Below are 56206 nucleotides of genomic sequence, written 5' to 3' on the forward strand. Positions count from 1 at the left end.
GCTCGGTTATCTCGTCATATGGGCAGGCTTCAGCATCGCCGCCGTCCTGCTTCAATACGGCTTCGACAGGATCTCCCTGCTGTCGCCGATGATGCAAACGACGAGCACGGCGCTTGCCGGGATCATCCTGATCGGCGCCGGCCTCTACCAGTGGACGCCGCTCAAGCAGGCTTGCCTGCGCCAGTGCCGCTCGCCACTCGATTTCGTAATGACCAACTGGCGGAGCGGCAAGAACGGCGCCTTCGCCATGGGGCTGCGCCACGGCCTCTACTGCCTCGGCTGCTGCTGGCTCCTGATGCTGCTGCTGTTCGTCGGCGGCGTCATGAATGTCGCCTGGATCGCCGGCATCGCGCTGTTCGTATTGGTCGAGAAACTCACCCCCGCCGGCCACTGGATCGGCAAGGCCGCAGGCGCGGCGCTGATCCTGTGGGGCGGGGTTGTGCTGGCCGGTCTCGTTCCAGTGAGCTAGCGGGCGTCGCGCTTTGCCTGCGCAACCGCTGCGGCCTTGCGCTGTCGTCCGCGTTCCATCGGCCGGACCAGGTCCTTCCGCTTCCGGCTCTCTACCGCGCGCATTCCCTGGTGCGCGTGGCGGGCATTGAAATCCGCGCCGTTGCCGGCCTTCTTTTGTTTCAGGGCCAGCGCATTGCGCGACTTTTCGACCAGTTCGAGCCTTGCGGCGAGGCGTCGCCTGCGTTCATGCTCGCCGTTCAGCCGGCGCATGCTCATCGAGAGCACTTCGAGCTTGGCTTGCGTGCCTCGGTCCTTGGCGGCCGCTTCAGCACCCTTCGGGGCCGCCTTGCCGCGCATCTCGCGACGTTTCCTGTGCGCCTCCGCCTGCGCCCGGTCGCGCCGTTCGCGCACCGACTTGATCAGGCCGAGCAGTTCGGCGTCCGGCAGGTCCTGCACCGCCGGATGGTGCGACTTCTGCACCAGCTGCCATTCGTCTTTGTTCAGCGCCCGTTCTTCCTGCTTGCGCGACACCGCCATCTGTCTGTCCTCGCCTTAAATCGCCCACCGCATCGAAAGCTTCGGCTCAAGCCGCAGTCAGGTCAAGCGTGGCTACCCCAACGACGCCGGCAAGATCTTCCCCGGGTTGAGGATGTTCTGCGGGTCGAGCGCGGCCTTGATGGTGCGCATGATATCGACGCCGTGGCCGAGTTCGTGCTCGGAGAAAGCCCATCTTGCCCTGGCCGATCCCATGCTCGCCGGTGCAGGTGCCCTCCATCGCGATCGCCCGCATGTTCAGCCGCGACACGAATTTTTCGGCGAGCGCGATCTCCTTGGGGTCGTCCACGTCCATCAGCACCAGCGTATGGAAATTGCCGTCGCCGACATGGCCGACGATCGGCGCGATCAGGCCCATCTCGGCGATGTCCGCCTCCGTCTCGGCGATGCATTCGGCCAGCCGCGAGATCGGCACGCAGACATCCGTCGACAGGCCTTTCGCCCCGGGCCGCAGCGTCAGCGACGCCCAGTAGGCATCATGCCTGGCCTTCCAAAGCTTCGTCCGCTCCTCCGCCACGCTGGTCCACAGGAACGGCCCGCCGCCATATTCCGCGGCGATCTCCCCGAAAGTCTCGGCCTGCTCCGCCACCCCCGCATCGCTGCCGTGGAATTCCACGAACAGGCACGGGCTCTCAGGATAATCGAGCTTCGAATAGTTTTTCAGCGCCCGCATCTGCAGCGCATTGACCAGTTCTATCCGCGCCACTGGAATGCCCATCTGGATCGTAGCGATGACCGCCTGGCAGGCCGTCTCCACGCTCGGAAACGGGCAGACGCCGCCCGAAATCGCCTGCGGAATGCCGTAGAGCTTCAGCGTCAGCGACGTGATGATGCCGAGCGTGCCTTCCGAGCCGACCAGAAGCCGCGTCAGGTCGTAGCCGGCCGAACTCTTCTTCGCCCGCCTCGCCGTGGTCACCATGCTCCCGTCGGCCATCACCGCCTGCAGCGCCAGCACGTTTTCGCGCATCGTGCCGTAGCGCACCGCGTTGGTGCCAGATGCGCGCGTCGCCGCCATGCCGCCCAGGCTGGCGTTTGCACCCGGATCGATCGGGAAGAACAATCCGGTCTCGCGCAGATATGTGTTGAGATCCTCGCGCGTCACGCCGGGTTCCACCGTGCAGTCTAGATCCTCGGCGTTGACGGCAAGCACCCGGTTCATCCGTGACGTATCGAGCGAGATGCCGCCGCCCGGCGCATTGACTTGGCCCTCCAGCGAAGAACCCACCCCGAACGCGATCACCGGCACGCGGTGCTCGGCGCACACCTTTACGATCTCCTGCACCTCCTCGGCCGATTCGGGAAACGCCACGCCGTCCGGCGCCTGCGTCGGGATGTAGGTCGTGGTATGCGCGTGCTGCCCGCGGATCGCAGCGCCGGTCTGGAACCGCTCGCCGAAGCGCTGCTTCAAAATGCCAAGCGCGGCTTCAATGCCGGCTTCGTTGCGTTCAACACTCCGCAGGTCGCTCAGCGCCATCAATTCCTCCGCGAATGGACCAGTCCGGGTCCTTGTCTCATGTCTATGGTCCCGTAATCTGCCGGCCAGCTTCACTTGTCCAGTGCGCCAACGAGGAATGTCACATGACCCTGCCCGCCCCCTTCGTCTCCCGCATCATGGAGTTGGAAAAGGACTGGATCGACTATAACGGCCATCTCAACATGGCCTATTACAACGTACTCTTCGACCGCTGTTCCGACGATGCCTTCGAACTGATGGGCCTCGGGCCCAACTACGCCAAGGAGCGCCGGCTGACCATCTACACGGCCGAGGTCCACATCTGCTACGTCCAGGAACTGCATCTCGGCCACAATGTGACGGTCAGCTTCCAGCTGCTCGACCATGACGAGAAGCGGCTGCGCGCCTATCAGGAGATCCGCCACGTCGACGGCTGGCTGGCCGCCACCTCGGAGCAGCTCTCGCTGCATGTCGACATGGCCGGGCCGAAGGTCGCCGCCTTCCCGGCCGACATCATGGCGAAGGTCGAGGAAATGCGCGCCACGCACGCCTCCCTGCCCATGCCCGAGCGCGCCGGCCGCTCGATCGGCATCCGGCGCAAGACCGCCTGAGCCGACCCGCGCCCGTCGCCGTTAACCCTAACCGATTTTCACTGTGAACAATAAACCTGTTCGATTGTTTGGTAGTCGCGACTCATGAACAAAGGAGCCGAAGCGGAATGCAAGCGGGCGGCTGGGGCAAGAGTCGGCTTGAGGACGGACTATGAGAATCGATATCGAAAAGGCATCGGACAAGCTCGCCGACGATCCCCGCCTGACCGACTACGATTTCTGGCGGACGTTGAAGAACCTGAACAACGAGATCTTCCACATCGCCAACAACAACGACCCGATCCCGCTCGATATGATCCGCTGGCGCGTCATCATCAAGCAGGCGCGTATGAAGCGGGGCTACGGGTGAAGCCGCTACCGGTCAATCTGTTGGCTGCCGCCAGATCTCGACCACCCCGTCGGCGCGGCCGGTGATCGGGTCGGCTCCCGGCAAAGCAAGACCCGCGACCGCCAGCGCCGCAGGCTCTATCTCGATGTCGCCCGGTTTAACGATCTTCCCCTGCTGGCCCGGCGGATAGCCGCCAGCCATCTGGAAATCGGCGGAACTGTCGAGCCGCTTGTGGCCCACGCCGGCGGGCACGATGCAGACATCGCCGACGGAAACGTCCGCCGCGATGCCGGCATCTCCGCCGAAGCCGATGCGTGCGTTTCCCGATACGCAGGCAAGCACTTCGTGGCCGAGCGTGTGGAAGTGCCAGAACGGGTACACCGTATAGACCCAAGTGCCGCTCCAGCCGTTCTTCTCGTAAAGCGCGCAGACACTCCGGCCGTCACGCGCTTCACGAGGGGTGCGGTCCCGCCAGATCAGCAGCGGCAGCGGATTGTTGGGAATGCCGTCCGCCGGCTCGAAAACATGCCTTACTGGAGCATCGGTATTGATCATTGCGTAGCGAGCTTCTCCTTGAAGAACGCCACCGTCCGCCCCCAGGCGAGATCGGCCGCCTCCTTGTTGTAGCGCGCCTCCGACGTGTCGTTGTTGAAGGCGTGCTGCGCGCCTTCGTACATATGGATCGTGTATTCCTTGCCGGCCGCGTCCAGCGCGGCCTTGTAGGCCTCTATTCCGGCATTGATGCGCGCGTCCTCGCCGGCATAGTGCAGGAGCAGTGGCCCCTGGATCTGGGGCACGACGTCCGGGTTGGGCTGCGCTCCATAATAGGCGACGCCGGCAGCAAGGTCAGGCGCGTTGACGGCGAGCGTGTTCACCGTTCCGCCGCCCCAGCAGAAGCCGACCGCGCCGACCTTGCCGTTGCCGGATTCATGCCCTTTCAGGAACGCGACGGTGGCGACGCCGTTGGCGACCGTTTTGGCCGGGTCGAGTTGCGAGAACATTCCGCGCGCCTGTTCCTCGTCGGCGGGCGTCCCGCCGAGCGGCGAAAGAAAATCCGGCGCCAGCGCGACAAAACCTTCCAGCGCCATGCGCCGCGCCACATCGCGAATGTGGGGGTTGAGGCCGCGGTTCTCGTGGATGACGATCACGGTGCCGAGCTTCCCGCCCGCATCCGCCGGCTGGACAAGATATCCTTTCATGTCGCCGCCGTCGCCCGGCCAGGTGATGTCCTCGGCCTTGAGCCGCGCATCGTCTTCGGCCACCATCGCCGCGTGGGCCGAATTCGCGGCCAGCATCGGCGCGATCACGGCTGCCGCCGCGCCCGAACCGGCGAGTTTCGTCAGCTTCTCCATGAAGCCGCGGCGGTCCAGCGTCAGATGGGTGTATTCGTCATAGGCGTCGATCATCGCCTGCGTAATGGCCGGTGTGGTCATGGTCTTCTCCAGGTGCTGGCAACCCGCCTGGCGGAAACATAGCTTCCGCCCGGTTCCGGTCCAGTAACGCATCGGTGAGATCGGCCGGAACCGGCAGATTGAAGCAACGCAGCATTTTCCACTTTGAGGCGAAGTAATTCTCAACTATGGTCCGCGAGGCTTTTGGCATGGGGGGAATATTGCCGATGGTTTTGTCACGCAGGGATGTCGTGCTCGGCGGCCTGGCGCTGGTCGCCGCGAGTGCGACGAGCAATATTGCGCAAGCCGCAGCTGCAAAATCCTTTTTCGCCGGCACCGCCAGCGACAACAATTTTGTCTATCGCAAGACCAACTTCGCCAAGATCGACAAGCGTTGGCATCGCCAGATCGTCAAATATTTCAGCAGCGAGCCGGTCGGCACGGTCGTGGTCGATACCCGCCACCACTTCCTCTACGTCATCATGGAAAACAAGACCGCCATCCGCTACGGCGTCGGCGTCGGCAAGGAAGGCTTCAAATGGTACGGCCGCGCGACGATCGACCGCCGCGCCCTGTGGCCGCAATGGGTTCCGCCTCCCGAAATGCTGAAGCGCAGGCCGGAGCTGCCGCGCCTCGTCGCCGGCGGCGCGCCCAACAATCCACTTGGGCCGCGCGCGCTCTATCTGCACCGCAACGGCGCCGACACCGGCTACCGCCTGCATGGCACGCTGGAGCCGTGGAGCATCGGCACGGACGCCTCCAGCGGCTGCATCCGCATGTTCCCGGAAGACATCATCGACCTCTACCAGCGCTGCCCGATCGGCACCGCGGTGCAGGTCCTGCCGCACATCGCCGACCAGGCGCCCGCTTCCACCACCGTCGAATGATTGGCGCCTCATGAACCGCATGATTGAAAACACGCGCCGGCTGCTCGCCGCCGGCATGCTGGTGCTGGCCGCATCCTGCTCGACCAGCAACACGCTGGCGCCTTCCACGCCGGACGTCACAAACACCGAGGTCGCCGGCTTCCAGAATGTGCAGCCGGGCAGCGAGGAGGATTTTATCCTCAATGTCGGCCGCCGCACCTATTTCACGCAAGGCTCCGCGGCCTTGGATTCCGTCGCCAGGGCCACCCTCGACACCCAGATCGCCTGGCTGACAAAGCATCCGCGCTGGCTGCTCAAGCTGCAGGGTTTCGCCGACGATCCGGGCGCGAGCGAAACGGCGCTGTCGCAGCAACGCGCCGAAGCAGTTATGGCCTACCTCGCCGCCGGCGGCATCGACCGCAACCGCATGTGGGCCAAGGGCTACGGCAAGGACCGCCTCGTCCGCGACTGCCCCGACACCGCCTGCCGCTCGCAGAACCGCCGCGTGGTGTCGAATTTGCGGGATGAGAGGGACGAGCCGTAGGGGGATTTGCAGTTCTGCTTGCAACCCAGAAGCAGAGTCTCGCACGCGACGGCGAAAGTTGCTATTATTGGGTCCGAATGGATCGCTCCAGGACGGCCGCTGGCTCTTCAATACATAACTGTGTTGAGTGTGACATGGATGGGCGAGCCCGCCTCGAACTGTGCGCTGCCGCGCGCGACCAGCCAGCCATCCGCACGCTCCAGGCGCGCAACGATCCGCAGCGTCGGCGAAGCAGTCGCACTTGCGGGCGGTGACAAGGAAAAGGCTATCGCCTTTGACTTGCCGTCGCTTTCGATGCTCGTTTTCGCGGCGCGACGTCGCGTATTATCCTGAATCGCAGGGTCCTCGAGATAAATCTCGAGATGACCTTCCGGGATAACCGCGCCGCCCTCGAACGTGACTTCGCCGCGAATATCCGTCGATTGCGCGGCGACTGTCCCGGCGGCCGCGGCGACAGCCGCAGCCCCGGCGGCCATTAATACTGTGCGGCGGTCGGTCGGGCGCTTCATCACACTCTCCATGATCGGCCTCAGGACCCGTGCGGTGACGGCATTGCCGCTCAGCTTGTGGTTCGAAAAGAGAGGTGGGGCGCCTGAGGGCGCCCCACCTGCGGTCCATTTTTAGATGATAATGAAGTCGGACGCCGAAAGATTCAGATTTGTGCTCAGCCGCGCAAACTGAATGGCTGCGTCTTCTCCGGCGCCATCGGCGTCATAGGACAAGGCCCCGCTATCAGTATCATAGACTATGCGGTCGTCGGAATCATGAGCGACGCCCGACGCACTCCCGTAAAACGCGCCCAACGCGAGAGCGCCGTCGTTGCCCACGCTCTCAAAGATGAGGTTGTCCAGCAGGATCGTGTCGTTCGCGACGTTGAAGTCGGTGATCCGGTCGATATTGCCGGCCCCAAGCTCGGTCGAGAAGCGGAAAGAATCCTCGCCCGCGCCGCCGGTCAGTGTGTCGGTCGCCAGCCCGCCATCCAGCAGATCGCTGCCGCCGCCGCCGTTTAAAGTATCTGCGCCGGCGACGCCCGGCTGAGCCGGCGCGGGCGGGAACTCGACCGACACGTTCAACTCATATGTCGAGCCCGCCGGCACGGCTTCCTCCCAGCCATCGCCCGGCACCGTCGGAGACCATCTGCCTTCCAGAATATGGTAGGTTCCGGTTTCCTGGACGACGAAGACCGTGCTCGAATCCCGGGTGCTGTTGGAGCCGGGGTCGCCGCCGCCATCGTCGTTCTCAGCGAGGATATTGCCATCGCCGTCCAGCAGCCTGACCCAGCTGTCATGGATGTTCGGATCGGCAATGTGATCGATGTCGATGGTGATGATCGTGCCGGCCGCCAGGTTGATGCTGTAATATCCGCCCTTGCCGTTTCCGGTGGCGTTGACGGTCGTGTGAAGGACGGTCGTAGAATCGAAGATGTCCGGGTCGGCGGCCAGCGAGAAGTTGTTCGAGATGTCGAAGGCGGTTGCAATCGAATTGTTCGTCGCATCCGACCCGAGCGTGGCGTAGCCGGTGCCCATACCCGGGCGTGGCGGAGCATCGCCCTGATAGGCGAAATCGCCGAGCAGGGTGTCGTCGCCGCGGCCACCGTCGATCGTGTCGTTCCCGCCCTGGCCGGTCAGCACATTGGCCGCTGCGTTGCCGGTCAGTCGGTCGTTGAGCCCAGAACCGGCGAGATTTTCGATCGAGACATATCGATCTCCGCCGGATCCGAGTCCGGCGAGGCTGAGCCTGACGCCGCTCGTTGAGTCGGCGTAATCCGCCGTGTCGCTGCCGGCGCCGCCGTTCAATCTGTCGGCGCCGCCGCCGCCCGTCAGCGTGTCGTCGCCCGAGCCGCCGGAGAGTTCGTTGGCCTGGGCATCGCCGATGAGATGGTCATCAAATGATGAACCGACGGCGTTTTCGAAGCCTGCGAGGATGTCGTGCCGGATAATGGTGCCGCGCCCGACAATCTGCACCGGGCCATCGGCGTCGCCGCCGCTGGCCGTGCCGTTGGCGAGATCGATCGTTACGCCGACCGGGCTGTCTTGGTAGACGACCGTGTCGATGCCGGTGCCGCCATCCAGATAGTCCTGCTCGCTGCCTCCGATGATCGTGTCATTGCCGCCTTCGCCGTAAATGATGTCGCCGTCGCGGCCGCCATCGAGGATGTCATTGCCATCGCCGCCATTGAAGTAGTCGCCGCCGCCCTGGCCCCAGAAATGGTTGGCGGCGGCCGTGCCGATGAAGCGGTCGATGCGGTCATCGGAGCCGATGAGATTCTCGATGCTGTAGAACGTATCGCCCGACGCCGTGCCGCCGCTCGCGACATTCGTGGCGAGGTTGACGAGCAATTGGAAGGGGCTCTCCCTGCTAAAGTCGACCGTATCGACGCCGGCGCCACCTCTGAAGATGTCGATGCCGTCCTGGCCGCTCAGCGTATCGTCGCCGTCCCCGCCGTCGAGGATATCGTTTCCCTGGCCGCCGAGAATGGTGTCGTTGCCGCGGCCGCCATAGAGCGTGTCGTTGCCGTCATCGCTCTCGGTCTGGTCTTCGAGATCCGCGACATCGATCGTGTTGTTGATGTCGCGGCTGGCGAGCGAGTCGCGGCCGCCGATGATGAGGTCGTCGCCGCCCTGACCGAAGATGGTGTCGTCACCGGCGCCGCCATCGAGCGTGTCGTGTCCACTGGTGCCGAAGATGATGCTGGTCAATGTGTTGTCGCCGACGATCGGCGGGGTGCCGGTGTCGCCGCCTCCAGGCTGAAGCGTCGATTCATCGGCATAGATAATCTGCTCGACATTCGCGATCCGCCGGATTCTTAGGTCCCTGGAAAGCAGAATGACGGTGTCATTGCCGCCATTCGCTTCCTCGCGAACGATGTCGTCCAACGAATCGACGAAGTACGTATCGTCGCCGCCATTGCCGGCCATGCGGTCGCCGCCGCCGCGTCCATCCAGCGTGTTGGCGCCGTCATTGCCGATCAGGATGTCGTCATACCAGCTGCCGATGCCGTTCTCGATGTAATAGTCGGTCCCATCCGCGTTGTGTCCGGCAAAGATCGACACATTGTTGGTATGTCCGTTGACGCTGGAGAACTGTCCGGCGCGCAAGTCGAGGATCGTACCCGCCGTCGAGCCGGAGAAGTCGACCGTGTCGGTCCCGCCGGTGTCATGGATCACAAAGCCGATATCGTGCTGCATGCCCGAGGAGGTCAGCTGGTAGCCATACTGCGTGCTGCCGAAGCCGTAGACATTGTCGCCCGTGTTCAGGTCGATGTGCTGATAGGTGCGCACCCCGTCCTCGTCGACGGTCGAAAAAAAGCGGCGGATGACGGCTTCAATGTCGGCCATAAGCGGCGTCGACGCCGACCAGCGCGTGGTTTCGCCGACATCGATCCCATCGAAATAGGACATGACGCTGTATTGCTGGCGATCAAACGTCCAGGTCGCATTGTTCAGATAGTTGATCTGCACGCCGCCGGGGCCGCTGTAATTGTAGAGGCCGGGATGGTTCAGGCCGAATTCATGGCCGAATTCATGGATGAAGGAATCGAACACATAACCGCCGATATCCGTCTTGTTGGGTTCCGTGTCGTGGAAACGCTGACCGATGCTGACATAACGATTGGCTGAATAGGCGCTGCCATCGTCCTCCTCGCCCAGCTCGGGGCTGACGACCTCCATCCAGTCCGTTGCGGGATTGTATGCGGCGTCGTCGACGATTTCGAACTCCAGAGGCGTGACAGACGCCCACATCTGTAGCGCGCCGATCGCGGCAGCCTTGTACTCGGGGTGGTTGTTGAGCTCGGAAACGTTGATCCTCAGCGTTCCCTGAGCTCTCTCCGGCGTCAGGCTGCGGGGCAATGCCCCGAGATAATCGAGAAAGGATTCATAATCCTCGCTTTTGCCGTAAGGGTTGTCCGGCGTCTGGTCGTTGACCCACCATTGGTCGCTCGTCTGGCTTGGATTCGGCATCGCAGGGTTCCTCCTCGAACACTGTGCGCAACTCACGCCTTATGCCGTAGTGCAGCTGCCGCATTGCACAGTGTGTGGCTCTATCAGCCCCGTCACCCTGCCCGAATAATGTTCTTGGAATCTTCGGCTTGTCCACCCCATACAGACGTGGGGTTGTGTTACGTAAGGTCAACAATGGACGCCCGGCGACCGTCCTGGAGCAGGCAACGCGCTGCGAACCGTAGCTGTGCCAAGAAGTAGTGACCAGTCAGCACGTCAACGCAGCTCGTTTGGCCCAGCGTGTGCTGGTGGCCGATAAAGGCACGAAAAATCAAGGGGTTAGTCAGATCGGGACAAAGCCTGGGCCAGGTTGAATGTCCGCTATAACTTTTCGTGCGCCAAGAAGCCGTCAGTCTGCAAACGACCCCAATCGAGACGTGCTAAGCGTCGCCCCCTAGCGCATGGGAGATAGGCCCAGCCCCCAACTCAATACGGTCCCTACTTCTCGCACAACCGCCTTTGCCCGCTATAAGGCTGGAACGTGCAATCCTCGGCCCGGAACGAGCGATAGGCGCGCGAGCAGGCGCGCACATTGCACGACACCGGCGTCTCTTCCCGCGCCTCCGCCGACGCGGTCATCGCCTCCGCCCCCGGCTTGCCCTTCGTCGCCTCGGCGAGCGCGGCCGACATGAAATTCTTCCAGATCGCCGCCGGCAGTTTTCCGCCGGTGACCTCGTTCATCGGGCTGTCGTCGTCGTTGCCGACCCAGACGCCCGCCACCAACGGCTCGTTGAAACCAATGAACCAGGCATCGCGAAAATTCTGGCTGGTGCCGGTCTTGCCTGCGGCGAAACCGTCCAGGCCCGCAGCCTTGCCTGTGCCGCGCTGGACGACGAGATGCAGCAGCCCGACCAGATCCCGCTGCACGCCGCGCAGGTCGATCTCCGGCGGCTTCGGCGGCCCGACGCGGAACGCCTGCGGCTGGCCATCGCTGTGGAACGAAACGATACCCCACGGCTCGATCGGGGCGAGCCCCGCCCGCACCGAGGCGTAGGCGCCCGTCAGGTCGAGCAGGCTGACTTCCGACGCGCCCAGCGCCAGCGCCGGCGTCTCGTTGAGCGGCGCGTCGATGCCGAGTTCGCGCGCCGCCGCCACGACGTTCTTCAGGCCCACTTCCTGCGCCAGGTTGACCATCGCGGCGTTGAGCGAGCGCGCAAAGGCCTCGGCGAGGGAAACGCGGCCATTATACTCGCCGCCGAAATTTTCCGGCGTCCAGCCGTTGATCTCGATCGGCTCGTCCCTGACCCTGTCGCGCGGCGAATAGCCGGCCTTCAGCGCCGCATAGAGCACGAACAGCTTGAAGGCCGAGCCCGGCTGCCGCATGGCGGTCGCCGCACGGTTGAACTCGCTGCCGGCATAGTCGCGCCCGCCGACCATCGCCACCACCGCGCCGTCCGGCGTCATGGCGACCAGCGCTGCCTGCCCCACGCCGGCCGCCGCTTCCGAGGCGAGTCCTTCGGCGACCGCCCGCTCGGCCAGCGCCTGCAGCTTCGGCACGATGGTCGTGCGCACCTTGATCGTGCCCCTGTACGGGCCGGCGATCTCGCGTGCATCCTCCAGCACCCAGTCGGAGAACCAGCTTCCGGCGCGCTGCGCCGGGCGCGTCGGCTTGAGCGTGGCGGTTTCCGCCCTGGCGGCCCGCGCCTCGGCCTCGTCGAGAACGTCGCTCGCCACCATCACGTCGAGCGCAACCGCAGTCCGCTCCGCCGCGCCTTGAGGGTTGGTGAGCGGGCTCAGCTGCGACGGCGCGCGGATGATGCCGGCCAGCATCGCCGATTCGCGCAGGTCGAGCTGGTTCACCGCCTTGTCGAAATAGACCCGCGCCGCCGCCGGAACGCCCGTCGCGCCCGAGCCGAGATAGATGTTGTTCAGGTAGCGCGTCAGGATCTCGTCCTTGCCGAGCCGTGCTTCCAGCCAGAAGGCGATGACCAGTTCCTGGATCTTGCGCTTGAAGGTGCGGTCGCTCTCCAGATAAAGGATTTTGATCAGTTGCTGGGTGATGGTGCTGCCGCCCTCGACCACCTCGCCGGCCAAAAGATTGCGCCAGACAGCCCGCCCTACGCCGCGGAAATCGATGCCGTAATGCTCGTAGAAGCGGCGGTCCTCGACTGCCAGCACCGCGTCGACCAGATGCGGCGGAAACTCCTCGCGCTTGGCATATGCGCCCTGATACGGCCCCTGCTGCACGATCGCCGCGCCGTCGGCGCTCTCCAGCACCACCACCGGCTTCAGCGAGCCTTCGGCGATCTCCTGCCAGGGCACGTCGCGCAGCGCCCACCACAGCAGGCCGACCGCGACAGCCAGCACAGCCACCACGGAAAAGGCGGCCGCCCGCAGCCACGTAAATCGCCTGCGGCGTGCCACGATTGGCGGAGCATCGCCGTTTTCGCGGACAGCGGGAAGCCCGCGCAACCGCTCCGCTCGCGCCCCGAACAGCCCCGGCAGCCCGCGGACCGACCCGGCCAGCGCGCCGAGCCGCGCCTCCATCCGCGAGTAATCCGCCTCTCGCGCCCTGGTCCCGAGCCGCCTTGCACCCGCCGAAAACATCCTCCCCGCGCGCCGCGCCGCGGCGCCGAGATCGTGGCGCAGCGCGCTGGCGAGTTCCGCAGCCGCCTTGCCGGTGCGGCTGAAGGCAGGCCGTGCGTCCTCGCCCTCACGCGGTTCGGGCGCGGCGGGCGGCAAGGGCCTATCGCTGTCGGCGGCGCTCATTCGAGCCGTTTCCTGCCTGCCATCAATTGTCAGTCGTTCGCGCATCCCTGCATTTTCGAAGTAGCGCGCGTGGCGGTCGCGGAAAGCCCGCTCCCAAGCATTTGACCGCATGCGTTGCCCCGCCGCCACGATGCCGGCCCGCATCGGGCCAAACGCCGCGCCTGCCGGCACAAAACGGAAACGCTTCTGGTCTTTCCGCCCCGAATCACTACATTCGGTGTCAATGCCAGGTTTCCCGGACGACATGCCTTTTTTCGACGAGCCGAGCGCGCCGCCCGCCCGCCCGGCGGGCGCTCACGCGCCTTCGGGCATCGCCGCGCGCGCCATGGCCGCACGCCAGGCTTCCGCCCCGGATTATCTTCAGGGCCTGAATCCGGAGCAGCGCCTTGCTGTCGAGACCACGGAAGGCCCGGTGCTGGTGCTGGCCGGCGCGGGCACAGGCAAGACCCGTGTGCTCACCACCCGCATCGCCCACATCCTCGCCACCCGCCGCGCCTTTCCCTCGCAGATCCTCGCCGTCACCTTCACCAACAAGGCCGCGCGCGAGATGAAGCAGCGCGTCGGGATGCTGGTCGGCGAGGCGGTCGAGGGCATGCCGTGGCTCGGCACCTTCCATTCCATCGGCGTCAAGATGCTGCGCCGCCACGCCGAACTTGCCGGCCTCAAATCCGGCTTCACCATCCTCGACACCGACGATGTCGTGCGCCTGATCAAGCAGCTCATCCAGGCCGAGGGGTTGGACGACAAGCGCTGGCCGGCGCGCCAGTTCGCCATGATGGTCGACGGCTGGAAGAACAAGGGCCTCGGCCCGTCCGAAATCCCGGAGGGCGACGCCCGCTCCTTCGCCAACGGCAAGGGCCGCCAGCTTTACCAGGCCTACCAGGATCGCCTGAAGACGCTCAACGCCTGCGATTTCGGCGACCTCCTGTGCCACCCCATCCGCATCTTCCGCGCCTATCCCGATGTGCTGAAGGAATACCACCGCCGCTTCAAATACATTCTCGTCGACGAGTACCAGGACACGAATACGGCGCAGTACATGTGGTTGCGCCTGCTCGCGCAAAGGCCGGAGCCAAGGGTAGGCGGTATCCCTCCTGAAGCCCGCACTCCGATGCAGGTTCGTGATCCCGCCTCGGGCGAAATCACTTCGCATCCGGCCGAAGGCCGCAAGCCCGACCGGGCGTCGGCCGGCCAGGCCGCCCCCGCGGAGGCCAGCGCGCGAAGCGCGCGCTCGGCCGTGAGCGAAAACAGAGTCAACATCTGCTGCGTCGGCGACGACGACCAGTCGATCTATGGCTGGCGCGGGGCGGAGGTCGACAACATCCTGCGCTTCGACAAGGATTTTCCGGGCGCCACCATCATCCGGCTGGAGCGCAACTACCGCTCCACCGCCCATATCCTCGGCGCCGCCTCCCACCTCATCGCCCACAATGAAGGGCGGCTCGGGAAAACGCTGTTCACCGAAAAGATCGAGGCCGACGACGCAAAAGTCCACGTCCATGCCGCCTGGGATTCGGAGGAGGAAGCACGCGCCGTCGGCGAGACCATCGAGCAGGCGCAGCGCGACAACCATAATCTGAACGACATGGCGATCCTCGTCCGCGCCTCCTTCCAGATGCGCGAGTTCGAGGACCGCTTTGTCACCCTCGGCCTGAATTACCGCGTCATCGGCGGCCCGCGTTTTTACGAGCGCCAGGAGATCCGCGACGCGCTGGCCTATTTCCGCGTCGTCGCGCAGGGCGCCGACGACCTCGCCTTCGAGCGCATCGTCAACGTGCCCAAGCGCGGCCTGGGTGAAGCCGCCATCCGCCAGGTCCACGACACGTCTCGCGCGCTTCGCATCCCGATGCTCGAAGCGGCGGAAAAACTCGCCGAAAGCGACGAGCTGAAGCCGAAGCCGCGCGCCGCACTGCGCGAAGTCGCCGCCAATTTCGCGCGCTGGCAGGCAGCACTCGACCACACGCCGCACACCGAGCTTGCCGAGACCATTCTGGAAGAGTCCGGCTACACCGACATGTGGAAGAACGACCGCTCGGCCGAAGCGCCGGGCCGGCTCGAGAACCTGAAGGAACTCATCCGTTCCATGGAGGAATACGAGTCGCTGCGCTCCTTCCTCGAGCATGTCGCGCTGGTCATGGACGCCGAGCAGCAGGAGAACCTCGACGCCGTCAACATCATGACGCTGCACTCGGCCAAGGGCCTCGAATTCGAGACCGTCTTTCTCCCCGGCTGGGAGGAAGGCCTGTTCCCGCACCAGCGCTCGCTCGACGAGGGCGGCCGCTCCGGCCTGGAGGAGGAGCGCCGCCTCGCTTATGTCGGCCTGACGCGCGCGAAGAAGAATTTGCACATCTGGTTCGTCTCCAACCGCCGCATCCACGGCCTCTGGCAATCGACCATCCCGTCGCGCTTCCTCGACGAACTGCCCGAAGCCCATGTCGAAGTCGACGAGGGCTCATCCTCCTATGGCGGTTACGGCTCGGCCTATGGCGGCGGCTCCTTCGCTTCCGGCCGCGGCGCCAAGGGGGCAGGACGCCAAAATCCCTATGGCGCGTCGCGCTTCGACAATCTGGGCGCGGGCGGTTCCGGCTCAGGTGCCGGCGGCAACACCGGCGCGGGCGGCGGCTCGTTCTCCAACACCTACGCCACGCCCGGCTGGCAGCGCGCGCAGCAGAACCGCACCGAAGCGACCGACCGCAACTGGGGCACGCGCTCGGGCCACGCCGTCGAGCGCATTGGCTATGGCGAGACCGACAGCGGCTACGGCGCCGGCCGCGGCTCGATCAAGGGCCGCACCATCGACGGCGAACTCGTCGCCAAGAGCGTCTCCGACACCCCCTCCCCCTTCACCGTCGGCGACCGCGTCTTCCACCAGAAATTCGGCAACGGCAACGTGGTGGCGATCGACGGCAACAAGCTGACGATCGATTTTGATAAGGCGGGGCAGAAGAGGGTGCTGGATGGGTTTGTGCAGGGGGTGTGAGAGGCCGACGGGGTTAAGTCTTAGCCAGCAATTTGCTTACCGAGTAAAATGGCTCGGCCTCCAAATTCAAAGCAGTGAGCTTCTCCTTCAACAGCTTTTTGAGATCGACCTGCTCAGACAAAACAGATCGCAAATCAAACCCATCCATTAGAAATAAATTCTTACTCGGGTTCTGCTTTAGGAGCGGAACGACGTTCTCGGACCATCCATTGACAGAGAAGAACACACCCATCGTCTGTTTTCCAGAGCGTCCGATTTGCCCGAATAGGCCATCTAGTTGCCTGATATCAGCCAACCTCTCTCTCCATCGACACTCCACAATGTAGTGCCAACCCTCCATCTCAAAAGCACCGTCGATCTGCTCACCACCGCCGTTACGGCGAAACGCTTTGACTACAGCGAATCCAAAAACCCCAAATACCCGGTTGAATAGATCCTCCAGTAAATATCCGCGCTCATGCGGTTCTGCGTACGCAGCGACGTGGTCGAACTGCGCTAGAAGCAAGCTGCATTGTCGCGATATTTCCTCCCGCTTTTGGCGTTTCGCCTTTTCCTCATCCGCTTTTGCAGCAGCAGCGGCAACTTTAGTTATCTGACGTTCGCGCTCATCATACTCCTCGAGCGCCCCTACCAATCTCTGCGCCTTTTGAACCACAGCGCGAGCTTCAAACTCGTTCTGAGCGAGATGGAATGCGTTCCAGCCGGCGATAATCTGCACCAGGTTTTTTAGAACTGCGGTCTCTAGCCCTCTGATTCTGAGATTATCCAACATAGCGACGGCGGCCTCTCGCTTAGAGCGCCTATCGCCCGTGGTAGCATCGCGTTCGGTGAGGTAGCGCCGAATTGCGTCAAGCGGCACACCTGCTGGAGTCAAAAGTTCGGATGCAGACGTCTTTTTAATATGCACCAGCTTTGAAATCGCCTCGATAACGACGCGACGAACTTCAACTTCAATGCCCGAAAAGTCGATGTCTTCCAAGCGAACCTCACCAGCAATTGAAACGATTATCTGCAGCTTTGGTGATGCTAGTATCAAATAACATTAATTCTTCCATCGTGCCGGCTCATTCAGCAGAGTCCAGTGGCCGCTTCCACCACCACTTGATAAATCGCGCAAAGCCGATGACGCCGCCTATTATGGCGATGACGCTAGCGGCGGAAGTGAGTATCTGACCAAGGTCGATAGTTAATGTCATGGGAGGGCTCCTTTAGACGCAATTCGCCATTAGCAAGAATCGTCTTAAGGAGCTTTTTGGAGAGTAGCCCTCTGCCAAGAGGGGCGCAAGCGCGACAAGCCATATTGGATCACTTGGTAGGCCACATCAGGGGATAACTTGCAAATTTTAAATGAACAAAGCAAGAACATAGCTTTTGTTGACACGGTTGATTCGTTGTGCCTTGGCCAAATACCTAAAGGTGTATGAGGGGATATGGCTGCCTGGCGCGCTGCTCAAGAGCCTTTCGGCTTCTCCAACCCGACTTTGAATTCCAGCACCACCCGCCTTAGTTCCGCGAGATCGCCATTGGCATACAGATTCCTATCTCAGCGTCCACACGGTTGTAGGCATGGCGCAAGTGATTGCCGATATCGCCGATCCGTCGCCAAGGCGTCTCCGGCGCCTTCGCCTTCAATTCTGCAGGCAGGTGCCGCGACGCCTCGCTCAGTATTTCAAGAAAGCGCTCGAATGCCGCCCGCAGAATACGGTCTTTCTGCACGTCCGCAAATGTCTTGCCTTCAAGCAGGAGATAAATTTGATCGATGGCGTCGATGATGTCGCGCAGCCGGTAGACTGCGCGGTCCTCCATCAGAAAACCTCGATGAGGTCATGCTTTATGGAATCGCGAAAGCCGTCGTCGAGGCTGCGGCTCATGAATGCATTCGCCCGGATCCCGGTGGCCTTCTCGACGATACGCTCGACTCCGACCAAATTGAGTATCGAGAAACGGCTCGCTGGATCGACATCGAGCAGCAGATCGAGATCGCTTCGTTCGCTATGGTCGCCCCGCGCCCGCGAACCGAACAGCGCCACATGCGTGACGCCCTCCGCCGTAAGATCAGGGCGGATGGTCATGAGCCTTTCGACAAGAGCATCTTGCTGCATCGCTTGAATCTAATGGATTTCGCTGCCTTTTCCAATCTGGCCTCCGCTTCGCTCTCGGCTAGTGTTAGAAATAGCAAAGAGGGGCAGTGCGTTGCGATGCGATGCGCGCATTGCAACATCCCCGCCATCTTCGTGCATCAATCCCCGTTCGGCGGAACAACACGGCTGGTCTCGTGTTGAGATGACAGCCTCGAACTCAATCACGGAGAAGCGACATGCCGAACCCGGATCGGAACAAGAAAGGGAAAAAGGGCGGCGGCCCGCCTGAACAATCCGCCAAGGACATGAACGACCTGCGTCGGCAGGAGCAGGCGGAACGCGGCGGCACAGGCGGCCAGGACACGTTTGGCCAGGCCGGCGGCGAGAAGCTGCGCGACAAGCAGCAGCGCGGCGGCCAAGCCGACAACACGCGCCAGTAGCCAGGCAGCGCCCAGCAACCGCGCCGACGCGACGACCGCAATTGGGCCACGCTCTCCGAAATGCCGGATCGCTGGCTTTTTTGTCTTCGACCGAAAGGTGATCACCCCTCCACATACTTGTGCAGGATCGAATTAATCAGCGTCTGATAGGGCATCCCTTCCTCAGCCGCGCGCGCCTTCAACCGCGCGAGGTCGCGCTCGGGAACAGAGATCGAAATCCGCTGCCGCTTGCCATCCAGCGCACCCTTGGCCGCCTCGCGCCAAAACGCCCTGCGGGCCTCGACGTCGCCAACCGAAACCCACTCGCCGCGCTCGGTGCTCTCGATCAGGTCACGTTCTTCCGCCGCTGTCATCTTTCCTGCATCAGCCATGTCAGCCTCCTAGGTATTCTTTAGTTGCCTTGCGGCTTGGAAACATAGTTTTGAGGAAAACCGTTTCGCCGTCACTCACGAAGGGCACCACCCAGGCATAACCCTCGATTTCGACGACGAGTTGCCGCTGATGACGGTATCGGTTCGTATTCGGATGCACGCGCTCGTCCAGAAGCGCGCCTTCCGAAAGCGCAACGAGAATGCGTTCGAATCCAAAACCGTGTCGCGCCTTCAATTCGGCGTTCTTCTCTATGTTCCAGTCGATCGCCGGCTCCATAGCTCAATATATATTTAATACATATCAAAACGCAAATGCTTGCTGGCGCCTACCCCTCCAGCATCTCCCGGATCACCACCGCCTGGTTGTGCGACTCGTCCCTTGCCGAATAGACCAGCGTCAGCCGGCCGTTCGCCGCATGGGTGCGCAGTTCGTCGAGCAACTCGCGTTTTGCCGCGAGTTCATCGCGGTAGCGCTTACGGAACTCGTCCCACCGCGCGGGATCGTGGCCGAACCATTTGCGCAGGTCCGTCGAAGGCCCGATCTCCTTCATCCACAGATCAACCGCAGCCTTCTCCTTGCTTACTCCGCGCGGCCAGACCCGGTCGACCAGCACGCGAAACCCGGCGGATTTCGCCGGAGCGTCATAGACGCGCTTGATCGCAATCCCCATACTCATGCCAGTCTGCCTCCCTTCCCCGACCGCAAATGTGGATAGAATCCCTGTCCCTTCCGGCCCGATCGAAGAAATACGCCTTTTAGATCAGGAGGATAGAAGATTTTTGAAGAAATCTGGAGCGGCGTTTTGTTCACACATCCTGCCCCACCCGCATAATCCGTGGCATCGCCCTTGCGGGAACCGGTTCCGGACCGGGGATCGGTAGGGCGGCGGTGACCTCTCCCCGTGGATTCGGTTCCCACGGGCCTGAGGGCGTCCGACGGGCCGGCATTCCGAGCGAAGCGTCAACGCTTCGTGAACGGAAGGCGGATCATCCGCGCGTCATTGTCCATGGAAAGAACATGGAGCGGGGCGCGTGACCGGTCGACCGGGGCGACAGACACCGGCGGGGCGCGGAAGCTGCGCCACGTATTCAGTTTCGGTAGGCAAGGCCATGCGCCCCGCTTCCCGACCCCGAGCCTGTCGAAGGGCTCCCTCAATGGCCAGACGCGAGAGCGGGCGTGGCGACGGAGAGGTGCGCCTCTCCCTTCTCCCCTTGTGGGAGAAGGTGCCTGACCGAAGTGAAGGCGGATGAGGGGTGTTGGAAGAAATGAGACGGAGAACCAGGTTCTTACAAATGTCGAAGCGTGGACAATCCTCGACGTGGCGCTCCGTCCAGCAGCCCTCATCCGACCTCGCTCCGCTCGGCCACCTTCTCCCACAAGGGGAGAAGGGAGAAACGTCGGGGGCCGGTTCGTTCGTCCCGCCGGGCCCGCCCCTACTGCACGTACACCGTCACCGCGCCGTCGGCCTCGATCTTGGCCGCGACCACGCTCGACGTCTGGACCTGCTGCTTGTCGAGCTCGGTCTTCAGCGCCGGATTGGCCTCGATGGCGCTGCGCAGCTTCGTCACGTCCGCCTGCTTCTCATTGACCGTCGTCTGCAACTGGGTCGCGCTGCCGCCCAGTTCGCTGATCTTCACCACCTTCACCTCGCCCACGGCGGTGATGGTGCCGATCTGCATCGCGCTATCGGCGCTGTCGGCGATGGCGGCGGTCACGTCGGCGATGGTGGGCTTGGCCTCGATGACCTCCGCCGTGCCGGTATCCGGCGAAATGCCGCCCGTCGCGGCGTCGCTTTCGTCGGCCGGCGGCGGCTTCGTCGTGTCCTGGGCGAACGACGGAGCGGCGAAGCTCGCGGCGGCGATCAGGGACACGACGGCAAGGCTGATGATGCGCTTCATGGCGATTTCCTTCGCTTGGTCTATCCCTTACCCTCGGAAAAACCGGCGCACGCCCGGATGGTTCCGGATCGAAAGCGGGATGTGGCTCCGGAAGCGCAAAACCGAGATTGTCTTTTGAAGAAAGGGCGGCGCTCGGCTAGTGTGCCCGCTGGTCGCATTCCCGGAGCCTGTCCATGAACGCCGAAAAGAGCCTTTCCGCCATCGCGTCCGGCCGCGTCGCCGTCATCACCGGATCGGCAAGCGGCATCGGGCTCGCCACAGCCAGGCGGCTGGCGGCCCTGGGCATGAAAGTGGTGCTGGCCGACCGCGAAGGTGCGGCCCTCAACCATGCCGCCGACGCCGTCGGTGCAGTCGCACCCGGCGGCGAGGACGACGTGGCGGCGTTCGCCTGCGATGTCGCCGACCCCGACGACCTCGCCAACCTCGCCGATGGCGCTTTCGACAAGTTCGGCGAGGTTTCGCTGCTGATGAACAATGCCGGCGTCGGCGACAATCCCGGCAAGCCGTGGGAGAACCGCGACGGCTGGAAGCGGCTGGTCGAGATCAATTTTTGGGGCGCGGTGCACGGCGTCGAGGCCTTCGCGCCGCGCATGCTGGCCGCCGGCAAGCCCGGCCTCATCGTCAACACGGGCTCCAAGCAGGGCATCACCACGCCGCCCGGCAATCTCGCCTACAACGTCTCCAAGGCCGCGCTGAAAGCCTATACCGAGGGGCTGGCGCACGAACTTCGCAACACGCCCGGATCGCAGGTCACGGCGCACCTGCTCATTCCAGGCTTCACCTATACCGGCCTCACCGCGGGAGCTGCCGAGAAACCCGCCGGCGCCTGGACCGGCGACCAGGTCGCGGCCTTCATGCTCGACAGCCTCGCGCGCGGCGATTTCTACATACTGTGCCCCGACAACGAGACGCCGCGCGAGACCGACCAGCGCCGCATGGCCTGGGCGATCGGCGACATCATCGAGAACCGCCCGGCCCTGTCGCGCTGGCATCCGGACTACAAGGAGGCCTTCGAGGCTTTCCTGAAGCGCTGACGCGCCGGTGGGATCGATTTTCGGGATTATCCCGAGGGAATCGTCGCCCTGCCTTTCCTGCGGCTGCGCGCCGGATAGCGAAACACGCTCAGCCTGCCGTTCGGCTCGAAGAAGGCGCGCTCGACCTCGCCGATATTGCGCACACCGTTGAGGCGGAGCAGCGCCATAAGCTCGCGCTCGGTCAGCGTGCCGGAGCCGAGCGCCTCCTCACGGATCCTGCCCTCGCTCACCACCAGCAGCGGATCGCCCTCGACGGTCAGTTCCAGGCTCTTGTGGCGCTGGAACAGGTAGCCGGTGGCGCGGTGCAGCACGATCACCACGGTGATGACCAGCAGCCCCTGCAAAAGCCCGACATCGGGATAGAACATCGGGTCGCCCGCCGCCGACCCGACGGCGATGACCAGCACGAATTCGAACGGTCCGATCTGGCCGATGCCGCCCTGCCCGACCATGCGCGCGAGAAAGATCGTGTAGAGATACATCACGATCGTTCGCAGGATCACTTCGAGGTAGAAGACGGGATGCGCGGTCTCGATCGAACCAAGGAGAATCCGCGTCAGATCAAAACTGTATTCCATGGCGTTCCCTCGACGCGGAATATGCGAGGAATGAACGCCGCGCGGCATTGAGCGGTTCCGAGCCCGTCCGGCTTAGCGCGGCTCCCAGCGCTCCAGAAATGCCTCGATGGACAGCACCTGCATGTCGGGAACCGCATCGGCGAGTTTTGCGACCGGCCAGTCCCACCATGCCAGACGCTCGATGCGCGCCGAAATTTCGGCCGGAAAACGCAGTCTCAGCGTCCGCGCCGGAACCCCGGCGACGATCTCGTAGGCGCCGATGTCGCGCGTCACCACCGCATTCGCGCCGACCACGGCGCCATTGCCGATCGCCACGCCCGGCATGACGACCGCGCCGTGCCCGATCCAGACATCATGGCCGATTGTCACCGCCTTCGCCTGCCGCCGCTCCCTGAACGTCGCGTCGACGCCGAGATAGCGGAAATACTCGTTCGGACGGTAGCTCACCTTGTGCGTGGTCAGCCGCTCCAGCGGATGTTCGAGCACGTTGATCCGGGAATTGGCCGCGATCGAGCAGAACTTGCCGATGGTGGTGTAGATCGCCTCGGCGTGGCGTTCGAAATAGGAGAAGTCGCCGAGCGTCACCTCGCGCAGGATCACCCGCTCGCCGACGATCGAATAACGACCGAGCCGGCAGGATTTCAGCTCCGCCGTCGGGTGGATGCGCGGCTCCGGCGATTTGAAGCGGATGTCTTCCGGCTCGTCCATGACCGCGGCTTTACGCCGCCGTCGCCCGCCCGGCAAGCAGCGCTATTTTGGCTTGCCGTTGGTCCACACCACTTCCTGGCCATAAAGCGGCACTGTGGTCAGCGACATTTTCGCCGAGCCATCCTGCACCTGACGCGAATGCGAAAGATAGACCAGCGTGTCGTTGGCCTTGTCGTAGATACGGTTCACCACTTGCTGCTTCCAGATCAGGCTGATGCCCTGATTGAAGATCTCCTCGCCGTCGTCGCCCATCGAGATGTCGCCGATGGTGATCGGTCCGGTCTGCCGGCATGAAATCGACGAATCCGACGGGTCCTCGAACCAGTTGCCCTTCTGCAACCGGTCGACCATGCCGCGCTCGAAATAGGAGACATGGCAGGTAACGCCCTGCACCTTCGGGTCCGGCACCGCCTCGATGATGATGTCGTTGCCGAGCCAGTCGACGCCGACTTCGCCGACCTGCTGGGCAGAGGCGGGCAAGGCCGCGCAGACTGCAATGGCGGCCAGGAACGCAGAAACGCGAAATTGCATTGAAATCTCTTTCCAGTTGAGAACCGCCGTTCAGTTGGGATCGCGCACCGTGCCTTGCAAGAAAAAATTGGCCGACGGATCCGCATGCGCCAACAGGCAGCGGCATCATGGCCCCTTTCTGCCGGGCCTGGGCCGTACTATGTTTATGGCATGAAACAACCCGTTTCCATGCCGGTCGCCACGACCGCGAAGATCCTGGCTGGCGCCGCCGTCTTGGCAGCCGCCACCGGCTTGGCCTTCGCGTCCTGGATCGACCATGGCGCCGCCATCTTCATGACGATGGTCGAAGCGGGCATCTCCTGGTGCTTCTGATCCCGACCGCGCCGGCGCGCAACAAATCCGATTGGCGAAACCACCCATGATGCGATCCATTCTCGTCGGCATTCTCGTCCTGATGGCCGCCGGCATAGGCTGGCTTACCTTCGACTGGTACCGTTCGCAAAACGCCGGCGAGCCCTATGGCGGCCCTTTCACGCTCGTCGACCAGAAAGGCGCCGAGATCACCGAAGCTGCGTTTCGCGGGCATCCCTCGGCGGTGTTCTTCGGCTTCACCCACTGCCCCGAAGTCTGCCCGACGACGCTTTTCGAACTGGATGGCTGGCTGAAGAAGCTCGGCGACGAGGGCAAGGACATCCGCGCCTATTTCGTCTCCATCGACCCGGAGCGCGACCGGCCCGAGATCATGGATGCCTATGTCGGGAACGTGTCCGACCGCATCACCGGCATCACCGGCGATCCGGAAAAGGTAGCCGCCATGGCCAAATCCTTCGGCATTTACGCGCGCAAGGTCGATCTCGAGGGCGGCGACTACACGATGGACCACACCGCCTCGATCCTGCTGCTCGACGGCAGCGGCGATTTCGCGGGCACGATAGCCTATGGCGAGAGCGCCGACGCGGCGATCGCCAAGCTTAAGCGGCTGGCCGACGAAGGCTGACGCCTCGCGTTCTCTACTTCCCTCATTGCGAAAAAACCCATGACGCAGACCCGCCTTCACCTGACGACCGGGCGTATCGACGCCGCCCGCATCTTCGCTGCCTTCGAGACGGCGTTCGAGGAGGACGGGTTTCCACTCGCCTTGCTGGAGGTCGATGAGGCGCTCGATATTCAGGAAATCTCGCTCTATGCCGATGGCGACGTGGACGAGGCCGAGCGGCGCATGCATGCGGTTCTGGACGAGCTTTCGCTGCCCCTGACGATCAGGCGCGAGGCCGTGCCGGACGTGGACTGGGTCGCGCTGTCGCTGGAAGGGCTGAAGCCGGTGCGGGCCGGCCGCTTCTTCGTCCACGGCGCGCATGACCGGCAAAAGCGCCGCAGCGGCGATCTCGCCATCGAGATCGAAGCGGGCCTGGCCTTCGGAACCGGCCATCACGGCACCACGGCAGGCTGCCTGGAAGTGCTGGAAGAGGTGGCGCGGCGCGAACGGCCAAAAAACGCGCTCGACCTCGGCACCGGAAGCGCGGTGCTCGCCATCGCGCTGGCGAAATTCTCGCACATCCCGGTTCTGGCGACCGATATCGACCCGGTCGCGACCAGGGTGGCCGCCGACAATGTCAGGCTGAACGGTGTCTCGGCGCTGGTGAAAACGGCAACCGCACCGGGCTTTCATCACCCGGTCTTTTCGCAGCGTGGGCCGTTCGACCTGATCGTCGCCAACATACTGGCGAAGCCGCTGATGCGACTAGCACCGCAAATGGCTCGGCATCTGACGCCTGGCGGCTCCATCGTGCTTTCAGGCATTCTGGAACGTCAGCGCAATGCGGTGCTCGCCGCCTATGCCGGCCAGAAATTCCGACACGTCCGCACCCTTGCGCGTGAAGGCTGGGTGACGCTGCACCTGAAGCGGTAGTCGATACGAAAAGGCGGCCCGGAGGCCGCCTCGAAACCGTTCAGATGTAATACGCTGTGTTGCGCTTCGACAGCTCTTCGCGGGTGTAGCCGCTGGCCTTGAGGGACTTGTCGTCGAGCCCCAGCAACGCGCCGGCCACATAACGGTCAGCCTGGCGCTGGCGCGATGCGACGAAGGCGTTGAACGCGGATTTGAAGAAGCCGGATTTCGTACGGGTGGTCATGGACGCTCTCCTTTCAGAGATCGAATTGTCCTCTTGCCTGAAAGATAGGCTTTCACCACCTGCGCCGGAATAGACCGGAACGCATGGCTCTCCTTCGTTTTTTGCATATGCGAAGACCCGCCGTGCAGCGCGAGATCCCATTGGCTGGCCCAAGACCGCCGCGTTGCAACCGACTTGGCCCGCAGTTAGGGTCGCCCATTCCAAATCCGCGGTTCGAGGAAGATCAATGTTCCAGACCTTCGATGATGAAAACAACGTGACGCTGGGCGCGGCGCGTGTCTCGGGGTTGCGCGAATGGCTCGCCGCCAACGGCCTCGACGGCTTCATCGTACCGCGCTCCGACGAGCACCAGGGCGAATACGTCGCCCCGGGCTCGGAGCGGCTGCGATGGCTGACCGGCTTCAGCGGCTCGGCCGGCGTCGCCATCGTGCTCGCCGGCAAGGCCTACATCTTCGTTGACGGGCGCTATACGCTTCAGGTGCGCGATCAGGTCGATCTCGGGGTGTTCACGATCGAGAGCCTGATCGACAACCCGCCGCCTTCCTGGATCGAGAACAATCTCGGCAAGGGCGCACGCATCGGCTTCGACCCGTGGCTGCACACGACCGGCGACGTGAAGGCGCTCAAGGCGGCGGCTGATAAGACCGGCGCGGCGCTCGTAGCGGTGGAGCGCAATCCGATCGACCAGCTTTGGCAGGACCGACCCAAGCCGCCGCTCGCTGCGGTCGAAATCCATCCGATCGCCTTCGCCGGCGAACTGGCCAAGGAAAAGCTGGCGCGGCTCGCCTCCGCGATAGGGAAGCAGAAAGCGACCCACGCAGTGCTCACCGACCCGTCGTCGATAGCCTGGACCTTCAACATACGCGGCGGCGACGTGCCGCACACGCCGCTGGCGCTCGGCTTCGCCGTTCTGGCCGCCGACGGCGCGCACCAGCTCTTCATGGACAAGCGCAAGCTTCCCATGGAAACCGAAGCCTATCTGACCCAACTGGCCGACCTGCGCGCGCCCGGCGGACTGGAATCCGCGATCATCGATCTCGCCCGGTCCGGTGCCGCCATCTCGCTCGATCCGGTGCTTGCCGCCGACCGCCTGCGGGCGCTGGTGGAGGACAATGGCGGAACTGTCATCTCCGCGCCCGACCCCGCCCGCATCCCGCGCGCCACAAAAAACAAGGCCGAAATTCAGGGCGCGCGAGCAGCGCATCGCCGCGACGGCGCGGCGATCGCGAAGATGCTGTGCTGGCTGGATGCGCAAGCGCCCGGAACCACCGACGAGATCGCGACGGTCACGAAGCTGGAGGAAATCCGCCGCGCCGTCGGCGAGGAAACCCAGATGCCGCTGCGCGAAGTGTCGTTTTCCACCATTTCCGGCTCCGGGCCGAACGGCGCGATCATGCACTACCGCGTGTCGCGCGCGACAAACCGCAGGCTGGGCGACGGCGAACTGTTCCTGCTCGATTCTGGCGCGCAGTATCAGGACGGCACCACCGACATCACCCGCACAATCCCCGTCGGGCAGCCGACCGAGGAAATGCGCGAACGCTACACGCTCGTACTCAAGGGCATGATCGGCATTTCGCTCCTGCGCTTTCCCGCCGGCACGCGGGGCATGGACATCGACGCAGTCGCCCGCCTGGCCCTATGGAAGCACGGTCTCGACTACGCTCACGGCACCGGCCACGGCGTCGGCTCCTACCTGTCTGTGCATGAAGGGCCGCAGCGGATCGCCAAGACCGGCACGGAAAAGCTGCTTGAAGGCATGATCCTGTCCAACGAGCCCGGCTACTACAAGCCCGGCCACTACGGCATCCGGCTGGAGAACTTGATCATCGTCACCCCGGCGGAGCAGTTGCCGGACGGCGATATCGCCATGCACGGCTTCGAGACGCTGACGCTGGCCCCGTTCGACCCGCGCATGCTGCGCGCCGACCTTCTGACGCGCGACGAACTCGTGTGGCTGGACGCCTACCACGCCCGCGTGCTCTCCGAGATCGGCCCGATGGTGGACGGCGAAACGTTGAAATGGCTGGAGGCTGCGACCGCGCCGCTGGCTTAGGCGGTGTGACTGTTGTGCGTCCTTCGAGGCTCGCTGCGCTCGCACCTCAGGATGAGGGACGTGGTAGCGAGCATCCCAAATTCTTCACCGTCAAAAGACCTAGCGCCAGAATTGCACAAACTCCCTCATCCTGAGGTGCGAGCGTAGCGAGCCTCGAAGGACGCACCCAACCATTCAGCCCATCACCTGCCGCAGCGCGATCAGCACGGCAGCGCCGGTCAGGAACATCGGCATCATGCCGGCCCTGAGCGACACCAGCCCCGCGACCAGAAGCGCTATCGCCTCGGCCGGACCGGCCGAGACAGCCGCCGGCGCGACCAGCGTTGTCAAGACGGCGGCCGGCACGGCGTTGAGGCCGGCCTCGACGCGCGGATGGATGCGCTCGAAGCGCGACAGCACCAGATGGCCGCCGATGCGGGTCAGGTAGGTCATGACCGCGCCGGCAAGGATGATCCAGACTGTCGTGCTCATGCCGATTTCTTCCCGTTGGCCCTGCCGGGCATGGTCGCGGCAAGCAGGATGCCGGCAATCGCTCCGACCGACACATGCCAGGGCGAGCCGATGGTCTTGTAGGCAAGGATGGAAGCCACGGCGCTCGCGACCACGATGGGCAGCCAGAGCGGCCGCTTGCGGAAGCTTATGACCAGGCCCAGGAAATAGATCGGCAGCAGGAAATCGAGCCCAAGCGCCTGTGGGTTCGGGATCATGTTGCCGAATGTCGCGCCGATCCACGCTTCCGCCGTCCAGCACACATAGATCGGCAGCGCCATGCCCATGTACCAGGCGAAGGTAATCTCCTCGCCCCGCTCGCCCTTGGTTTCGGCTTCCGCATATTGCGGGTCGACCAGGAAAAAGAACGCGAATGCCTGGCGTGCAAGCGGCCAATGGCTGATGCGCCGCCCAACGACTGCGGAATACAAGATATGACGGAAGTTGACGGCGAAGATCGACAGCACGACCAGCCACGGCGCCACCTTCTGGCCGAACAGTTCGATGCCGACCATCTGGCTCGCGCCACCATAGATCGTGGCGCTCATCAGCACCGCCTCGAAGACGCTGAAGCCGTTTTCCACCGCCAGCGCGCCGAACAGCAGGCCGAACGGCGCCGAGGCCACCACAACGGGCAAGCCCAACCGCGCGCCGCGCCAGAACGCGCTCGGAGGCCCGGCCTCATCTTGTATTGCTTCGGCGGACATGGCGGCTCCAGGGAAAGGAAGCCTGTGTAGGTAGGTCAGCACCTCTGCCGTGTCACATGAATTCGCTTGAGCCAAGCGATCAGCGGGGTTGAAGTGAGCATTCAAAAAATGCGCTCCGCGGAAACGTTGGCCTCCGCTATGCTCCCTGCCCCACCCTTTCGAACCACTGGTCCTCGTCGATCACCTCGATGCCGAGTTCGGCGGCCTGCTTCAGTTTGGACCCGGCGCCCGGTCCCGCGACCACCAGATCGGTCTTCTTGGACACCGAGCCCGCGACCTTGGCGCCGAATTTTTCGGCCATCGCCTTTGCCTCGTCGCGCGACATCCTTTCCAGCGAGCCGGTGAACACCACCGTCTTGCCCGAAACCGGCGACGACACTTCGCCGACGCGCGCCTCGTCGAGCGGCGTGACCTCCTTCAGCAGCGCGTCGACCACCTCGCGGTTGTGCTCCTCGGCGAAGAACTCGACGACCGCCTCCGCCACGACCGCGCCGATGCCGCCGACGCCGTTCAGTTCCTGCCAGGCGGCGTTGCCGGGATCGCCCTTGCCTTCTGGCGGCGCCGCGCCCTCTGCTACCTCGCGGAAGGTAGCAAAGCTGATGAAATGCCGCGCCAGCCGCTTGGCGTTGGTCTCGCCAACGTGGCGGATGCCGAGCGCATAAAGGAAGCGGGAAAACTCGACCTTCCGGCGATCATCGATCGCCGCAAACAGCTTCTTCACCGAAATCGTGCCGAAGCCGTCGATGTTTTCGAGCTTCGCAAGCGACTTTTCCTGCCGTGCCTTGAGCGTAAAAATATCGGCCGGCGAGCGTATCCTGAGCGCCGGGTCCTCGGAATTGAAAAAGAACTCGATCTGCTTTTCGCCAAGCCCCTCGATGTCCATCGCGCCGCGCGCCACGAAATGGCGCAGCCGCTCGACCGCTTGCGCCGGGCAGATCAGGCCGCCGGTGCAGCGCCGCACCGCCTCGCCCTCCTCGCGCACCGCATGGCTGCCGCAATGCGGACAGGTTTCCGGAAATTTGTATGGCACGGCGTTGGCCGGGCGCTTTTCCGGAACGATGTCGAGGATCTGCGGGATGACGTCGCCGGCGCGCTGGATGATCACCGTGTCGCCGACGCGGATGTCGCGGCCCTCGCGGATCGGCTGGCCGCTATTGCCGATGCCCTTGATGTAGTCCTCATTGTGCAGCGTGGCGTTGGTCACCACCACGCCGCCCACGGTCACCGGTTCCAGCCTTGCAACCGGCGTCAAGGCGCCGGTGCGGCCGACCTGGATGTCGATGCCGTTGAGCACGGTCATCGCCTTCTCGGCCGCGAATTTATGCGCGGTCGCCCAACGCGGGCTGCGCGAGCGGAAGCCGAGCCGCTCCTGTAGGTCGAGCCGGTCGACCTTGTAGACGACGCCGTCTATGTCGTAGGGCAGCGCCGCGCGCTCAGCCTCGACAGCGTGGTAATGCTTGATGATCGCCTCGACCGAATGGCAGCGCACCATCCGCTCGTTGACCGGAAAGCCCCAGTCGGCGAAGCGCCGCACCACCTCGAACTGCGTTTCGCCAAGCGGCGCGCTGGTCTCGCCCCAGGCATAGGCGAAAAACCGCAGCGGCCGCGTTTTCGTCACCGAAGGATCGATCTGGCGCAGGCTTCCCGCCGCCGAGTTGCGCGGATTGGCGAACACCCGGCCGGTCTCGGCCATGCGCTTGTTCAGCTCCATGAAATCGTCGCGGCGCATATAGACCTCGCCGCGAATTTCGACCAGGTCCGGCGCATCCTTTGGCAATTGATGCGGAATCTCGCGAATGGTGCGGATGTTGGCGGTCACATTCTCGCCGGTCGTGCCGTCGCCGCGTGTCGCCGCCGTCATGAGCCGGCGGTTCTCATATCGCAGTGACATCGAAAGGCCGTCGATCTTCGGCTCCGCCGTGAACACCAGTTCCCTGTCCGCCGGCAGCGCAAGATATCGGCGCACGCTGGCAACGAAGTCGATCACGTCCTGGTCGGAAAAGGCGTTGTCTAACGACAGCATAGGCCGCGCATGCACCACCGGCCCGAACGCGCCGGCAGGCGCTGCGCCGACCTTTAGAGACGGCGAATCCTCCCGCACCAGTTCCGGAAATTTCGCCTCGATTGCGACGTTGCGCAGCCTCAGCGCATCGTATTCGGCGTCAGAAATGGTTGGCGCATCTTCGGCATGGTAGCGCCGGTCATGTTCGGCGATTTCCCGCGCCAGCCTTTCAAGCTCGGCGGACGCCTCGGCTTCGGTCAGGTCGTCGATGGATTTTTCGGTAAGGGACATGGGGACGGACTATCTTCCCGGAAGATGAGCAGGCCGCGAAGTCTTCGACAAAATGCCAAAAAAAGTAAACAGCCCCCGGTGCTAAACCGTGTTCTCGCTGAGCAGCCGGCCGGCCGCCGCGCGCGCTTCCTCGGTGATCGTCGCGCCGGCGAGCATGCGGGCAATTTCCTCCTGGCGCGCGCCGCGGTCCATCTCGGCGATGCCCGTCGAGACCCGCTCCGTCCCTCCCGACTTGGAGATGAGGAAATGCGTGTTGGCCCGCGCCGCCACCTGCGGCGCATGCGTCACCGACAGCACCTGCACCCGCGCCGACAGCCGCGCCAGCCTCTGCCCGATGGCGTCGGCGACCGCCCCGCCCACGCCGGTGTCGATCTCGTCGAAGACCAGCGTCGGAGCCGAGCCGCGATCGGCAAGCGCCACCTTGAGCGCCAGCAGGAAGCGCGACAGTTCGCCGCCTGACGCGACCTTCATCATCGGGCCCGCCCGCGTTCCAGGGTTGGTCCGCACCCAGAACTCGACCTGGTCGATGCCCTCTTCCATGCGGTTGTCGGGCTCGCTCGCCATCTCGACGATGAACTCGGCGCGTTCAAGCTTGAGCGCCGGCAATTCGGCCATCACCGTCTTCTGCAGGCCGATAGCCGCGCCCTTGCGCAGTTCGGAAAGCCGCTGGGCAATCGCGTCATAGACGTCGCGCGCGGCTGCGGCCTGCTTTTCCAGGATGTGAAGCCGCTCTTCACCGGCATCGAGGTCGGCAAGATCGGCCGCCATCGTGTCGCGCAACTGCGCCAGGTCGTCGACCTGCACATTGTGCTTGCGCGATGCGGCGCGCAGCGCAAACAGCCGCTCCTCGGCCTTTTCCAGCCGCTGCGGATCGTATTCGGTTGCGCGCATGGCAGCTTCGACGGCCGATTGCGCGGCGTCGAGCGACAGCATCGCTTCATCGAGCGAAGTCACCACCTCGTCGAGCAGGCCAGGAACTTCGCCGGCCTTGCGCTGCAGCCGCCGGAGCAGGCTCGCAAGCTGCGGCAGCGGCGATTGCGGCCCCGACAGCACGTCCTGCGCGTCCTGGATCTCTGACGCTATCTTCTCAGCCCGCATCATGGTCGTGCGGATTTCGGCGAGCTCGGTTTCTTCGCCAGGCTGCGGATCGAGCTGCACGAGTTCGGCGACAGAGGCGCGCAGATAGTCGGCTTCGCGGGCGGCGGCCGCGACCTTGGCGCGGTGGCGCGCCAGTTCCTGTTCGCCATCGCGCCAGCGCCGCCATGCTTCGCCGCAGGCGCGAACCTCGCCCAGATGCCCCCCGAACGAATCAAGCAGGTCGCGATGCGCGCTGGCGTCGACCAGCGCCCGCTCGTCGTGCTGGCCATGGATCTCGACCAGCGCGCGGCCTATGTCGCGCATCAGCGTAACGCTGGAAGGCTGGTCATTGACGAAGACGCGGGTGCGCCCGTCCGCGGTCTGGACGCGGCGCAGGATGATGTCCCCGTCGTCGTCCAGAGCGTTTTCCAACAGGAGCAGGCGCGCCGGATGGTTGCGCGGCACGTCGAACACAGCCGAAACCTGGCCCTGCGCAGCACCATGCCTCACAAGCGAGGCGTCGCCGCGCGCGCCGAGCGCCAGCGAAAGGGCATCGAGGAGTATGGATTTGCCGGCGCCGGTCTCGCCGGTCAGCACGGAAAGGCCGGCCGAGAAATCAATGTCCAGCCGTTCGATCAGTACGATATCGCGGATCGACAGCCTGGAAAGCATGGATGCCGTCAGGCGCCGGTGATCAGCTTTCCGGCCTTGGATATCCACGAGCCGGCATTGTCGCGCGGCTCAAGGCCGCCGGTCTGCAACAGCGTATAGGAATCCTTGTACCACTGGCTGTCGGGATAGTTCTGCCCCAGCACCGCCGCCGCCGTCTGCGCTTCGGACGTCAGCCCCATCGCGTAGTAGCTCTCGGTAAGGCGGGCAAGCGCCTCCTCGACATGGCGCGTGTTGGAATAGTTCTCGACCACATAGCGGAACCGTTTGACCGCCGCGATGTATTCGCGCCGCTCGAGATAGTAGCGGCCGATCTGCATTTCCTTGCCGGCGAGCTGATCGCGCGCAAACCGCACCTTTTTCCCGTGCGTCGTCGACATATTCGGATTCGGGCCAGCGTTGCACCACCTCTTCCATCGCTTCGATGGCGCGCCGCGATTCCTTCTGGTCCTGTGTCACGTCGCGGATCTGCCGGAAATAGCTCAAGCCGACGATATACTGGGCATAAGCGGCGTCTTCCGTCGACGGATAGAGCGAGACGTAGCGCTTGGCCGCATTGATGGCCTCGTCGTAATTGCCCTGGCGGTAATTGGCGAAGGCGCCCATCACCATCGATTTGCGGGCATACTCGGAATAGGGATGCTGCCGGTCGACGGCGTCGAACTTGCGGCTTGCTTCCTTGAGCCGGCCGGCGCTGAGGTTGGCGAGGCCCTGATTGTAGAGCACATCCGCGGGTTCGGTCTGCTCGACATAGGTCGCGAGATCGATATCGTCGTCCGACGACATGCAGCCCGACAGGACCGCCGGCGTGGCCAGGACCGACAAGGCCAGCAAGGTCGCCCGCAAAGGCTTTTTCGCTTGAACAGCGCGCTGGAAAATCATGATCGGAACGGCCCCTCTCGGCGTCAATTTGCAGCCATAAACCATAACTGCTCCTGCACGGCAAACGCTATCGCCCTGCATTGGCGCATTTTTGTGGCGCGCCCCTCTAAGGACAGAGGCGGCGACAAACGTCGCCGCCGTCCTCAGGCTTAAAGCATCCAGGGCGCAAAGACCGGCGCGTTGACGGCGATCATTTCCGCTGAACGGCCGCGCTCGCGGCGAGTCGTTTCGACAGTCTCGAAAGCCGTGCGGTCGGAGAGCAGCCGGCGCAGCGCCGAGGCATTAAGTTTGTGGCCGCCGCGGTAGGAGCGGAAGCAGCCGATGAAACGCGCGCCGGCAAGCGCCAGGTCGCCCATCGCGTCGAGTGTCTTGTGGCGCACGAACTCGTTGGAATAGCGCAGCCCCTCGACATTGATGACGCGGCTGTCGTCGCCGATCACCACCGAGTTTTCCAGCGACGAGCCGAGCGCCAGGCCGGCGGCCCACAGCCGCTCCACATCCTTCATGAAGCCGAAGGTGCGCGCCCGCGCGATGTCGCGGCGGAAAACGTCGGCGTCGATATCGGCGGCAAAGGACTGCCGGCCGACCGCGGGGCTGTCGAAATCGATCTCGACCTCGAAGCGCGTCCCGCCATACGGCAGAAATTCGGCCCAGGAGGCGCCATTCTCTATGCGCACCGGCTTCAGAACCCGTATGTAGCGCCGCTTCACCGCCAGCGTCTCTATGCCGGCCTGGTCGAACGCGTCGACGAACATGGCGGCGCTGCCGTCGAGGATCGGCACTTCGCTGCCGTCGATCTCGATGGAGAGATTGTCGATGCCGAGGCCGAACAGCGCGGCCATCACATGCTCGACAGTCGCGACATGGTGGCCGGACGGGTCGCCGAGAACCGTGCAGAGTGCCGTGCCGCCGATCTCCGAAACCAGCGCCGGCAGTTCCCGGCCCGAGCCGCCCTCACCCGTGTAATGGAACACGACCCCTGTATCGGGGTCGGCCGGATGGAAATGCATTGAAACCGGTTTACCGCTATGAACGCCGATGCCCGACAGCGTCACGCGCGATTTGAGTGTTGTTTGATAATCGTGCAAGTCTATCCCCATATGCCCATTCAATCTGTCCGCTGCACGATCCCAAATGTGCGCGGCTCTTGATTTTTTCGGCCTGCAGGACCTCATCCCCAAAACTCCTGCATTCCGTTTCTTTCGGCGGCGAAGATAGTATTCCGGAGGGAAGACTCCAAATCACGGATTCTTACCCTGTGTAACGCCTGCCCGCTGTTCACCTCCTCCAACAAGGATTTGATTTCATTGCGGTTTCAAACGCCGACGGGCGGGCAAAATTGCGCCCGCCCGTTAAGCTTGATTACCGTTTGTTAACAGTTCAGTTTGCCTGCCGGCGAAGAAACGCCGGAATCTCCAATTGGTCGTCTTCCTGAGTCGTCCTCGCCTGCGGGGAAAGCCGGCCATGTTCGTCGAGTTGGCCGCGGCGGGGCGCATAGAGTTGCGGGTCCTGGCTGGCTATACGCCGCGCTTCGGGCGCGGGCTGGCGCAGCTTCGGCTCGCGCGGCTGTGCGGGCTGCAGGCGCGCCGGCTCCTCCTCGCGGCGCGACAGGCCGTTGGTCAGCCGCTTCAGCAGCCCCATCGGCCCGCTGCTTTCATGGTCGACCGGGCGGCTCTTGGCCTCAACCTCGGCTTTCACCACGGGTGGGAAGTCCTCCACACGCGGCATACGGGGCTGGACCACCGCCGCGGGCTGCATTTCCCGCTGCGGCTGCATGACGGGCTGCGGCTGGGCCGGCTGCAACACCGGCTCGGCGGGCGGCGCCTGGAACAGCTTGCTCTGCGGACGGAAGTCGTCCTGCATAGCGGCCGGACGCGCCGCCATGGCGGCGGCATTCTCCTCGGCCATACGGATGGCCTCGGCGACCGGATCGGCGCTGCGCACTTCCATCTGCGGTGCCTGCTGCGCAGGAGCCTGAGCCGGCCGCGCATCGGCGGCCGGGCGCGGAGCCTGCTTCAGCGGCTGGCGGATGGCGATCGGAGCAGCGGCAATTTCTGCGGCCGTCTTGTCGATGCCGGTCGCCACCACCGAAACGCGGATGACGCCTTCGAGTTCTTCGTCGAAGGTCGCGCCAAGGATGATGTTGGCGTCCTGGTCGACTTCCTCGCGGATACGGGTCGCGGCCTCGTCCACCTCGAACAGCGTCAGGTCGCGGCCGCCGGTGATCGAGATCAGCAGGCCCTTGGCGCCGCGCATCGTGGTCTCGTCGAGCAGCGGATTAGCGATCGCGGCTTCCGCCGCTGCCATCGCGCGGCCTTCGCCCGAGGCTTCGCCGGTGCCCATCATCGCCTTGCCCATCTCGCGCATCACCGAGCGGACGTCGGCGAAGTCGAGATTGATCAGGCCTTCCTTGACCATCAGGTCGGTGATGCAGGCGACGCCCGAATAGAGCACCTGGTCGGCCATGGCGAAGGCATCGGCGAAGGTGGTCTTGTCATTGGCGAGCCGGAACAGGTTCTGGTTCGGGATGACGATCAGCGTATCGACGCATTTCTGCAGTTCCTCGATACCGAGATCGGCCGTCTTCATGCGGCGCTGGCCCTCGAAGTGGAACGGCTTGGTCACTACGCCCACGGTCAGGATGCCCTTCTCGCGCGCCGCACGCGCCACGACCGGGGCAGCACCCGTGCCGGTGCCGCCGCCCATGCCGGCGGTGACGAAGCACATATGCGTGTTGGACAGATGATCGATGATCTCGTCGATGCACTCCTCGGCGGCGGCGCGTCCGACTTCCGGCTGCGAGCCGGCGCCGAGGCCCTCGGTGACATGCGCGCCCAACTGGATCAAGCGATCCGATTTGGACATGGTGAGCGCCTGTGCATCGGTGTTGGCCACGACGAATTCGACGCCGCGCAATCCCGCCGTGATCATGTTGTTCACGGCGTTGCCGCCGCCGCCTCCCACGCCGAACACGGTGATGCGTGGCTTAAGCTCGGTGATGTCCGGCTTCTGCAGATTGATCGTCATTGTCTTCGTCCTTTGCCTTTCCCGCCGCATCGCCGCTGCGGCCGCCTATGGGGCTTTCCCCGTCGAATATCTAAAAACTGTCTCTCAACCACTGACTCATGCGATGAAACTTTCCCCCGGTCCCGGTCATCCGCAGCCGGGCGAAACCGCCCGCCTGGGCACTTTCGAAACTCGCCACCTGCGGATAGATCAGGAGACCGACCGCCGTCGCGAAGGCCGGCCCCTTGGCCGCTTCGGGCAACCCGGCAACGCCGAGCGGACGCCCGATACGAACATTGCGCCCGAGAATTCTGCGCGCCGCTTCCGGCAGGCCGGAAAGCTGGCTGGCGCCGCCGGTCAAGACGACGCGCTTGCCGACCGCGTTGCCATAGCCCGATTTGTTCAGCCGGTCGCGCAGCATCTCCAATGTCTCCTCGATGCGTGCGCGAATGATGCGGGTCATCACCGAGCGCGGTATCTGCAGCGGCGCCTCGCCATCGTCGCTGCCGATCGGCTGGATCGAGACGAGGTCGCGGTCGTCCGCGCTGCCGGGCAGCGCCGAGCCGTGCATGACCTTCAGCCGCTCGGCATCATCGAGCCGCGTCGAGAGCCCCTTGGCCATGTCCATGGTTACGTGGCTGCCGCCGACCGGAATGGCGTCGCCATACACGAATTTGCCGTCTGCGAAGACCGAGATCGTCGTCGTGCCGCCGCCCATGTCGATGCAGGCGGCGCCCATTTCGAGCTCGTCGTCGACAAGGGCTGCAAGCCCACTGGCATACGGCGTCGCAACCATCCGCTCGACCGAGAGGTGCGAGCGGTTGATGCAGAGTTCGAGGTTGCGCAGCGGCGCGGAATCGCCGGTTAGAACGTGCATATCGACGCCGAGCGTGTCGCCAAGCATGCCGCGAGGGTCGCGCATGCCGCGCTCCGCGTCGAGCGAGAAGGCGACCGGCAGCGAATGCACGACCTCGCGCTCCGCCTTCAGCGCCTGCTTGGCGCCGGCTGCCAGCACGCGCCTGATATCGGCTGTGTCGACCTCATGCCCGCCAAGATTGATCGTCGCCGAGAACGACCGGCTCTTGAGCCGGCCGGCGGTAAGATTGACGATCAGCGAATCGACGGTCAGTCCAGCCATGCGCTCGGCCGCGTCGACCGCCAGCCTGATCGCGTGCTCGGCGCGGTCGAGATCGACGACCACGCCGGACTTCACGCCTTGCGATTTCTGGTGGCCGATGCCGATCACGCGCGCCTGGTGAGTGCGGCCGCGCAGAAGCTGGCCTTCCTCGCTCGGCTTGAGCTTGGCGACCACGCAACAGACCTTGCTCGAACCGACGTCGAGCACGGTGACGATGCCGGAGCGGCGCGACTGGGCGTCCTTGCGGCCGGAGAGCCAGCTCATATCTTCTTCTCCGGCTTGATCTTGATGCCCATGTCGCTCAGCGCCGCGTTGCGGCGCACCGCCGCCTCCGGCGTCAGCTGGACCGCCAGGCGGTCCTCAAGCCGCATGTCGACGGAGGCGATGTCGCGCGAAAGAAGCCCGCTCTCCCGGTCCATCCGCAGCAGGTCGGCGATGGCTTCGTCCTCGCCGGATTCGGGAAGCTTTATGGTGATGCCGTTTTCAAGCCGCAGATCCCAGCGCCGCTCCGACACACGGATGTAGCCCTTCACCCGCGCCGCGAGTTCGGGAAACTGGCGGATCTTGCCGACGAAATCCGACGCATGGTCGTTCGCGCCATAGCCGATGACCAACGGCAGCATGGCATGGCGTCCGCCCGAATAAGGCGCGATCACATTGCCAGCTTCTCCTACGATGGCGAGCTGGCTGCCGTGCTGCCACAGGGCGAACGGCTTGCGCTCCTCGATGCGCACTTCGAGCGTGTCGGGATAGACCTTGCGTACCGAGGCGACCTCGACCCAGGGCAGTTCCGCGATGCGCCCGCGCGCCTTGTCCGCATTGAAGCCGATCAGGGAGGTCCAGCCGTCGAGCTCGAGCTTTTCCAGTATGTCGATCTCGGAGGTCTCGAAGTGGCCGGCGACGCGCACCTCGTCGACCGCGAAGCCGGTGCGCGCGGTCACGGCCTGCACGAAGGCCGGCATGTGGCCGCCGAGATAGGCGCCGTAGAGGCTGCTCGCCCCCAGGAAGACGGCGGTCATGATGGTCGCGCAAAAGGGCGGCGGCGTGAAGTCGCCGCTGCCGAGACGGGCGGCAACGCGCGCCGGACGGCGCAGCCAGCGCGGCAACACGAAATGCGGCGCGGAAAGCCAAGCGCCAAGGACACCCGGCGTGGCCGCGTCCGTCCCCTGGGCTTGTCCCGACTTCAACGCGAACACGAAGCGTCCTCCACCATCCAACTCAACAGCTCGCCGAAGGAATGCCCCGCTTCCGCGGCGATCTCGGGCACAAGCGACGTCGGCGTCATGCCCGGCTGGGTGTTGACCTCGAGCCAGATGAGCTCGCCATTTTCGGAATGACGGTCGTCGTAGCGGAAGTCCGACCGGGAGACGCCCCGGCAGCCGATTGCTTGATGTGCCTTGAGCGCCAGTGTCTGTATTTTTTGGTAAATATTTAGTGAAATTTTAGCGGGGCAGACGTGTTTTGAGCCGCCGGGAACGTATTTTGAATCATAGTCGTAGAAGGAATGGCCGGTCGGAATGATTTCGCAGACGCCGAGCGCCACATCGCCCATCACCGCGCAGGTCAGCTCTCGCCCGTGCACATAGCGCTCGACCATCACCGCGTCGCCGTATCTCCACTCCGCCGAGCCGATCACCTGCGGCGGATGCGACTGGTCCTCCTTGACGATGACGACGCCGAAGCTCGACCCCTCATTGACCGGCTTGACCACATAAGGCGGCTTCATCGGATGCTTGTTTCCGATCGAAAACCGGCTCAACACCTTGGATTCCGCAACGGGAATGCCGGCGAGCTTGGCGATTTTCTTGGACTGCTCCTTGTCCATCGCCAGCGCCGAGGCCAGTACACCCGAATGCGTGTAGGGGATTTCGAGATATTCGAGCACGCCCTGGATAGTGCCGTCCTCGCCAAACGGCCCATGCAGTGCATTAAAGACGACATCCGGCTTCAGTTCCGACAGAACCCTTCCGACATCGCGCGTGACGTCGACGCGCGTCACCCGGTAGCCTTCAGCCTCCAGCGCATCCGCGCACGAATTCCCGGAAGACAGCGACACGGGCCGTTCGGAGGAGAACCCTCCCAGCAATACGGCGACGTGTTTCTTCGACATGCTTCGCAATCCCCATTGCGTACCGGCTACACACAACGCCTCTTGGGTTGAATCCGAGTCTTCCGGCAGGTTGCCCCCCAGACGGAAAACGCGTCATCGACTCAAATCAGGAAACGCTTTTGTCCAAAGAATCAGAGACTGGATTCCGTGGCAAGCCCCGAGGATTCAATCGGATTCACTTTATGTAAAAAGTGAGGGATTGTGGCTGCAATGCCGCGGAATATCGGCTGAGCGAACGTCTCGAATACGGCTTGCCGAGATACACCCTTCGCGCGAGAGTGCGGAACTCGCGACGAGGCCTTATCCGGGAGAGCATCATTTCTGGGCATCAAGATTTCTCCCATGCCGTTATCCGGAGGGCATCATCGGCGGATGTTTATAGCCTCGGCATCATCGGACCAGCGGCCTATGCAGCTGTCTATGGATATCTGTGGGACGACAGCGCAGCCTCGGCGCGGCAACTCGCGACATTTGGTGCCGAAGCATTCGCAACGTTGTTGGAGCGGGCCGATGCCAGACTATGGGTCGTGCAGCTAGACGCGTCGATCTTAGGCTTTCTCACTATGATCGTTGACTCCGCCAATCCCATCACCGGGGAGACCAACGGTGCAGAAATACCAAGAATCTACCTCCTGCCAGGGGCTCAAAGACTCGGATTAGGAAAGCAACTTCTTAATTCCGCGATTGCTCAGGCGCGAGATGAGAACCTTGGCCACATCTGGCTCGATGTCATGGCGTCCGCCAAGCACGCTAGGACGGCCTATCTGAAGTGGGGCTTCTCAGAACTTGCACTTAGGAGGTTTCACAAGCCGGTCAAACCCGAACTCGCGGACATGGTGGTGCTGATAAAACACCTCAAATGAAGCGATTCCAATAGCAAGGAGCGCTTTCCACACCAGTTGCCCAAATTTTACGCCGAGCCATTAACGCGGCAAGAAACCGAGGGCGCAATCTCCTCCAGTGCCACGGGAAGAGAGGTCCGTCGTCTGGGCCTAGATTTCGCAGTTTCATTCTGCCTATGGTTTCGCGCGGCTCGACTGTGCAGCGGGCGAGCGGAGGGCACTGGCATATGCAGGAACTGATTGGCGACCTCGAAGCCAGGATTGAACTGCTCACTAAGGAGTTGAGGGACGCGCACGAGACACAAAAGGCGACGGCCGATGTGCTGAAGGTCATCAGCCGCTCGGCTTTCGACCTCGATACCGTTCTTACCACTCTCGTCCGCTCGGCAATCGGTCTTTGTGAGGCGACGCGCGGCGTCATCTGGCTGCGCAAAGGCGAGCCGTTGCATCTCGCAGCACATGTCAATTATCCCGAGGAGTGGGTGAAATTCGCGCAGGACCTCGCGATAATCCCTGCGGCCGATGCGGTGACGACATCGGGTCTGGCCGCTTTCACCGGCGAGGTCGTAAACGTTGAGGACGTACCGAACGATCCGCGCTTCCGTTCGCTTGCCAGCCATCAGCTCGGCGATTATCGTGGCGGTTTGGCGGTACCCCTGAAGCGCGACGGAAGCGTAATCGGCACGATCTCGCTGTCACGGCCCGAAGCGCGGCTCTTTACCGACCGCCAGATCGCGCTCGTTCAGACCTTCGCCGATCAGGCAGTGATCGCGATCGAAAATGCGCGCCTCATTTCCGAACTCGAAGCGCGCAACCGTGAGGTGCTGTCGCGTTATTTTTCGCCCAATCTGGCCGAGCGGCTTGCAGGCAGTGCGGATGAGATAGACCTCGCCGGCCAGCGCCGCGAGATCGCGGCGATATTCACCGACATCGCCGGCTTTACTACGATGATCGAAACGATCGAACCCGGTGTGCTTGGCGAGATGCTCAACGGCTATCTCGCAGGCATGACTTTCATCGTATTCGCGCATGAGGGCACTGTCGCAAAGATTGTCGGCGATGCGCTGCACGTGCTGTTCGGAGCGCCAAGCGAACAGCCCGACCATGCCCAGCGTGCTGTTGCCTGCGCACTGGACCTCGACGCGTTTGCGCAGTCTTTTCGCGATACCTGGCGGGAACGGGGCGTCGCGCTCGGGGCCACGCGCATTGGCGTGAATGCCGGGTCGGCGATCGTCGGCAATTTCGGCGGCGGTCGCTTTTTCGACTACACCGCTTATGGCGACACGATCAACATTGCGTCACGGTTGGAGGCAGCCAACAAACAGCTCGGGACCCGCATCTGCGTGAGCGAAAGCGTAGCGAAGCAGGTAACTGATTTCCGCGGGCGACCCGTGGGAGACCTTGTACTCAGGGGAAGGACGGAGCAGTTGCGCGCATTCGAGCCGCTGCGACCGGACCAATATGAAGATCCCGCGACGGAAGGTTATCTCGCTGCCTTCGCCAAGCTGGAATCCGGCGATCCCGGCGCGCTGGGCGCATTCGCTGCTGAGGTCGGTAAGCGGCCGGACGATCAGCTCACCAGCTTCCACCTCAAGAGGCTCCTGAACGGCGCAACGGGAACGCGGATCAACATGGATTGATCAGGTTGCACGCAAACCTAGCAATACGGCGACGTGTTTCTTCGACATGCTTCCGCAATCCCCATGCGAACCAGCTACGCACCGTTTCGCGAGTTGAATCCGAGTCTGCCGGCAGGTTGCCCGAGGATTCAATGAATTCACTTTATGTAAAAAGTGAGCGCGCTGTGGCTGAGATGCAGCGGGAGATCGCCGAGGGTGCGAGCCCCGCTTTTTGGCTTTCGCCTATTGAGGAATACTGAGGGCAAGTGCTGACCAAGAGCCGACGGCAAGGCCTTTGTCAAACGCCCAGCCTCGTTAGAGCGGAGGGCACCGACTGGGGATCCTCTGGGAGGCGTCGATTCGCATGCCCCTCCAGGGCCACACAAAAACAAAATTGATAAGAAATCCGATACAAAAGCCAAGATAAGCGGCTGAACTTATTTGCTTTACTCTGGATTGCACACTCCAGCTCAATAAGTAGCCGCCTAACTAATTGATTTGACAGTAGGCCAACTCAAGCGCCGAATCCTTTTGTGCGCGCGTGCGCACGGCTCAACAGGGAGGAAGCCATGAAAGACATGAATCGTCGGTCGGCTTTGGCACTCGGTATGGCGGCAACCGCCGCGACGCCTCTGCTCATGTTGGCAAGCCCGGCCTTTGCCAAGAAAGAGTACGGCCCAAATGATGGCAAGGAGGTTCAACCGGGTGTTAGAATAGTGGAGTTGGGTACGTTTAACTCTGACATTCCTGCCTACAAAAGCATTTCCATGATCGATATCGTATTCCAGCCCGGAGCAGTGTTTCCGGAAACAGTCATGGACAATGACATGATGTGTTACATCGCTGCCGGTGAGTTCAAGATCAAGAAGGCAGATAAGGAATTCACCGTCAAAGAAGGCGAGATGTACACGTGCGCCAAAGGTAAGACGGACATGGCGACAAATACGAGCAACGTGGTTGGGATTCACACCGTAGGCCTACTAATCCCTGCATAAGCGACTAGGTCGTTCCGGCTGGACCTTGGCGGCTAGCGCTATCGTTCTCAAGTCCAGCCGGAGCCGCGGTCATTGTGGCGCGGTCGCGTCAGGCTTTGCCTGCGTGCCTCGTCTGCGGGGTCAAATCAAGGGCTGCAATCAACCCGTTGCTGGTCACGCCGAGCCATTAACGCTTAAACGCGATCCGTGAAACCGGCCCTACAGCAACTGCCCCAGAAACTCCTGCACCTCATGCCCCGCCTTGAAGTTGCCGATGCGCTTGATCTCCCACTGCAGCCTTATGCCGGAATGTTCGAGCACCCGCGCGCGCACCGTTTCGCCCAAAAATTCAAGGTCGTAGCCGGTCGCGTTACCAGTATTGATCATGAAGTTGCAGTGCATCGGCGACATCTGCGCCCCGCCGATCATCAGCCCGCGGCAGCCGGCCTTGTCGATCTCCTTCCAGGCAGACGTGCCTTCCGGATTCTTGAACGTCGAGCCGCCGGTCTTCTCGCGGATCGGCTGCACCGTCTCTCGATGGTGCTGCACTGCGTCCATGTCGGCCTTTATCTTTGCCTTGTCTTCCGGATACCCTTCGAGCAGCGCCGAGGTGAAGATCAACTCGGCAGGCGCGGAGGAATGGCGGTAGGCGTAGCCCATCTCGGCGTTCGTAAGCGTGTGGACCTTGCCCTTGCGGTCGAGCGCCCTGACCTCGACCACCCGCTCGCGCGTTTCGACGCCGTTTGCGCCGGCATTCATGCGCAGCGCACCGCCGATCGCGCCGGGAATGCCGTGGAAGAAATGGAAGCCACCTATGCCAGCTTCGAGCGCGACGGCCGCCACCCGCTTGTCGGGCGTGGCGGCGCCTGCCCTGATCTGGGTCGCCGAGATCGCTTCGGCCTCGCCGAAGCCCTTGGCCGAAAGCCGGATGACGAAGCCAGGAATGCCGCCTTCGCGCACCAAAAGGTTCGAGCCGATGCCGACGACGGTCAGCGGGATTTCGGCGGGCACGGCCTTCAGGAAGGCGGCAAGATCCTTTTCGTCGGCCGGCTGGAACAGCGCGTCAGCAATGCCGCCGGCTCGGAACCAGGTGATCTTGTCCATCTCGGCATTGGGCGTGATGCGGCCGCGGATCCCGGCGAGCCGGTCGCCGAGCTTGGCCAGCAGCGCCTCGCCGCGGTTCATGCCGCGTCCCCGCCGAGTTCCTTCGGCAGCGCATAGGCCCACTGGGTGATGTTGCCGGCGCCCAGGAAAATCACGAAGTCGCCCGGCCTGGCTATGTCGCGCACGATCGGTGCGATCGCCGCCGCGCCCTCTATATAGCGCGCGTCGCGGTGGCCGCCGGCGCGGATGCGGCCGACCAATGCGTCGGAAGTGACGCCGTCTATGGCGTCCTCGCCCGCCGCATAGACCGGCGCCACCATCACGGTGTCGGCGTCGTTGAAGCAGGCGGAAAAATCGTCGAACAGGTCGTGCAGTCTCGTGAAGCGGTGCGGCTGCGCTATCGCGATGACGCGGCCGCCGGTGGCGTCGCGCGCCGCCCTCAGCACCGCCTTGATCTCGACGGGATGGTGGCCGTAATCGTCGAATATCTGCACGCCGTTCCACGAACCCGTGCGCGTGAAGCGCCGCTTGACGCCGCCGAAGGACGACAGGCCGCGCTTGATCGCTTCTGCCGAAAGCCCGAGCTCATGTGCCACTGCGATCGCCGCCGTGGCGTTGGACACATTGTGGCGGCCGGGCATGGGCAGGCGCAGATCGCCGATCGTCTCCTCCGCGCCGGTCTTGCGGTTGCGGATGATCACGTCGAACTCCGACACCGCGCCGTCCATGCGATGGCGCGCGAAACGCACGTCGGCCTGGGCGTTCTCGCCATAGGTGATGACACGGCGGTCTTCGATGCGCGATACCAGCGCCTGCACTTCTGGATGGTCCGTGCACATCACGCCGAAGCCGTAGAACGGCACGTTCTCCACGAACTGGCGGAACGCCTCGCGCACCTTGTCGAATGTGCCGTAATGGTCGAGATGTTCGGGATCGATGTTGGTGACGACTGCGATGTCGGCCGGCAGTTTAAGAAAGGTGCCGTCGCTTTCGTCGGCCTCCACCACCATCCACTCGCCTTCGCCCATCCGGGCATTGGTGCCGTAGGCGTTAATGATGCCGCCATTGACGACGGTCGGATCGAGCCCGCCGGCGTCGAGCAGCGTCGCCACCATCGATGTCGTCGTCGTCTTGCCATGCGTGCCGCCGATCGCCACCGCCTGGCGGAAGCGCATCAGTTCGGCGAGCATTTCGGCGCGGCGCACGATCGGAAGCAGCTTTTCCCGCGCCGCCATCAGTTCCGGATTGGATTTCTTGATCGCCGTGGAAACGACCACCACTTCGGCGTCGCCCAGATTTTCGGCGCGATGGCCGACGAAGCATTCTATGCCCTTGTCGCGCAACCTCTGCACATTGGCGCCTTCGGCCTGGTCGGAGCCCTGCACGCGGTAACCGAGATTATGCAGCACCTCTGCGATGCCGCTCATGCCAATGCCGCCAATTCCGATGAAGTGGACGAGGCCGATCGTCTGCGGCATCTTCATGGCCGCGCTCCCTTTTTTAATTCAGCTACCGCTTTGCCCGACGCAATAGCCTCTGTCAGGTCGGCGAGCAACCGGGCCGCGTCCGGCCTTCCAGCGAGCTTGGCGGCCGTTGCCATCGAGGCGAGCTTGCCCGGGTTTTCCATAAGCCCGCCGATCAGCGACATAAGAGCCTTCGTGGACAGCGTCGATTGCGGGTGAACCTGCGCGCCGCCGGCTGCCGCAAGTGCGGCCGCATTGGCGGCTTGGTCGTGGTCGAGCGCATGCGGATAGGGCACCAGCAGCGCCGGCCGGCCGATCACCGCGATTTCGGAAACCGTCGACGCGCCGGAGCGCGATATGACCAGATGCGCCGCCGCGATCCTTGCCGCCATGTCGGTGAAGAACGGCGACACCTCCGCCTCGACGCCAAAGTCGCGATAGGCGTTGCGGACGGGCTCGATGTCTTCGGCGCGCGCCTGCTGCGTCACCTTGAGCCGGCTGCGCTGGCTTGCGGGAAGCGCTGCGATCGCCGGCGGCATCGCCTCGGAAAAGAATTTCGCCCCCTGGCTGCCGCCGAACACCAGCAGCCTGAACGGCTCGAATGGGCCGGAGGGCGCGTAAGGCGTCTTCGCCGCTTCGATGACCGCCGGGCGCACCGGATTTCCCGTGATCACGACCTTGGCGCCGGCACCCGCGTTTTCGCTCAGGAAACCGCCGGCGATGGCGTCAACCCGTCCGGCCAGCGCCTTGTTGGCGCGGCCCATCACGGCGTTCTGCTCGTGGATCAGCGTCGGCACCCCGCGCCTGGTCGCGGCATAGAGCGGCGGCAGCGTCGGATAGCCTCCGAACCCGACGACGACTGCAGGCTGAATCTTTCGGATGACTTCCGAGGCTTGCCTGACGCCGCGCCAGATCGTCCAGAATGCCCGCGCCAGCGCCAGCGGATTGCGCGAGCCGATCGTGGACGATGCGATCGGGTGGACATGCGAAGCCGGAAAGCTGCCGGCATAGCGCTCGGCCCGGCCGTCGGTCGCGAGATGGACGCTCCAGCCGCGCGCGATCAGTTCGTGCGCCAGCGCCTCGGCCGGAAACAGATGGCCGCCGGTGCCGCCGGCAGCGAGAAGGATTGTGCGGCCGGTCATGCTATTCGGCCGGCGCGGGCCGCCGCGAGAGCTCCGGGAAGCCTACCTGCTTGCGCTTTTCCGGCTTCTTGCGCGTCAGCGCCAGCACCATCCCCATCGAGATCGCGATGGCGATCAGCGACGAACCGCCATAGGAGATGAACGGCAGGGTCATGCCCTTGGCCGGCATCATCTGCAGGTTCACCCCCATATTGATGATCGACTGGAAGCCGAACACCACGACCAGGCCCGCCACCGCATAGCGGGTGAAGTCGTCATGTTCCTTGAGCGCCGTGTTCAGGCCGCGCAGCACGATAAAGGCGAAGATGCCGAGGATGACGAAGCACAAGACGATGCCGAACTCCTCGCCGGCGACTGCGAACACGAAATCGGCGTGGCTGTCGGGGATGACGCGCTTGATCGTGCCCTCGCCCGGCCCGACGCCGAACCAGCCGCCCTGCACCACCGCCTCGCGGCCCATATCGACCTGGAACGTGTCGCCCTCGCCGGTCAGGAAGCGGTCTATGCGCCCCGCCACATGCGGGAAAATGGTATAGGCGCTGATCGCGCCGGCGGCCCCGATCGCGCCGATCACGATGATCCACAGCCAGGGCATTCCGGCCATGAAGAACATCACGCCCCATGTTCCGACCACCAGGATGGTCTGGCCGAGATCGGGCTGCGCCACCAGCAGCGCCATCACCAGCCCGAGCAGGATCACCGCGAACAGATTGCCCGGGATATCCGGCTGGCGCGCATGCTCGGCAAACAGCCACGCGCAGACGATGACGAAGGCGGGTTTCATGAATTCGGATGGCTGGATCGAGATGCCGAAGAACGAGATCCAGCGATGCGCGCCCTTGACCTCGACGCCGACATAGAGCACCGCGACCATCAGCACGAGCGAACCGCACAGCATGGCCAGAGCCAGCCGCCGTACTTCCCTCGCCTCGAGGAATGAAACCGAGATCATCGCCGCCAGGGCCGGGATCATGAAGATGATCTGCCGGGTCGCGAAATGAAAGCTGCCGAGGCCGATGCGTTCCGCGACAGCCGGGCTCGCGGCGAAGGAAAGGATGATTCCCAGCCCCATCAGCGACAGGAAGGCCGCAAGGAACCAGCGGTCGACCGTCCACCACCAGATTGCAACGGGGCTCCTGTCCAGCCGGCTAGCCATCAGTTCAGTCCTCCAATAGGTCTGACACCCTCGATAGCATTCACAGCTTGCCTGAAGGCTTCGCCGCGAATCTCGAAATTCTTGAACTGGTCGAAACTGGCGCAGGCCGGCGACAGGAGGACCACCGCCTCGCCGCTATCGTCGCACGCCGCATCCCGCGCCGCATGCTCGACCGCGGCTCTCAACGTACCGGAAATCTCGTAGGATACCGCCTCGCCGAGTGTCGCCGAGAAAGCCGGGGCAGCCTCGCCGATCAGATAGGCCTTGGCGACGCGCGGGAAGAAGGAGCGCAGCGGCTCGATGCCGCCCTCCTTGGCCAGCCCGCCGGCAATCCAATAGATGCGCGGGAAACTCGACAGTGCGGGCGCAGCCGCATCGGCGTTGGTCGCCTTCGAATCGTTGATGAAGAGCACGTGCCCCTTGCGCGCGACCTGCTCCATGCGGTGCGCCAGTCCGGGGAAGCTTTCGAGGCCGGCCTGTATCTCGCCGAGTTCGAGCCCGACTCTCACGCAAGCCGCGACCGCGGCCAGCGCATTCTGCGCGTTGTGCTGGCCGCGCAGCGAGCCGATGCCTTCCAGGAATGCGATCCGGCTGTAGCGTCCGTCCTTCGCTTCCATCAGGTCGGTGCCGTCGGCGAAATAGCCGTCGGTCAGCGGCAGCCGCTTGGATATCCGCACCACATCCTTGCCGACCCGCTCGAGCCGGTCGGCGATTTGCGCGCAAAAAACGTCGTCGACGCCGATGATTGCCGTGTCGCTGCCCGAGACCAGCCGCTCCTTGATCGAAGCGTAGTGTTGCATCGTGCCGTGGCGGTCGAGATGGTCGGGCGTCAGGTTGAGCAATATGCCGGCGGTCGGATTGATCGAGGGGCCGAGATCGATCTGATAGGACGAGCACTCGACCACGTAGTGGCGCGTCGGTTCCGGCGGATCGAGCGTCATCACCGCGCGGCCGATATTGCCGCCCATCTGGGTATCGCGCCCGGCCGATTTCAGGATATGTGCGGTAAGCGCCGTGGTTGTCGACTTGCCGTTGGTGCCGGTGATGGCAACGAAGGGCGCGTCCGGCGCGCGTGCCATCCTCTCGCGCGAAAACAACTCGATGTCGCCGATCACCTCCACGCCTGCGCCCCGCGCGAGTTCCACGGCCCAATGCGGCTTGGGATGCGTCAGCGGCACGCCGGGCGACAGCACGAAGGAAGAAAATCCCGGCCAGTCGGCCGAGCGAAGGTCACCCGTATCGATCGAATTCGAATTCGCCTTCGCCACGCTTTCGGGATTGTCGTCCCACGCAAGCACCTCGGCCCCGCCCTCCATCAGGGCGAGCGCCGTCGCGATCCCCGAACCGCCAAGCCCGAAGAGTGCGACACGCTTTCCACTGAACGACCGCGCTGGAATCATCGAGTTTCCTATCGCAGCTTCAGGGTCGAGAGCCCGACCAGCGCCAGGATGACGGCGATGATCCAGAAGCGGATCACCACCTGGCTTTCAGTCCAGCCGAGCTTTTCGAAGTGATGATGGATGGGCGCCATCAGAAACACGCGCCGGCCGGTCATCTTGAAGAAGCCGACCTGTATGATAACCGAAAGCGCCTCCATCACGAACAGTCCGCCGATGATGGCCAGAACTATTTCGTGCTTCGTGGCGACGGCGATCGTGCCTATCAGGCCGCCCAGCGCCAGCGACCCGGTATCGCCCATGAAAATCGCCGCCGGCGGCGCGTTGAACCAGAGGAAGCCGAGCCCGGCGCCGATGACAGCGCCGAGAATCACCGCCAGCTCGCCGGTTCCCGGCACGAAGTGGATCTGCAGATATTCGGCGAACACCGCATTACCGGACAGATAGGCGATCACGCCGAACGAAGCCGCCGCGATCATGATCGGCACGATCGCGAGCCCGTCCAGCCCGTCCGTCAGATTGACGGCATTGCCGGCGCCCACGATCACGATGCAGGCGAACGGGATGAAGAACCAGCCGAGATTGATCAGGAAATCCTTCACGAATGGAAAGGTCAGCGACGACGAGAACGGCTCCTGGCCGTTGTGCATGATCGCCCAGGCGGCGATGGCCGCGATCACGAATTCGATGGCGAGCCGCGCCTTGCCGGAAAATCCGAGATGCGACTGCTTGGTCACCTTCAGATAGTCGTCGTAAAGCCCGATGGCGCCGAACCCCAGCGTCACAAGCAGGACCACCCAGACATAGACGCTGGTGATGTTCGCCCACAGCAGCGACGACCCGACGATGCCCGAAATGATCATCAGCCCGCCCATGGTCGGCGTGCCGGCCTTCTTGAAGTGCGTCTGCGGCCCGTCGGCGCGGATAGGCTGGCCCTTGCCCTGCCGGATGCGCAACGAGTTGATGATCATCGGTCCGAAGATGAAGACGATCAGCGCCGCTGTGATCAGCGCTCCGCCCGTCCGGAACGTGATGTAGCGGAAGATGTTGAAGACCGAAACCTGGTCCGCGAAATTGACTAGCAGCGTTAACATGCGTCCCCCGGAACCGCGATCAGCTTGGCTTCGCGGCCCCGGCGTCAGCCGGAAACCGTTTGAGCAGCGCATCGACCAGCCTGGAAAAGCCGATGCCCTTGGATGATTTGACCATGACAGTGTCGCCGGGGCGGATGCTGTCGATCAGCAGCGGCCTGAGTTCGTCGGCGCTCGCCCGGTACTCGGACGGGATCGCATCCGGCAACGTGTCTGCCAGCGCCTTCATTTCCGGCCCGCCCATGAGCACGAGGCCGATGCCGGCGGCGGAAACCGGGGCGGCAAGCGCGGCATGCAGCTTGGCCGAATGGCTGCCCAGTTCCAGCATGTCGCCCAGCACCGCCACGCGCCGGCCTTCACCCGAAACCGGCGTTACGGCGAGCACGTCGAGCGCAGCCTTCATCGAAACTGGATTGGCGTTGTAGCTTTCGTCGATCAGCGTGAACGGGCCGTCAGTGTGCCGAAGCCTGTATCTTTTGCCGCGTCCGCTCTCGGCGGCGAGGTCGCGCAGCGCCGCCGCGGCCTTGCCCATGTCGGCGCCGACCAGGCGCGCCGCGCCCAGCACCGCAAGCGTGTTCTGCACGATATGCCGGCCGGGCGCGCCGATCTCGGCCGTCGTCTCCTTGCCGCCGATCTTGACCGTGATGGTCGAATGATCGGGAAACAGTTCGTGATCCACCAGCCTGAAATGGGCGCGGCTGTTCTCGCCGAAGCCGACGATATGGGCGACGCCCGCGTCCCGCGCCATTTTTTCCAGAAGCTTCCAGCGCTGGTCATCGCGGTTGATCAAGGCATAGCCGCCCGGCTCGATTCCCTCGAATATTTCCGCCTTCGCGCGGGCGATTTCGTCGAGGTTCTTGAAGTGCCCGAGATGGGCCGGCGCGATAAGCGTGACGATGGCGACATGCGGGCGCACCATCTTCGCCAGCGGACGGATTTCGTCCGGATGGTTCATGCCTATCTCGAAGATTGCATAATCGCAATCCTGCGGCATCCGGGCCAGCGTCAGCGGCACGCCCCAGTGATTGTTGAACGACTTGTCCGACGCATGCACCTTGCCGACCGAAGACAGCACGTGCCGAAGCGCCTCCTTGGTGGTCGTCTTGCCGACCGAACCCGTCACCGCGATAATCTTGGCCTGGGCGCGCGCTCGCGCGGCGACGCCGGTCTTTTCGAGCGCGGCAAGCACGTCGGGCACGACGATCATCGGCGCGGTCAGCCGTCCCAGCGCGGGGAGCTTGCCTTCAGACACAATCAGCAGCCCGGCGCCGGCCTTGATCGCTGCCGTCGCGAAATCATGGCCGTCCATAGCCTCGCCCTTGATCGCGAAAAACGCCTCCCCGGGCTTAAGCGTGCGGCTGTCGATCGAGATTCCGGTCACGCCTTCCGGCAGATGGCCGATGGGACGGCCATCCATCGCCGCCACGAGCGCCTCCGAATTCCAGAGATAACTCATGTGGCGCGCTCCTTGAGCGCCTTGCGCACTTCCTCATGGTCCGAAAACGGGAACGTCTCGGCGCCGATCGTCTGGCCTTCTTCATGACCCTTGCCGGCAATGATGAGGGTGTCGCCGGGATGAAGCATGGCGACCGCGTCGTGGATGGCGGCGCGGCGGTCGGCGATCTCGATAGCGCCGGGCGCGGCGGCGAGTATCGCCGCGCGGATTGTTTCCGGAACTTCCGACCGCGGATTGTCGTCGGTCACGATGACGACGTCGGCCAGCCGCGTGGCGATTTCGCCCATAATCGGACGCTTGCCGCGGTCGCGGTCGCCGCCGCAGCCGAATACGACGATCACCCTCCCCGTCGTGAAGGGGCGGACGGAGGCCAGAACGTTTTCCAGCGCATCCGGCTTGTGCGCATAGTCGACATAGACCGGTGCGCCATTGGCCGCGGTTCCCACCAGGTCGAGCCGTCCCGGCGCCCCCTTCAGCCGTTCCAGCGCGCCGAGCGCCCTGCCGATCGGCGTTCCCGTGGCAATGGCGAGGCCGGCCGAGACCAGCGCGTTGTATATCTGGAAATCCCCGGCAAGCGGCAGGTCGATCTCATGGATGACGCCGTCGGCTTCCACTTCCGCGCGCTGCCGAAAGCGTTCGTGCTCGACGCGTTTCAGTTTCAAGAAATCCCCGTGCCGTCCGACCGTGAGGACATTGAGGCCGGCCTTCCGGGCCGACGAGATCGTCGGCTCCGACCACGGATCGTCCGCGAAAATGACAGCCGGCACATCCTTTGCAAGGAGCGATTCGAACAGGCGAAGCTTAGCGCGGTGATATTCCTCGATGGTCGGATGATAATCCATGTGGTCGCGGCCGAGATTGGTGAAGCCGCCCGCGGACAGTTTTACTCCATCGAGCCGACGCTGGTCGAGTCCATGGCTGGAAGCCTCCATAGACACGTGCATGACGCCCGAATCCGCCAGTTCCGTCAGCAGCTTGTGAAGCGCCACGGGATCGGGCGTGGTCAGCGAACCGTATTCGTTGCGGCCGGGCGCCACGACGCCCGTCGTGCCGATGCTGGCGGCCGCAAGTCCCGTCTGTTCCCAGATTTGACGTGTGAAAGCCGCGACCGAGGTCTTGCCGCTGGTGCCAGTCACCGCAACCACCGTTTCGGGCTGCTTCGGATAAAACTTGGCAGCGAGCAGCGCCAGCGAGAGCCTCGGGTCATCGACGCCAATCACCGGCGCCGGCAGCCCGGAGAGATTGCCGCCCTTAGCCGCCACGATCGCCGCTGCACCGCGGCTTGCAGCATCCGCGGCATAGGTCGCGCCATCCGCCTTCGTGCCGGCTACGGCCACGAATACCATGCCCGGCTTGATCAGCCGCGAGTCCGACGACACGCCGCTGATCTCCAGATCGCCGGACTCATCCCGTTCGACAGGCAGGATACCGGCGAGGTCCTTGAGTTTCATCGCATCCCATTAGTCATAAACAAATGGCGCGCTCTCGCCGGCGCGCCTTGAGAATCATTGGTACGAAACCAGCGTAGCCTTACTTTCATGGCTGAATTCTGGCTTCACGCCAAGCAGGGAGGCCGAACGGCGAATTATGTTGGCGACAATCGGCGCGGCGTTCAGGCCTGAAGTCGCGGCCATGCCCGGTTTTTCCGGCTTCGGCTCGTCGATGATGCTCAAGACGATGTATTGCGGGTCGTCCATCGGAAACGCAGCAAGAAAGGCATTGAAGCGCACGCTCGACGAATAGCGTCCGTTGACGACCTTTTCGGCGGTTCCGGTCTTGCCGCCGACGCGATAGCCCGGCACTTCGGCGCGCTTGCCGGAGCCTTTTTCCGCGTTGAGCCGGTAGAGATAGCGCATGTTTTCGCTGGTTTTCGGGTCGATCACCTGCTTGGCGACCGCGTCGGCCTCTTCCTGCGTGCGCGGCAGGAAGGTCGGATCAATGAGCTTGCCGCCATTCATCAGGGCGGCGGCGGCGACGGCCGTCTGCAACGGCGTGGTCGACATGCCATGTCCGAAGGCGATGGTGATCGAATGGACCTTCTTCCAGACCTTCGGTTCGCTTGGCCGCGCCACTTCGGGCAATTCGGTGTTCATCCGCTTGAGCAGGCCCATACGGTGAAGGAATTCGCGGTGGCCCTCGATGCCCACCACGTCGGCTTCCCGCGCCGAGCCGATGTTCGACGAATAGATGAACACCTCCGGAACCGTCAGCACCCTGCCCTTGCCGTGGAAATCGCGGATCGTCTGATTGCCGATCGTAATGGGCCGTGACGCGTCGAAGCGGCTTTCGAGTGTCACCTTGCCCGAATCGAGCGCCATGGCAGTGGTAAAGCTCTTGATCGTCGAGCCCATCTCGTAGGTGCCGGCCGACATACGGTTCAGCCGGTCCTTGTCATGGGCGTTATAGGGATTGTTGGGGTCGTAGTCCGGCACCGACGCCATCGCCACGACCTCGCCGGTCTTGGCGTTGAACACCACCGCGCCCGCCGCGATCGCATGATATTTCTCCATGGCGCGGGAGATCTCGTCGCGCACGATGTGCTGGACGCGCAGGTCGATCGACAGCCTGACAGGCTTCAGATCCTTGGCCACCGCCAGGCCCGAGGCCTGCAGGTCGGCGAGGCCCTGGTCATCGATATATTTCTCCAGGCCGGAAATGCCCTGGTTGTCGATGTTGGTCAGCCCCACGAGGTGGGAAGCCGTCTCGCCCCCCGGGTAGAAGCGGCGCTTTTCGGTGCGGAAGCCGATGCCCGGAATGCCAAGCTGCATGATGTCGTTCTGCTGCTTGGGCGTGAGCTGACGGCGCAGCCATACGAAACCCGCCCCGCTTTTCAGCTTGTGATATGTCTGCTCGACCTCGATGTCGGGCAGCACCAGCGACAGCTTTTCGATCACTTCGTTAGGATCGACGATGCGCCGCGGCTCGGCAAATAGCGACGCCGTCTTGATGTCGGTGGCCAGCACTTCGCCGTTGCGATCGACGATGTCGGGCCGCGACGCGGTGATCCGGCTCGCCGGCCCCGAAGACGCCTCGGCATCCTCGAAACCGAGATAGACCAGCCGGCCGGCAATGGTCGCATAGATGCCGAAGAACACCGCCATGGTCATCACCACGCGGGTCTTGGCGCGTCCGCCTGTGGCCTTGCGTGCGCCGTCGACGATGATCGAGGCGGTGGAGGCCTCGGCTTCGGAAACGCGCTTGCGCCAGAGCTTCATCATTGGACCACCGCTCCGGTTGTCGTCTGGTCGGTTTCGCCCTCGGCCATGCCGCCGAGACGTTGCGTGGAGAAATCCTGGATTTCGACGGGGCGCGACGGCAGTTCGTCGAGGCCGACGATCTGGTGGGCTTCGACAGGCTGAAGCTTCAATTCGGTTTCGTAGATTTCGGCCAGCTTCTGCAGCCGCGAAGGCTGGGTCAAAAGGCTCCAGTCGGCCTTCAGCAGATCGATCAGATCCTCTTCGAACCGTATCTGGGCCTCGATCTTGCGCACCGACGCAAGCTGCTCCTCGGCTTCGTGCTTGGTTTTGTAGGTGAAAGCGGCCGCCGAAACCATGACGGCGATGAGCACGATGTCGCTGGTGCGGAACATGATCTATCTTTCTCCGGACTGGCGGATTTCAGGAAGCTTCGGCAGCCCGAAGATGGAAACATCGGCCTGGCGTGGCGGCACGTCGGTGCGCTGAGCCGCGCGCAGTTTGGCCGAGCGGGCGCGTGGGTTTGCCTCCGTCTCGGCCTCGCCCGGCGCGACCGCGCCGCCCAGCTTCAGGAAGGTCGCCGCCTTCTCCTGCGCCTCGGGCATGTGGCGCGAACCCGCTGCCTTGCCCGACCGATCGGCGACAAAGCGCTTGACGATGCGGTCTTCCAGCGAGTGGAAGGTGACGACCACCAGCCTGCCGCCGGGCTTCAGAACGCGCTCGGCCGCGAAAAGCGCGC

Annotated in this window: 52 protein-coding genes and 2 pseudogenes (2 of these 54 running past the window's edge); 15 read left to right on the forward strand and 39 right to left on the reverse strand. The window is 63.7% G+C overall.

The genetic code is table 11. From position 1 onward, the window contains the following. Positions 1 to 469, forward strand: partial view of a DUF2182 domain-containing protein gene (locus tag ACG873_RS15495; protein ID WP_394892848.1) — the 3' portion only. Its footprint begins 314 nt before the window's first position; the window shows 469 of its 783 coding nt (coding positions 315–783); its start codon lies beyond the left edge, outside the window; it ends in the stop codon at positions 467 to 469. On the opposite strand, the gene ACG873_RS15500 is transcribed toward ACG873_RS15495, so the two are convergent. Continuing rightward, positions 466 to 987 carry a hypothetical protein gene (locus ACG873_RS15500; protein WP_394892850.1) on the reverse strand — a complete coding sequence of 174 codons (522 nt, stop codon included), beginning with the start codon at positions 985 to 987 and terminating at the stop codon, positions 466 to 468. The two genes, ACG873_RS15495 and ACG873_RS15500, sit on opposite strands and share 4 nt — an antisense overlap. Positions 988 to 1059: 72 nt before the next feature. Next, positions 1060 to 2479 (reverse strand): annotated as a pseudogene (locus tag ACG873_RS15505) (FAD-binding oxidoreductase). 104 nt (positions 2480 to 2583) lie between these two features. Here ACG873_RS15505 and ACG873_RS15510 point away from each other — a divergent pair. Beyond that, positions 2584 to 3069 carry a thioesterase family protein gene (locus ACG873_RS15510; RefSeq protein ID WP_394892851.1) on the forward strand — a complete coding sequence of 162 codons (486 nt, stop codon included), beginning with the start codon at positions 2584 to 2586 and terminating at the stop codon, positions 3067 to 3069. Positions 3070 to 3220: 151 nt separating this feature from the next. Next, a complete protein-coding gene (locus ACG873_RS15515) occupies positions 3221 to 3418 on the forward strand; it encodes a hypothetical protein (RefSeq protein ID WP_394892852.1) in 198 nt (65 codons plus the stop codon). Between the two features lie 12 nt (positions 3419 to 3430). Here ACG873_RS15515 and ACG873_RS15520 read toward each other — a convergent pair whose 3' ends face one another. Together ACG873_RS15520 and ACG873_RS15525 are read right to left on the reverse strand one after the other, a co-directional pair. Continuing rightward, positions 3431 to 3952 (reverse strand): hypothetical protein, encoded by a 522-nt coding sequence (locus ACG873_RS15520; RefSeq protein ID WP_394892854.1) that lies wholly within the window; start codon positions 3950 to 3952, stop codon positions 3431 to 3433. Beyond that, entirely contained in the window at positions 3949 to 4830 is an 882-nt protein-coding gene (locus ACG873_RS15525) for a dienelactone hydrolase family protein (RefSeq protein WP_394892855.1), read from the reverse strand. The genes ACG873_RS15520 and ACG873_RS15525 overlap by 4 nt, the downstream gene beginning before the upstream one ends. 185 nt (positions 4831 to 5015) lie before the next feature. Here ACG873_RS15525 and ACG873_RS15530 point away from each other — a divergent pair, with 185 nt between their 5' ends. Further along, on the forward strand, positions 5016 to 5675 hold the full coding sequence (locus ACG873_RS15530; protein ID WP_394892856.1) for a L,D-transpeptidase: 660 nt from the start codon (positions 5016 to 5018) through the stop codon (positions 5673 to 5675). A gap of 10 nt (positions 5676 to 5685) precedes the next feature. Continuing rightward, positions 5686 to 6198 carry an OmpA family protein gene (locus ACG873_RS15535; protein WP_394892858.1) on the forward strand — a complete coding sequence of 171 codons (513 nt, stop codon included), beginning with the start codon at positions 5686 to 5688 and terminating at the stop codon, positions 6196 to 6198. Positions 6199 to 6305: 107 nt separating this feature from the next. Here ACG873_RS15535 and ACG873_RS15540 read toward each other — a convergent pair whose 3' ends face one another. The 3 genes from ACG873_RS15540 to ACG873_RS15550 form a co-directional block, all read right to left on the reverse strand. Then, positions 6306 to 6707: a hypothetical protein gene (locus tag ACG873_RS15540; RefSeq protein ID WP_394892859.1), complete on the reverse strand. Its 402-nt coding sequence runs from the start codon at positions 6705 to 6707 to the stop codon at positions 6306 to 6308. A gap of 111 nt (positions 6708 to 6818) precedes the next feature. Next, positions 6819 to 10160: a M10 family metallopeptidase C-terminal domain-containing protein gene (locus ACG873_RS15545; RefSeq protein ID WP_394892861.1), complete on the reverse strand. Its 3342-nt coding sequence runs from the start codon at positions 10158 to 10160 to the stop codon at positions 6819 to 6821. A gap of 477 nt (positions 10161 to 10637) precedes the next feature. Beyond that, entirely contained in the window at positions 10638 to 12908 is a 2271-nt protein-coding gene (locus ACG873_RS15550; RefSeq protein ID WP_394892862.1) for a PBP1A family penicillin-binding protein, read from the reverse strand. Positions 12909 to 13131: 223 nt separating this feature from the next. Between ACG873_RS15550 and ACG873_RS15555 the strand changes: the two genes are divergently transcribed. Beyond that, on the forward strand, positions 13132 to 15888 hold the full coding sequence (locus ACG873_RS15555) for an ATP-dependent helicase (protein ID WP_394892864.1): 2757 nt from the start codon (positions 13132 to 13134) through the stop codon (positions 15886 to 15888). Positions 15889 to 15901: 13 nt separating this feature from the next. Here ACG873_RS15555 and ACG873_RS15560 read toward each other — a convergent pair whose 3' ends face one another. The 3 genes from ACG873_RS15560 to ACG873_RS15570 all read right to left on the reverse strand — a co-directional run bounded on the left by ACG873_RS15560 (position 15902) and on the right by ACG873_RS15570 (position 17960). Then, a complete protein-coding gene (locus ACG873_RS15560; RefSeq protein WP_394892865.1) occupies positions 15902 to 16867 on the reverse strand; it encodes a hypothetical protein in 966 nt (321 codons plus the stop codon). Between the two features lie 524 nt (positions 16868 to 17391). Then, a complete protein-coding gene (locus ACG873_RS15565) occupies positions 17392 to 17694 on the reverse strand; it encodes a DUF86 domain-containing protein (protein WP_394892866.1) in 303 nt (100 codons plus the stop codon). Next, on the reverse strand, positions 17694 to 17960 hold the full coding sequence (locus ACG873_RS15570) for a nucleotidyltransferase domain-containing protein (RefSeq protein ID WP_394892867.1): 267 nt from the start codon (positions 17958 to 17960) through the stop codon (positions 17694 to 17696). The genes ACG873_RS15565 and ACG873_RS15570 overlap by 1 nt, the downstream gene beginning before the upstream one ends. Positions 17961 to 18205: 245 nt before the next feature. Here ACG873_RS15570 and ACG873_RS15575 point away from each other — a divergent pair, with 245 nt between their 5' ends. Continuing rightward, positions 18206 to 18409, forward strand: a complete 204-nt coding sequence (locus ACG873_RS15575) for a hypothetical protein (RefSeq protein ID WP_394892868.1) — start codon at positions 18206 to 18208, stop codon at positions 18407 to 18409. A 101-nt stretch (positions 18410 to 18510) separates the two neighbouring features. On the opposite strand, the gene ACG873_RS15580 is transcribed toward ACG873_RS15575, so the two are convergent. The 4 genes from ACG873_RS15580 to ACG873_RS15595 all read right to left on the reverse strand — a co-directional run bounded on the left by ACG873_RS15580 (position 18511) and on the right by ACG873_RS15595 (position 20679). Beyond that, entirely contained in the window at positions 18511 to 18780 is a 270-nt protein-coding gene (locus tag ACG873_RS15580; RefSeq protein WP_394892869.1) for a CopG family antitoxin, read from the reverse strand. Position 18781: 1 nt separating this feature from the next. After that, complete coding sequence (locus tag ACG873_RS15585; protein ID WP_394892871.1) at positions 18782 to 19057, reverse strand: toxin; 276 nt, start codon at positions 19055 to 19057, stop codon at positions 18782 to 18784. 49 nt (positions 19058 to 19106) lie between these two features. Beyond that, on the reverse strand, positions 19107 to 19457 hold the full coding sequence (locus tag ACG873_RS15590; RefSeq protein WP_394892873.1) for a DUF488 domain-containing protein: 351 nt from the start codon (positions 19455 to 19457) through the stop codon (positions 19107 to 19109). Positions 19458 to 20214: 757 nt separating this feature from the next. Beyond that, entirely contained in the window at positions 20215 to 20679 is a 465-nt protein-coding gene (locus ACG873_RS15595; RefSeq protein WP_394892875.1) for a hypothetical protein, read from the reverse strand. Positions 20680 to 20852: 173 nt separating this feature from the next. Between ACG873_RS15595 and ACG873_RS15600 the strand changes: the two genes are divergently transcribed. Next, positions 20853 to 21713: an SDR family NAD(P)-dependent oxidoreductase gene (locus ACG873_RS15600; protein ID WP_394892877.1), complete on the forward strand. Its 861-nt coding sequence runs from the start codon at positions 20853 to 20855 to the stop codon at positions 21711 to 21713. 26 nt (positions 21714 to 21739) lie between these two features. On the opposite strand, the gene ACG873_RS15605 is transcribed toward ACG873_RS15600, so the two are convergent. The 3 genes from ACG873_RS15605 to ACG873_RS15615 form a co-directional block, all read right to left on the reverse strand. Next, positions 21740 to 22291, reverse strand: a complete 552-nt coding sequence (locus ACG873_RS15605) for a DUF421 domain-containing protein (RefSeq protein WP_394892879.1) — start codon at positions 22289 to 22291, stop codon at positions 21740 to 21742. Positions 22292 to 22363: 72 nt separating this feature from the next. After that, complete coding sequence (locus ACG873_RS15610; RefSeq protein WP_394892881.1) at positions 22364 to 22999, reverse strand: DapH/DapD/GlmU-related protein; 636 nt, start codon at positions 22997 to 22999, stop codon at positions 22364 to 22366. A gap of 42 nt (positions 23000 to 23041) precedes the next feature. Continuing rightward, a complete protein-coding gene (locus ACG873_RS15615; protein WP_394892883.1) occupies positions 23042 to 23530 on the reverse strand; it encodes a CreA family protein in 489 nt (162 codons plus the stop codon). A gap of 150 nt (positions 23531 to 23680) precedes the next feature. On the opposite strand from ACG873_RS15615, the gene ACG873_RS15620 reads away from it, so the two are divergent. Genes ACG873_RS15620 through ACG873_RS15630 form a run of 3 tightly spaced genes read left to right on the forward strand, consistent with a single transcriptional unit; the run spans position 23681 to position 25379 of the window. After that, entirely contained in the window at positions 23681 to 23842 is a 162-nt protein-coding gene (locus ACG873_RS15620; RefSeq protein ID WP_394892884.1) for a hypothetical protein, read from the forward strand. A 46-nt stretch (positions 23843 to 23888) separates the two neighbouring features. Next, positions 23889 to 24467 carry an SCO family protein gene (locus ACG873_RS15625; RefSeq protein WP_394892886.1) on the forward strand — a complete coding sequence of 193 codons (579 nt, stop codon included), beginning with the start codon at positions 23889 to 23891 and terminating at the stop codon, positions 24465 to 24467. Positions 24468 to 24506: 39 nt separating this feature from the next. After that, positions 24507 to 25379 (forward strand): 50S ribosomal protein L11 methyltransferase, encoded by an 873-nt coding sequence (locus ACG873_RS15630; protein ID WP_394892888.1) that lies wholly within the window; start codon positions 24507 to 24509, stop codon positions 25377 to 25379. Positions 25380 to 25419: 40 nt separating this feature from the next. On the opposite strand, the gene ACG873_RS15635 is transcribed toward ACG873_RS15630, so the two are convergent. Beyond that, complete coding sequence (locus ACG873_RS15635; RefSeq protein ID WP_394892890.1) at positions 25420 to 25602, reverse strand: hypothetical protein; 183 nt, start codon at positions 25600 to 25602, stop codon at positions 25420 to 25422. A 226-nt stretch (positions 25603 to 25828) separates the two neighbouring features. Between ACG873_RS15635 and ACG873_RS15640 the strand changes: the two genes are divergently transcribed. Further along, positions 25829 to 27658: an aminopeptidase P family protein gene (locus tag ACG873_RS15640; RefSeq protein ID WP_394892892.1), complete on the forward strand. Its 1830-nt coding sequence runs from the start codon at positions 25829 to 25831 to the stop codon at positions 27656 to 27658. Between the two features lie 174 nt (positions 27659 to 27832). On the opposite strand, the gene ACG873_RS15645 is transcribed toward ACG873_RS15640, so the two are convergent. The 10 genes and pseudogenes from ACG873_RS15645 to ACG873_RS15690 all read right to left on the reverse strand — a co-directional run bounded on the left by ACG873_RS15645 (position 27833) and on the right by ACG873_RS15690 (position 40029). Next, entirely contained in the window at positions 27833 to 28129 is a 297-nt protein-coding gene (locus ACG873_RS15645; RefSeq protein WP_394892894.1) for an AzlD family protein, read from the reverse strand. Beyond that, complete coding sequence (locus ACG873_RS15650; RefSeq protein WP_394892895.1) at positions 28126 to 28854, reverse strand: AzlC family ABC transporter permease; 729 nt, start codon at positions 28852 to 28854, stop codon at positions 28126 to 28128. The genes ACG873_RS15645 and ACG873_RS15650 overlap by 4 nt, the downstream gene beginning before the upstream one ends. 136 nt (positions 28855 to 28990) lie before the next feature. After that, positions 28991 to 31147: an NAD-dependent DNA ligase LigA gene (ligA, locus tag ACG873_RS15655; protein WP_394892896.1), complete on the reverse strand. Its 2157-nt coding sequence runs from the start codon at positions 31145 to 31147 to the stop codon at positions 28991 to 28993. Between the two features lie 81 nt (positions 31148 to 31228). Next, positions 31229 to 32896 (reverse strand): DNA repair protein RecN, encoded by a 1668-nt coding sequence (gene recN / locus ACG873_RS15660; protein WP_394892897.1) that lies wholly within the window; start codon positions 32894 to 32896, stop codon positions 31229 to 31231. An 8-nt stretch (positions 32897 to 32904) separates the two neighbouring features. Further along, a pseudogene (locus ACG873_RS15665) lies at positions 32905 to 33775 on the reverse strand (outer membrane protein assembly factor BamD). 149 nt (positions 33776 to 33924) lie between these two features. Then, positions 33925 to 34875 carry a UDP-3-O-acyl-N-acetylglucosamine deacetylase gene (gene lpxC, locus ACG873_RS15670; RefSeq protein ID WP_394892899.1) on the reverse strand — a complete coding sequence of 317 codons (951 nt, stop codon included), beginning with the start codon at positions 34873 to 34875 and terminating at the stop codon, positions 33925 to 33927. A 280-nt stretch (positions 34876 to 35155) separates the two neighbouring features. Then, on the reverse strand, positions 35156 to 36802 hold the full coding sequence (gene ftsZ, locus ACG873_RS15675) for a cell division protein FtsZ (protein ID WP_394892901.1): 1647 nt from the start codon (positions 36800 to 36802) through the stop codon (positions 35156 to 35158). 70 nt (positions 36803 to 36872) lie between these two features. Further along, entirely contained in the window at positions 36873 to 38183 is a 1311-nt protein-coding gene (ftsA, locus tag ACG873_RS15680; protein ID WP_394892902.1) for a cell division protein FtsA, read from the reverse strand. After that, the gene (locus ACG873_RS15685) at positions 38180 to 39115 is read right to left on the reverse strand and encodes a cell division protein FtsQ/DivIB (RefSeq protein ID WP_394892903.1); all 936 of its coding nucleotides are present in this window, start codon (positions 39113 to 39115) and stop codon (positions 38180 to 38182) included. Before ACG873_RS15685 ends, ftsA begins: the two co-directional genes overlap by 4 nt. Beyond that, positions 39103 to 40029 carry a D-alanine--D-alanine ligase gene (locus ACG873_RS15690; RefSeq protein ID WP_394892905.1) on the reverse strand — a complete coding sequence of 309 codons (927 nt, stop codon included), beginning with the start codon at positions 40027 to 40029 and terminating at the stop codon, positions 39103 to 39105. The genes ACG873_RS15685 and ACG873_RS15690 overlap by 13 nt, the downstream gene beginning before the upstream one ends. Before the next feature lie 251 nt (positions 40030 to 40280). Here ACG873_RS15690 and ACG873_RS15695 point away from each other — a divergent pair, with 251 nt between their 5' ends. From ACG873_RS15695 to ACG873_RS15705, 3 genes are all read left to right on the forward strand, one after another. Continuing rightward, entirely contained in the window at positions 40281 to 40892 is a 612-nt protein-coding gene (locus ACG873_RS15695) for a GNAT family N-acetyltransferase (RefSeq protein WP_394892907.1), read from the forward strand. Between the two features lie 206 nt (positions 40893 to 41098). Continuing rightward, the gene (locus tag ACG873_RS15700) at positions 41099 to 42511 is read left to right on the forward strand and encodes an adenylate/guanylate cyclase domain-containing protein (RefSeq protein WP_394892908.1); all 1413 of its coding nucleotides are present in this window, start codon (positions 41099 to 41101) and stop codon (positions 42509 to 42511) included. Positions 42512 to 43059: 548 nt separating this feature from the next. Continuing rightward, positions 43060 to 43485 carry a hypothetical protein gene (locus tag ACG873_RS15705; protein ID WP_394892910.1) on the forward strand — a complete coding sequence of 142 codons (426 nt, stop codon included), beginning with the start codon at positions 43060 to 43062 and terminating at the stop codon, positions 43483 to 43485. A 198-nt stretch (positions 43486 to 43683) separates the two neighbouring features. Here ACG873_RS15705 and murB read toward each other — a convergent pair whose 3' ends face one another. The 11 genes in view from murB to rsmH are tightly spaced (at most 54 nt apart) and all read right to left on the reverse strand, a layout consistent with a single transcriptional unit that may run on beyond the window. Further along, the gene (gene murB, locus ACG873_RS15710; protein ID WP_394892911.1) at positions 43684 to 44649 is read right to left on the reverse strand and encodes a UDP-N-acetylmuramate dehydrogenase; all 966 of its coding nucleotides are present in this window, start codon (positions 44647 to 44649) and stop codon (positions 43684 to 43686) included. Then, positions 44646 to 46052, reverse strand: a complete 1407-nt coding sequence (gene murC, locus ACG873_RS15715; protein WP_394892912.1) for a UDP-N-acetylmuramate--L-alanine ligase — start codon at positions 46050 to 46052, stop codon at positions 44646 to 44648. Before murC ends, murB begins: the two co-directional genes overlap by 4 nt. Continuing rightward, positions 46049 to 47173, reverse strand: a complete 1125-nt coding sequence (gene murG / locus ACG873_RS15720; RefSeq protein ID WP_394892913.1) for an undecaprenyldiphospho-muramoylpentapeptide beta-N-acetylglucosaminyltransferase — start codon at positions 47171 to 47173, stop codon at positions 46049 to 46051. Before murG ends, murC begins: the two co-directional genes overlap by 4 nt. A gap of 1 nt (position 47174) precedes the next feature. Continuing rightward, the gene (gene ftsW / locus ACG873_RS15725) at positions 47175 to 48329 is read right to left on the reverse strand and encodes a putative lipid II flippase FtsW (protein ID WP_394892915.1); all 1155 of its coding nucleotides are present in this window, start codon (positions 48327 to 48329) and stop codon (positions 47175 to 47177) included. Next, positions 48329 to 49729: a UDP-N-acetylmuramoyl-L-alanine--D-glutamate ligase gene (gene murD, locus ACG873_RS15730; RefSeq protein WP_394892917.1), complete on the reverse strand. Its 1401-nt coding sequence runs from the start codon at positions 49727 to 49729 to the stop codon at positions 48329 to 48331. Before murD ends, ftsW begins: the two co-directional genes overlap by 1 nt. An 8-nt stretch (positions 49730 to 49737) precedes the next feature. After that, a complete protein-coding gene (mraY, locus tag ACG873_RS15735; protein ID WP_394892919.1) occupies positions 49738 to 50820 on the reverse strand; it encodes a phospho-N-acetylmuramoyl-pentapeptide-transferase in 1083 nt (360 codons plus the stop codon). Between the two features lie 19 nt (positions 50821 to 50839). Further along, the gene (locus ACG873_RS15740) at positions 50840 to 52273 is read right to left on the reverse strand and encodes a UDP-N-acetylmuramoylalanyl-D-glutamyl-2,6-diaminopimelate--D-alanyl-D-alanine ligase (RefSeq protein WP_394892920.1); all 1434 of its coding nucleotides are present in this window, start codon (positions 52271 to 52273) and stop codon (positions 50840 to 50842) included. Beyond that, positions 52270 to 53724 (reverse strand): UDP-N-acetylmuramoyl-L-alanyl-D-glutamate--2,6-diaminopimelate ligase, encoded by a 1455-nt coding sequence (locus ACG873_RS15745; RefSeq protein WP_394892921.1) that lies wholly within the window; start codon positions 53722 to 53724, stop codon positions 52270 to 52272. Before ACG873_RS15745 ends, ACG873_RS15740 begins: the two co-directional genes overlap by 4 nt. A gap of 54 nt (positions 53725 to 53778) precedes the next feature. Continuing rightward, positions 53779 to 55491 (reverse strand): peptidoglycan D,D-transpeptidase FtsI family protein, encoded by a 1713-nt coding sequence (locus ACG873_RS15750; protein WP_394892923.1) that lies wholly within the window; start codon positions 55489 to 55491, stop codon positions 53779 to 53781. After that, positions 55488 to 55862, reverse strand: a complete 375-nt coding sequence (gene ftsL / locus ACG873_RS15755) for a cell division protein FtsL (protein ID WP_394892924.1) — start codon at positions 55860 to 55862, stop codon at positions 55488 to 55490. Before ftsL ends, ACG873_RS15750 begins: the two co-directional genes overlap by 4 nt. 3 nt (positions 55863 to 55865) lie before the next feature. After that, positions 55866 to 56206: the end of a 16S rRNA (cytosine(1402)-N(4))-methyltransferase RsmH gene (gene rsmH, locus ACG873_RS15760; RefSeq protein ID WP_394892926.1), read on the reverse strand. It continues 676 nt past the right edge of the window; the window shows 341 of its 1017 coding nt (coding positions 677–1017); its start codon lies beyond the right edge, outside the window — the gene reads right to left on this strand; it ends in the stop codon at positions 55866 to 55868.

The organism is Allomesorhizobium aridi (assembly GCF_043769475.1).
Classification (GTDB): domain Bacteria; phylum Pseudomonadota; class Alphaproteobacteria; order Rhizobiales; family Rhizobiaceae; genus Allomesorhizobium.

Coding starts and splice junctions, on each gene's coding strand:
- ACG873_RS15580 (WP_394892869.1), bottom strand. CDS start 18,780: ATGGCTGATGCAGGAAAGATGACAGCGGCGGAAGAACGTGACCTGATC.
- ACG873_RS15550 (WP_394892862.1), bottom strand. CDS start 12,908: ATGAGCGCCGCCGACAGCGATAGGCCCTTGCCGCCCGCCGCGCCCGAA.
- ACG873_RS15595 (WP_394892875.1), bottom strand. CDS start 20,679: ATGAAGCGCATCATCAGCCTTGCCGTCGTGTCCCTGATCGCCGCCGCG.
- ACG873_RS15635 (WP_394892890.1), bottom strand. CDS start 25,602: ATGACCACCCGTACGAAATCCGGCTTCTTCAAATCCGCGTTCAACGCC.
- ACG873_RS15535 (WP_394892858.1), top strand. CDS start 5,686: ATGAACCGCATGATTGAAAACACGCGCCGGCTGCTCGCCGCCGGCATG.
- ACG873_RS15540 (WP_394892859.1), bottom strand. CDS start 6,707: ATGAAGCGCCCGACCGACCGCCGCACAGTATTAATGGCCGCCGGGGCT.
- ACG873_RS15610 (WP_394892881.1), bottom strand. CDS start 22,999: ATGGACGAGCCGGAAGACATCCGCTTCAAATCGCCGGAGCCGCGCATC.
- ftsW (WP_394892915.1), bottom strand. CDS start 48,329: ATGGCTAGCCGGCTGGACAGGAGCCCCGTTGCAATCTGGTGGTGGACG.
- murD (WP_394892917.1), bottom strand. CDS start 49,729: ATGATTCCAGCGCGGTCGTTCAGTGGAAAGCGTGTCGCACTCTTCGGG.
- ligA (WP_394892896.1), bottom strand. CDS start 31,147: ATGTCCCTTACCGAAAAATCCATCGACGACCTGACCGAAGCCGAGGCG.
- ftsZ (WP_394892901.1), bottom strand. CDS start 36,802: ATGACGATCAATCTGCAGAAGCCGGACATCACCGAGCTTAAGCCACGC.
- ACG873_RS15570 (WP_394892867.1), bottom strand. CDS start 17,960: ATGACCATCCGCCCTGATCTTACGGCGGAGGGCGTCACGCATGTGGCG.
- ACG873_RS15565 (WP_394892866.1), bottom strand. CDS start 17,694: ATGGAGGACCGCGCAGTCTACCGGCTGCGCGACATCATCGACGCCATC.
- ACG873_RS15525 (WP_394892855.1), bottom strand. CDS start 4,830: ATGACCACACCGGCCATTACGCAGGCGATGATCGACGCCTATGACGAA.
- ACG873_RS15705 (WP_394892910.1), top strand. CDS start 43,060: ATGAAAGACATGAATCGTCGGTCGGCTTTGGCACTCGGTATGGCGGCA.
- ACG873_RS15605 (WP_394892879.1), bottom strand. CDS start 22,291: ATGGAATACAGTTTTGATCTGACGCGGATTCTCCTTGGTTCGATCGAG.
- ACG873_RS15750 (WP_394892923.1), bottom strand. CDS start 55,491: ATGATGAAGCTCTGGCGCAAGCGCGTTTCCGAAGCCGAGGCCTCCACC.
- ACG873_RS15615 (WP_394892883.1), bottom strand. CDS start 23,530: ATGCAATTTCGCGTTTCTGCGTTCCTGGCCGCCATTGCAGTCTGCGCG.
- ACG873_RS15520 (WP_394892854.1), bottom strand. CDS start 3,952: ATGATCAATACCGATGCTCCAGTAAGGCATGTTTTCGAGCCGGCGGAC.
- ACG873_RS15585 (WP_394892871.1), bottom strand. CDS start 19,057: ATGGAGCCGGCGATCGACTGGAACATAGAGAAGAACGCCGAATTGAAG.
- ACG873_RS15745 (WP_394892921.1), bottom strand. CDS start 53,724: ATGAAACTCAAGGACCTCGCCGGTATCCTGCCTGTCGAACGGGATGAG.
- recN (WP_394892897.1), bottom strand. CDS start 32,896: ATGCTTTCCAGGCTGTCGATCCGCGATATCGTACTGATCGAACGGCTG.
- ACG873_RS15640 (WP_394892892.1), top strand. CDS start 25,829: ATGTTCCAGACCTTCGATGATGAAAACAACGTGACGCTGGGCGCGGCG.
- ACG873_RS15575 (WP_394892868.1), top strand. CDS start 18,206: ATGCCGAACCCGGATCGGAACAAGAAAGGGAAAAAGGGCGGCGGCCCG.
- ACG873_RS15500 (WP_394892850.1), bottom strand. CDS start 987: ATGGCGGTGTCGCGCAAGCAGGAAGAACGGGCGCTGAACAAAGACGAA.
- ACG873_RS15600 (WP_394892877.1), top strand. CDS start 20,853: ATGAACGCCGAAAAGAGCCTTTCCGCCATCGCGTCCGGCCGCGTCGCC.
- murG (WP_394892913.1), bottom strand. CDS start 47,173: ATGACCGGCCGCACAATCCTTCTCGCTGCCGGCGGCACCGGCGGCCAT.
- ACG873_RS15510 (WP_394892851.1), top strand. CDS start 2,584: ATGACCCTGCCCGCCCCCTTCGTCTCCCGCATCATGGAGTTGGAAAAG.
- ACG873_RS15620 (WP_394892884.1), top strand. CDS start 23,681: ATGAAACAACCCGTTTCCATGCCGGTCGCCACGACCGCGAAGATCCTG.
- ACG873_RS15555 (WP_394892864.1), top strand. CDS start 13,132: ATGCCAGGTTTCCCGGACGACATGCCTTTTTTCGACGAGCCGAGCGCG.
- ACG873_RS15530 (WP_394892856.1), top strand. CDS start 5,016: ATGGTTTTGTCACGCAGGGATGTCGTGCTCGGCGGCCTGGCGCTGGTC.
- ACG873_RS15590 (WP_394892873.1), bottom strand. CDS start 19,457: ATGAGTATGGGGATTGCGATCAAGCGCGTCTATGACGCTCCGGCGAAA.
- ftsA (WP_394892902.1), bottom strand. CDS start 38,183: ATGAGCTGGCTCTCCGGCCGCAAGGACGCCCAGTCGCGCCGCTCCGGC.
- ACG873_RS15645 (WP_394892894.1), bottom strand. CDS start 28,129: ATGAGCACGACAGTCTGGATCATCCTTGCCGGCGCGGTCATGACCTAC.
- ACG873_RS15690 (WP_394892905.1), bottom strand. CDS start 40,029: ATGTCGAAGAAACACGTCGCCGTATTGCTGGGAGGGTTCTCCTCCGAA.
- ACG873_RS15700 (WP_394892908.1), top strand. CDS start 41,099: ATGCAGGAACTGATTGGCGACCTCGAAGCCAGGATTGAACTGCTCACT.
- ftsL (WP_394892924.1), bottom strand. CDS start 55,862: ATGTTCCGCACCAGCGACATCGTGCTCATCGCCGTCATGGTTTCGGCG.
- ACG873_RS15545 (WP_394892861.1), bottom strand. CDS start 10,160: ATGCCGAATCCAAGCCAGACGAGCGACCAATGGTGGGTCAACGACCAG.
- murB (WP_394892911.1), bottom strand. CDS start 44,649: ATGAACCGCGGCGAGGCGCTGCTGGCCAAGCTCGGCGACCGGCTCGCC.
- lpxC (WP_394892899.1), bottom strand. CDS start 34,875: ATGGGGATAGACTTGCACGATTATCAAACAACACTCAAATCGCGCGTG.
- mraY (WP_394892919.1), bottom strand. CDS start 50,820: ATGTTAACGCTGCTAGTCAATTTCGCGGACCAGGTTTCGGTCTTCAAC.
- ACG873_RS15625 (WP_394892886.1), top strand. CDS start 23,889: ATGATGCGATCCATTCTCGTCGGCATTCTCGTCCTGATGGCCGCCGGC.
- ACG873_RS15515 (WP_394892852.1), top strand. CDS start 3,221: ATGAGAATCGATATCGAAAAGGCATCGGACAAGCTCGCCGACGATCCC.
- ACG873_RS15650 (WP_394892895.1), bottom strand. CDS start 28,854: ATGTCCGCCGAAGCAATACAAGATGAGGCCGGGCCTCCGAGCGCGTTC.
- murC (WP_394892912.1), bottom strand. CDS start 46,052: ATGAAGATGCCGCAGACGATCGGCCTCGTCCACTTCATCGGAATTGGC.
- ACG873_RS15740 (WP_394892920.1), bottom strand. CDS start 52,273: ATGAGTTATCTCTGGAATTCGGAGGCGCTCGTGGCGGCGATGGATGGC.
- ACG873_RS15630 (WP_394892888.1), top strand. CDS start 24,507: ATGACGCAGACCCGCCTTCACCTGACGACCGGGCGTATCGACGCCGCC.